This is a genomic window from Enterococcus canintestini (assembly GCF_001885735.1).
GTDB classification, from domain to species: Bacteria; Bacillota; Bacilli; order Lactobacillales; family Enterococcaceae; genus Enterococcus_C; species Enterococcus_C canintestini.
This window is the reverse complement of record NZ_JXKG01000017.1, coordinates 1-56,908: the sequence shown is the minus strand read 5'-3', so window position 1 is coordinate 56,908 and position 56,908 is coordinate 1. Positions and strand designations below refer to the sequence as shown.

52 protein-coding genes, 1 pseudogene and 1 riboswitch are annotated in these 56,908 nt (G+C 35.0%); of the genes and pseudogenes, 8 read left to right on the top strand and 45 right to left on the bottom strand.

Features of this window, described 5'->3' with window-relative positions:
- Nucleotides 1-109: 109 nt before the first annotated feature.
- The 3 genes from RU96_RS09895 to pfkB form a co-directional block, all read right to left on the bottom strand.
- Nucleotides 110-565: a fructose PTS transporter subunit IIA gene (locus RU96_RS09895; protein WP_071865376.1), complete on the bottom strand. Its 456-nt coding sequence runs from the start codon at nt 563-565 to the stop codon at nt 110-112.
- Between the two features lie 65 nt (nt 566-630).
- Entirely contained in the window at nt 631-2,061 is a 1,431-nt protein-coding gene (locus RU96_RS09890) for a PTS fructose transporter subunit IIC (protein ID WP_071865375.1), read from the bottom strand.
- A 31-nt stretch (nt 2,062-2,092) separates the two neighbouring features.
- Nucleotides 2,093-3,043: a 1-phosphofructokinase gene (gene pfkB / locus RU96_RS09885; RefSeq protein WP_071865374.1), complete on the bottom strand. Its 951-nt coding sequence runs from the start codon at nt 3,041-3,043 to the stop codon at nt 2,093-2,095.
- A gap of 165 nt (nt 3,044-3,208) precedes the next feature.
- On the opposite strand from pfkB, the gene RU96_RS09880 reads away from it, so the two are divergent.
- Nucleotides 3,209-3,961, top strand: coding sequence for a MurR/RpiR family transcriptional regulator (locus RU96_RS09880; protein WP_071865373.1), 753 nt, complete (start codon nt 3,209-3,211; stop codon nt 3,959-3,961).
- 105 nt (nt 3,962-4,066) lie between these two features.
- Here the strand turns inward: RU96_RS09880 and RU96_RS09875 are convergent, their stop codons facing one another.
- The 8 genes from RU96_RS09875 to RU96_RS09840 form a co-directional block, all read right to left on the bottom strand.
- Nucleotides 4,067-4,543 carry a YbaK/EbsC family protein gene (locus RU96_RS09875; protein WP_071865372.1) on the bottom strand — a complete coding sequence of 159 codons (477 nt, stop codon included), beginning with the start codon at nt 4,541-4,543 and terminating at the stop codon, nt 4,067-4,069.
- The gene (locus RU96_RS09870) at nt 4,536-5,975 is read right to left on the bottom strand and encodes an MFS transporter (protein ID WP_071865371.1); all 1,440 of its coding nucleotides are present in this window, start codon (nt 5,973-5,975) and stop codon (nt 4,536-4,538) included. Before RU96_RS09870 ends, RU96_RS09875 begins: the two co-directional genes overlap by 8 nt.
- A 385-nt stretch (nt 5,976-6,360) precedes the next feature.
- Nucleotides 6,361-8,040 carry a ribonuclease J gene (locus tag RU96_RS09865; RefSeq protein WP_169818351.1) on the bottom strand — a complete coding sequence of 560 codons (1,680 nt, stop codon included), beginning with the start codon at nt 8,038-8,040 and terminating at the stop codon, nt 6,361-6,363.
- Between the two features lie 258 nt (nt 8,041-8,298).
- Complete coding sequence (locus tag RU96_RS09860; RefSeq protein ID WP_071865369.1) at nt 8,299-9,357, bottom strand: aspartate-semialdehyde dehydrogenase; 1,059 nt, start codon at nt 9,355-9,357, stop codon at nt 8,299-8,301.
- 174 nt (nt 9,358-9,531) lie between these two features.
- On the bottom strand, nt 9,532-10,137 hold the full coding sequence (locus tag RU96_RS09855) for an alpha/beta hydrolase (protein WP_071865368.1): 606 nt from the start codon (nt 10,135-10,137) through the stop codon (nt 9,532-9,534).
- 366 nt (nt 10,138-10,503) lie between these two features.
- Nucleotides 10,504-11,406, bottom strand: a complete 903-nt coding sequence (locus RU96_RS09850) for a GH25 family lysozyme (protein ID WP_071865367.1) — start codon at nt 11,404-11,406, stop codon at nt 10,504-10,506.
- A gap of 87 nt (nt 11,407-11,493) precedes the next feature.
- Nucleotides 11,494-11,718 carry a DUF2922 domain-containing protein gene (locus tag RU96_RS09845; RefSeq protein ID WP_071865366.1) on the bottom strand — a complete coding sequence of 75 codons (225 nt, stop codon included), beginning with the start codon at nt 11,716-11,718 and terminating at the stop codon, nt 11,494-11,496.
- 60 nt (nt 11,719-11,778) lie between these two features.
- Nucleotides 11,779-11,985 carry a hypothetical protein gene (locus tag RU96_RS09840; protein ID WP_071865365.1) on the bottom strand — a complete coding sequence of 69 codons (207 nt, stop codon included), beginning with the start codon at nt 11,983-11,985 and terminating at the stop codon, nt 11,779-11,781.
- 342 nt (nt 11,986-12,327) lie between these two features.
- Between RU96_RS09840 and serC the strand changes: the two genes are divergently transcribed.
- From serC to RU96_RS09825, 3 genes are read left to right on the top strand one after another with little or no spacing between them, the layout of a single operon-like run.
- Nucleotides 12,328-13,413, top strand: coding sequence for a 3-phosphoserine/phosphohydroxythreonine transaminase (gene serC, locus RU96_RS09835; RefSeq protein ID WP_071865364.1), 1,086 nt, complete (start codon nt 12,328-12,330; stop codon nt 13,411-13,413).
- A 1-nt stretch (nt 13,414) separates the two neighbouring features.
- Nucleotides 13,415-14,599: a phosphoglycerate dehydrogenase gene (locus tag RU96_RS09830; protein WP_071865363.1), complete on the top strand. Its 1,185-nt coding sequence runs from the start codon at nt 13,415-13,417 to the stop codon at nt 14,597-14,599.
- Nucleotides 14,599-15,825, top strand: coding sequence for a DUF1015 domain-containing protein (locus RU96_RS09825; protein ID WP_071865362.1), 1,227 nt, complete (start codon nt 14,599-14,601; stop codon nt 15,823-15,825). Before RU96_RS09830 ends, RU96_RS09825 begins: the two co-directional genes overlap by 1 nt.
- Nucleotides 15,826-15,986: 161 nt before the next feature.
- On the opposite strand, the gene RU96_RS09820 is transcribed toward RU96_RS09825, so the two are convergent.
- From RU96_RS09820 to RU96_RS09710, 24 genes are all read right to left on the bottom strand, one after another.
- A complete protein-coding gene (locus tag RU96_RS09820; RefSeq protein ID WP_071865361.1) occupies nt 15,987-16,418 on the bottom strand; it encodes a universal stress protein in 432 nt (143 codons plus the stop codon).
- Between the two features lie 163 nt (nt 16,419-16,581).
- Complete coding sequence (locus RU96_RS09815) at nt 16,582-17,163, bottom strand: VanZ family protein (RefSeq protein ID WP_071865360.1); 582 nt, start codon at nt 17,161-17,163, stop codon at nt 16,582-16,584.
- A 17-nt stretch (nt 17,164-17,180) separates the two neighbouring features.
- Nucleotides 17,181-18,179 (bottom strand): dTDP-glucose 4,6-dehydratase, encoded by a 999-nt coding sequence (gene rfbB / locus RU96_RS09810; protein ID WP_071865359.1) that lies wholly within the window; start codon nt 18,177-18,179, stop codon nt 17,181-17,183.
- Nucleotides 18,180-18,236: 57 nt separating this feature from the next.
- The gene (gene galU / locus RU96_RS09805) at nt 18,237-19,109 is read right to left on the bottom strand and encodes a UTP--glucose-1-phosphate uridylyltransferase GalU (RefSeq protein ID WP_071865358.1); all 873 of its coding nucleotides are present in this window, start codon (nt 19,107-19,109) and stop codon (nt 18,237-18,239) included.
- Nucleotides 19,110-19,217: 108 nt separating this feature from the next.
- Nucleotides 19,218-20,336: a hypothetical protein gene (locus RU96_RS09800; RefSeq protein ID WP_071865357.1), complete on the bottom strand. Its 1,119-nt coding sequence runs from the start codon at nt 20,334-20,336 to the stop codon at nt 19,218-19,220.
- A gap of 45 nt (nt 20,337-20,381) precedes the next feature.
- On the bottom strand, nt 20,382-21,548 hold the full coding sequence (locus RU96_RS09795; RefSeq protein WP_071865356.1) for a nucleotide sugar dehydrogenase: 1,167 nt from the start codon (nt 21,546-21,548) through the stop codon (nt 20,382-20,384).
- A 25-nt stretch (nt 21,549-21,573) separates the two neighbouring features.
- Complete coding sequence (locus RU96_RS09790; RefSeq protein WP_071865355.1) at nt 21,574-22,605, bottom strand: nitroreductase family protein; 1,032 nt, start codon at nt 22,603-22,605, stop codon at nt 21,574-21,576.
- Between the two features lie 105 nt (nt 22,606-22,710).
- Nucleotides 22,711-24,126, bottom strand: a complete 1,416-nt coding sequence (locus RU96_RS09785) for an oligosaccharide flippase family protein (RefSeq protein ID WP_071865354.1) — start codon at nt 24,124-24,126, stop codon at nt 22,711-22,713.
- Nucleotides 24,127-24,133: 7 nt separating this feature from the next.
- On the bottom strand, nt 24,134-25,213 hold the full coding sequence (locus RU96_RS09780) for a polysaccharide pyruvyl transferase family protein (RefSeq protein WP_071865353.1): 1,080 nt from the start codon (nt 25,211-25,213) through the stop codon (nt 24,134-24,136).
- A 6-nt stretch (nt 25,214-25,219) separates the two neighbouring features.
- Nucleotides 25,220-26,320, bottom strand: coding sequence for a glycosyltransferase (locus tag RU96_RS09775; RefSeq protein WP_071865352.1), 1,101 nt, complete (start codon nt 26,318-26,320; stop codon nt 25,220-25,222).
- 1,123 nt (nt 26,321-27,443) lie between these two features.
- On the bottom strand, nt 27,444-28,382 hold the full coding sequence (locus RU96_RS09770) for a glycosyltransferase family 2 protein (RefSeq protein WP_071865351.1): 939 nt from the start codon (nt 28,380-28,382) through the stop codon (nt 27,444-27,446).
- Nucleotides 28,383-28,966: 584 nt separating this feature from the next.
- The gene (locus tag RU96_RS09765) at nt 28,967-29,917 is read right to left on the bottom strand and encodes a glycosyltransferase family 2 protein (RefSeq protein WP_211269910.1); all 951 of its coding nucleotides are present in this window, start codon (nt 29,915-29,917) and stop codon (nt 28,967-28,969) included.
- Nucleotides 29,918-30,056: 139 nt separating this feature from the next.
- A complete protein-coding gene (locus RU96_RS09760; protein ID WP_071865349.1) occupies nt 30,057-31,190 on the bottom strand; it encodes a polysaccharide pyruvyl transferase family protein in 1,134 nt (377 codons plus the stop codon).
- The gene (pssE, locus tag RU96_RS09755; RefSeq protein WP_071865348.1) at nt 31,187-31,681 is read right to left on the bottom strand and encodes a PssE/Cps14G family polysaccharide biosynthesis glycosyltransferase; all 495 of its coding nucleotides are present in this window, start codon (nt 31,679-31,681) and stop codon (nt 31,187-31,189) included. Before pssE ends, RU96_RS09760 begins: the two co-directional genes overlap by 4 nt.
- Entirely contained in the window at nt 31,681-32,130 is a 450-nt protein-coding gene (pssD, locus tag RU96_RS09750) for a PssD/Cps14F family polysaccharide biosynthesis glycosyltransferase (RefSeq protein WP_071865347.1), read from the bottom strand. Before pssD ends, pssE begins: the two co-directional genes overlap by 1 nt.
- Nucleotides 32,131-32,170: 40 nt before the next feature.
- On the bottom strand, nt 32,171-32,935 hold the full coding sequence (locus RU96_RS09745; RefSeq protein WP_071865346.1) for a tyrosine-protein phosphatase: 765 nt from the start codon (nt 32,933-32,935) through the stop codon (nt 32,171-32,173).
- A gap of 19 nt (nt 32,936-32,954) precedes the next feature.
- Entirely contained in the window at nt 32,955-33,662 is a 708-nt protein-coding gene (locus RU96_RS09740; protein ID WP_071865345.1) for a CpsD/CapB family tyrosine-protein kinase, read from the bottom strand.
- An 11-nt stretch (nt 33,663-33,673) separates the two neighbouring features.
- Entirely contained in the window at nt 33,674-34,468 is a 795-nt protein-coding gene (locus RU96_RS09735) for a YveK family protein (protein WP_071865344.1), read from the bottom strand.
- Nucleotides 34,469-34,484: 16 nt separating this feature from the next.
- Nucleotides 34,485-35,417, bottom strand: coding sequence for an LCP family glycopolymer transferase (locus RU96_RS09730; protein WP_071865343.1), 933 nt, complete (start codon nt 35,415-35,417; stop codon nt 34,485-34,487).
- A gap of 14 nt (nt 35,418-35,431) precedes the next feature.
- Nucleotides 35,432-36,340, bottom strand: a complete 909-nt coding sequence (locus RU96_RS09725; protein ID WP_071865342.1) for a hypothetical protein — start codon at nt 36,338-36,340, stop codon at nt 35,432-35,434.
- A 212-nt stretch (nt 36,341-36,552) separates the two neighbouring features.
- Nucleotides 36,553-37,170, bottom strand: a complete 618-nt coding sequence (locus tag RU96_RS09720) for a sugar transferase (protein WP_379923991.1) — start codon at nt 37,168-37,170, stop codon at nt 36,553-36,555.
- Complete coding sequence (locus tag RU96_RS13535; protein ID WP_379923987.1) at nt 37,140-37,271, bottom strand: hypothetical protein; 132 nt, start codon at nt 37,269-37,271, stop codon at nt 37,140-37,142. Before RU96_RS13535 ends, RU96_RS09720 begins: the two co-directional genes overlap by 31 nt.
- A 494-nt stretch (nt 37,272-37,765) precedes the next feature.
- Entirely contained in the window at nt 37,766-38,974 is a 1,209-nt protein-coding gene (locus RU96_RS09715; protein ID WP_071865341.1) for a 3D domain-containing protein, read from the bottom strand.
- Nucleotides 38,975-39,184: 210 nt separating this feature from the next.
- Nucleotides 39,185-39,955 (bottom strand): putative ABC transporter permease, encoded by a 771-nt coding sequence (locus RU96_RS09710; protein ID WP_071865340.1) that lies wholly within the window; start codon nt 39,953-39,955, stop codon nt 39,185-39,187.
- Nucleotides 39,956-40,180: 225 nt separating this feature from the next.
- Between RU96_RS09710 and RU96_RS09705 the strand changes: the two genes are divergently transcribed.
- Nucleotides 40,181-41,920: an ABC transporter ATP-binding protein gene (locus tag RU96_RS09705; RefSeq protein ID WP_071865339.1), complete on the top strand. Its 1,740-nt coding sequence runs from the start codon at nt 40,181-40,183 to the stop codon at nt 41,918-41,920.
- A gap of 1 nt (nt 41,921) precedes the next feature.
- Nucleotides 41,922-43,679: an ABC transporter ATP-binding protein gene (locus RU96_RS09700; protein WP_071865338.1), complete on the top strand. Its 1,758-nt coding sequence runs from the start codon at nt 41,922-41,924 to the stop codon at nt 43,677-43,679.
- Between the two features lie 85 nt (nt 43,680-43,764).
- Here RU96_RS09700 and RU96_RS09695 read toward each other — a convergent pair whose 3' ends face one another.
- From RU96_RS09695 to RU96_RS09670, 6 genes are all read right to left on the bottom strand, one after another.
- The gene (locus tag RU96_RS09695; protein ID WP_071865337.1) at nt 43,765-44,937 is read right to left on the bottom strand and encodes a glycoside hydrolase family 3 protein; all 1,173 of its coding nucleotides are present in this window, start codon (nt 44,935-44,937) and stop codon (nt 43,765-43,767) included.
- A 179-nt stretch (nt 44,938-45,116) separates the two neighbouring features.
- On the bottom strand, nt 45,117-45,644 hold the full coding sequence (locus tag RU96_RS09690; RefSeq protein WP_071865336.1) for a folate family ECF transporter S component: 528 nt from the start codon (nt 45,642-45,644) through the stop codon (nt 45,117-45,119).
- 41 nt (nt 45,645-45,685) lie between these two features.
- A riboswitch (THF riboswitch) is annotated at nt 45,686-45,788 on the bottom strand.
- Nucleotides 45,789-45,997: 209 nt separating this feature from the next.
- Nucleotides 45,998-46,621: a hypothetical protein gene (locus tag RU96_RS09685; protein ID WP_071865335.1), complete on the bottom strand. Its 624-nt coding sequence runs from the start codon at nt 46,619-46,621 to the stop codon at nt 45,998-46,000.
- A 279-nt stretch (nt 46,622-46,900) separates the two neighbouring features.
- Nucleotides 46,901-47,794 carry a 16S rRNA (adenine(1518)-N(6)/adenine(1519)-N(6))-dimethyltransferase RsmA gene (rsmA, locus tag RU96_RS09680; RefSeq protein ID WP_379923986.1) on the bottom strand — a complete coding sequence of 298 codons (894 nt, stop codon included), beginning with the start codon at nt 47,792-47,794 and terminating at the stop codon, nt 46,901-46,903.
- Nucleotides 47,772-48,365 (bottom strand): ribonuclease M5, encoded by a 594-nt coding sequence (gene rnmV, locus RU96_RS09675; protein WP_071865333.1) that lies wholly within the window; start codon nt 48,363-48,365, stop codon nt 47,772-47,774. Before rnmV ends, rsmA begins: the two co-directional genes overlap by 23 nt.
- Complete coding sequence (locus RU96_RS09670) at nt 48,362-49,132, bottom strand: TatD family hydrolase (RefSeq protein WP_071865332.1); 771 nt, start codon at nt 49,130-49,132, stop codon at nt 48,362-48,364. The genes rnmV and RU96_RS09670 overlap by 4 nt, the downstream gene beginning before the upstream one ends.
- A gap of 507 nt (nt 49,133-49,639) precedes the next feature.
- Here RU96_RS09670 and RU96_RS12855 point away from each other — a divergent pair.
- Nucleotides 49,640-50,086 carry a hypothetical protein gene (locus RU96_RS12855; protein WP_143350962.1) on the top strand — a complete coding sequence of 149 codons (447 nt, stop codon included), beginning with the start codon at nt 49,640-49,642 and terminating at the stop codon, nt 50,084-50,086.
- Between the two features lie 183 nt (nt 50,087-50,269).
- Nucleotides 50,270-51,130 (top strand): annotated as a pseudogene (locus RU96_RS09665) (metallophosphoesterase); the annotation flags it as partial.
- 411 nt (nt 51,131-51,541) lie between these two features.
- Here the strand turns inward: RU96_RS09665 and RU96_RS09660 are convergent.
- The 4 genes from RU96_RS09660 to RU96_RS09645 all read right to left on the bottom strand — a co-directional run bounded on the left by RU96_RS09660 (nt 51,542) and on the right by RU96_RS09645 (nt 56,481).
- On the bottom strand, nt 51,542-51,862 hold the full coding sequence (locus RU96_RS09660) for a PTS lactose/cellobiose transporter subunit IIA (RefSeq protein ID WP_071865330.1): 321 nt from the start codon (nt 51,860-51,862) through the stop codon (nt 51,542-51,544).
- Between the two features lie 204 nt (nt 51,863-52,066).
- Nucleotides 52,067-53,791 carry a putative basic amino acid antiporter YfcC gene (gene yfcC, locus RU96_RS09655; RefSeq protein WP_071865329.1) on the bottom strand — a complete coding sequence of 575 codons (1,725 nt, stop codon included), beginning with the start codon at nt 53,789-53,791 and terminating at the stop codon, nt 52,067-52,069.
- 522 nt (nt 53,792-54,313) lie between these two features.
- A complete protein-coding gene (locus RU96_RS09650; RefSeq protein ID WP_071865328.1) occupies nt 54,314-55,339 on the bottom strand; it encodes a 3-deoxy-7-phosphoheptulonate synthase in 1,026 nt (341 codons plus the stop codon).
- A gap of 437 nt (nt 55,340-55,776) precedes the next feature.
- Nucleotides 55,777-56,481, bottom strand: a complete 705-nt coding sequence (locus tag RU96_RS09645; protein ID WP_071865327.1) for a sirohydrochlorin chelatase — start codon at nt 56,479-56,481, stop codon at nt 55,777-55,779.
- Nucleotides 56,482-56,908 lie beyond the last annotated feature (427 nt).

The window sequence follows — 56,908 nt, the reverse complement described above, 5'->3', positions numbered from 1 at the left end:
TTCTTTAAAGCGCCCCGTTGGTCAATAGCTAGTGCGGAAATCACACCGTTTTTGTCACTTAATTGTTTGATATAGGCTTTTTTTGCTTCGGTTGTCATGAAAACTCTCCTTAATTTTCTGTTAATTTACTATTTAATAATGCTGCAATTGCTGCTGGTGTAGTGGCTTCTTTTAAACCTTTTGTCACCTCTTGATGCATTAAAAGACGCGCGACATTGGATAAAAGTTTCAAATGCGTTGTCCCTGCTTCAGAATCAGGAATAAATAATGCGATAATAAATTCCGTGGGACTACCATCTAAACTATGCCAATCCACCGCCTTAGCTAAACTAACAATGACAATATCAGCTTCTTTAATACTTGCATCTTTTGCATGGGGAATCGCAAAACCATCCATCATCCCCGTAGTACCTTCAGCTTCTCGTTCTAATAATTTTTCATATACTTTATTTTCATCATTTGAAAGTCCCAATGCTGTTGCTTTGGCAGCTAAAAAGTGCATTACTTCTTCTTGGTTAGCTAAATTTTCTTTTAAAAAAATGTGATCTGTTTTGATCAAACTCATGGTTTTCACCTTTCTTAAAAAAGTTGCAGCAGTTTTTTTCCTCCTGCAACTTTTAACTCATTTTATTAAGCTTGTACTTCTACTTTGGTTGTTGTTTCTTTGGTTGCTTCTTTACTAACACGATTTTTTTGTATTAACCCAAGAATGACGCCACCAACAACGGAACCAACTAAGATGGCAAATACCCATTGTAATTTTCCATCTACCACTGGTAATACTAGGAAACCACCGTGAGGCGCAGGTACTTGCACACCAAACATATAGGTCAAAACAGCTGCAATCGAAGATCCTAACATCATAGTTGGCAATACGCGTAATGGGTCTTTAGCGGCAAAAGGAATTGCGCCTTCTGTAATATGGGTTGACCCTAAGATAAAGTTAACTAACCCAGCATTACGATCGTTGGTTTCAAAATATTTGCCAAAGAACAATGTCGCAAACCCGGTAATAAGTGGTGGTGCGATACAAGCAGCTGAAACGCCTGCCATAAAACTACTATTACCTTGCGCTAAAAGTGCCGTACCCGTTACGTAGGCTGCTTTATTAACTGGACCACCCATGTCAAAAGCACACATACAACCGACGATAATCCCTAATACTAATGGTGAAGAATTTTCAAAACCAGATAAGAAACTCATCATTCCTTCATTAATAGTCTTCATTGGACCAGCTAAAAGCGCCATAATCGTTCCCACTACAGCAACACCAATTACTGGATATAAGAAAATTGCTTTTAGTCCATCTAATTGTTTTGGTAAAAATTTTAACAAGCGTTGCAATAATAAGACAAAGTATCCTGCTAAGAAACCGGCAAAAATCCCACCTAGAAAACCAGCACCACCAGAATTAGCTAGTAAACCACCGACAAAACCGACAACTAGGCCCGGTCTTTTGGCAATTCCTTCTGCGATATAAGCTGCCATAATCGGCACCATCATTCCCATCGCCGCATCCCCAATTGATTTGAACATAGCAGACGTCGCATTGTAAGTTGGATCATTTGGATCAAAAGAATAAACGCCCCAAATTGCAAAAGATACCGCAATAATAACACCACCTGCGACAACAAATGGCAACATGTGGGAAACACCGTTCATCAAGTTCTTATAAATGCTCCGCCCCAAATTCATTTGACCAGACTCTACTGGTGCTTCTGAAACAGTTTCACTGATAGCAGCAACTTTTCCTTTGCCATTAAGGGCATCATCAATTAATTGATCCGCTTCTTTAATTCCTTTACTTACAGAAACATCAATAATTCGCTTACCAGCAAAACGTTCGGCATGAACATCTTTATCAGCGGCAATAATCACCGCATCGGCATTTTTAATTTCGTCAGCAGACAGCTCATTTTCGACTCCGACTTGACCATGCGTCTCTACTTTAATCGTGATTCCTTTGCGTTTTGCCGCTTGTTCTAAAGCTTCTTGGGCCATATAAGTGTGGGCAATACCGGTCGGACAACCTGTTGCTGCAATAATTTGATATTTTGCCATTTTCTACTCTCCTCATTTCTTTTTATCTTTTTTATGCTGAAACTTCTTCTTTACTAGTTTCTATAGTTTCAATTTTAATTTGTGCTTCTAACTGATCCACATCAGAAAAATCCGTTAATCCTTGACGAAAAGCAGTTGAACTACCAGCAGCAATCGCCTTTTTCAACGTTTTATCAACCGGTTTTTTATTAATAACCCCAGCTAGAAAAGTTCCTAATAATGTGTCCCCCGCACAAGCTGTATTGACTACTTTACCTTTAGGGGAGTTGCCGGCTAAAACCATTTCTTTGTTAATAAAAATCGCGCCGTCACCACCTAAAGAAAGTAAAACATTTTGTGCACCGTCTGCAATTAAACGTTTGGCATATACAAGATAATCTTGTTTAGTTTTTAGTTTTACGTCGTACCAAGCGGCTAATTCTTCTTCATTTGGTTTTAGTAAAAAAGGTTTATACGGTAAGCAATTTAAAACTTCTTTGTAGCTGCTGTCGATAATAAGATTGACGTTTTTTTCATTACAAATTTGGCTAATTGAAACTAAAATTTCAGGAGCAACCCCTTGTGGCAAGCTGCCAGAAACACATAAATAATCACCGGACTGTAATAATTCTTCTAACGTGTGTAAAAATTCGGTAACTTTTTCTGTCGGAATTTTGGGTCCTTTATTAACGAGTTTAAATTCCTCTCCTGTTTCATTCACTTGGGTAAAGACGTTGATGCGTGTCATACCAGGAACTTCAATAAAATGAGTGCTGATTGCTTTTTCCTTTAAAAAATCGTTGATGTATTGTCCGGTAAAACCCGCTTGAAAACCAAGTGCGGTATTGTCTATCCCTAATTGTTTTAAAATTAATGAAACATTAACTCCTTTGCCGTTAGCTTGAATGTCATCGTCATTGGTACGATTGACCGTATGCGCTTGCATTTTATCTGTTTCAATAAATAAATCGATTGCTAGATTCAAAGTACATGTATAAATCATCTTGCCCCTCCTTTCTTTTTCATTATGTACCAAAAAATTATGTAAATGTTTTCAAATAGTAAAAAAAGAGCTGAAAAACTTTTCACTTTATAAAAGCGCTTTACATCATTTTATTTTGTGATAAAGTTACAATAATAACAACTACCATTCAGAAAGGATATCATTATGGAGGTAAAATTAAGCGAATCAGAACAATATCTATGGGATTTCATTCAAAAAAATATAACAAACATTCCTCATTATTCCATCGTCAAATTAAGTGAATTAGCCAATGTTTCTACAGCAACCATTGTCCGCACGATGAAAAAGAAAGGCTATGAGGGCTTTACAGCTTTTAAACATTCTTTAAAAGAAAAAGAAAATACCAACATCAATTTCTCCCATTTAGACAAAATTGACGAAGGTATTAAAATGGCGATTTTAAAAAATGAGCAAGAAGTGATCCGCACCATTAATATGATTGAAATCGGTAATATTGAAGATGCGATTCAGCGCATCCACGCTGCAAAGCGGATTATGATTTTTGCTCGTGGTTTTTCTGAATTAATTGCCCAAGAAATGATGGTCAAATTACAACTGACAAATAAATATTGTGAACTCCATACCGATCCCAACATCATTCGCAATATTTCGCGTAAACTCACCAAAGACGATGTTGTGATCTTCGTTTCTTTAAACGGCGAGACCGAAGAATTAGTTGTTGCCGCTAAAAATTGTTATAAAGCAGAAATCGGGACGGTTTTACTTACTGCTAGTCGCTACTCTTCAATTATGGAATACATTGAAATTCCGTTTATCGGTTTTAAATCAGAAGGTTCTTTTTTCCCTGATTACGAAGTACGCTCGCGCCTACCCCTTTCCATTATGGCCCGCATTTTACTAGACTCTTATGCATTACGGACCGCAAATAGTAACTAAAAAAGCTATCCCTTACGCTCAATGTAGTGCCCAAAAAGTCAGTCGAAAAATCTAACTTTTTAAGGTCAGTACAAAAGCGCAAAGAGATAGCTTTTTTATGAAAGATTACACTGCTAAAATATCAGCTTGAATTGGCTCAATTAAACTTAGTAAGTCCTTCACAGCAACTTTTACACTGTGGCCGAGTTGACCACTAGAAACAATCACTTCTTCATGGGATAAAATGCTAGTATCAAAGACTTGGACATAGTCAGGATGTGCCATGAAAATCCCGATTGGCGTATTCGCACCATGAGGATAACCCGTTGCTTCTAGGACATATTCCATCGGTGGAAAGCCAACTTTACGATTACCTGAAGCTTTGGCCGTTTTTTTATAATCCAAACGTCCATCTAAAGGTACTAAAGCAATGACAGTTCCTGTTTTATTCCCTTTTAAAACCAACGTCTTATAAATCGTCGTCACAGCTAACTGTAGTTTTTCCGCTTCAGCACGGCCATTTTCTTCATCACTTACATCAAAAGTAAAGCTTTCAAAAGGAACATTTTTTTCAGTTAAATACTCTTCCACTGCATTAGACATGTTTGCGGATGCCTCCTTGTTTTTTCACGCGATAAAGCGTTAAAAATAGCGCCACTAAACATAGGAAAAAAGAACCTAGAAAAGTAATTTTCATTCCATAAATAAAGACATCTGGTCGATTGGCAATATAAGTTGTAACGCGCTCGCCCATTTTAGAACTCATGGCATCGTATAAAATTGTCGTCGCCAGTGAAATCCCGATAACCATCCCTAAATTGCGGGCAAAAGAGTTCAAACTACCAGCTACGCCCAGATTTTCTTTGGTGACACTACTCATAACCATCGTGTTATTAGGTGATTGGAATAATGAATTCCCTAACCCCATGATAGCAGTTGCAATCACGTAATACCACAAAGGTGAATCAGCTTGCATAAACATATACATCAGCTGTGTCACAGATAACATCCCTAAACCGACTAAAACTAAAATTTCTGGTCCAACTTTATCCGTTAGATACCCACTTAAAGGAGAGCCGATGACCATTAAAAATGGAAAGACCATCATTAAAAGTCCAGCATAACTTGGTGAAAGTCCACGGGCACTTTGTAAGTAAAAGGGAATCACAACGTTAACAAAGAAGTTAGAAGAAAAAATTAACAACGCTGTAATTAAACTCATCGTAAATACTTTGTTTTTGAAAATACTAAATGTAATCAAAGGCAATTTTACTTTCTTTTCTACATATAAAAAGACAACAAAACTAATAATCGCCAAAACAAATAAAAGTAAAGGAATAGGGGTTAAAAATCCATGTTCTTGTCCTAAAAAGACACCACCAAAGAAGGTCATTATTGTAGCGGCAACGGCAGCAAAACCACCCATGTCAATTTTTTGACCGCTTAAAGTAATATCTTTTGGTAAGAATTTTTCACTAATAATCATGGTAATAATTCCCACTGGTACATTAATCCAAAAAATATAAGCCCATGAAAAATGCGCTAAAATCAAACCACCTAAACCAGGGCCTGCAATAGAACCCAGCGAAACAAAAGCACCAATCATCCCCAATGCCCGACCTCTTTCACTCATCGGGAACACTTCAGTAATAATTCCTGTATTTGTTGCCATCGTCATTGCCGCACCTAGCGCTTGAATCACGCGGGCAAACAATAAGAAAGTCAAAGAATGATTAAAACCACACAGCAAAGAGCCAATCACAAAAATTAGCGTCCCAATCCGATAAATTTTAATTTTACCCCAGCTATCGCCAATTTTACCGAATAATAATAAACAGGCACAAACCATCATTAAATAAATGGATACAATCCACTCTGATTGATTCATTGGTACTTGCATATCTTTTGAAATAGTCGGCAAGGCAATATTGACAATACTACCATCCAATGTGGACATAAAGGTAAACATCGAAACAGCTACCAAAATCCACCAGCGATTTTTTTGAACGACCTTATCTTCTTGATATGTCTGCATATAAAACTTCCTTTCTACAAAAAAATAAAACTTTTTGGTTAACAAAGCTTAACGTCAAAAAGTGTCACTAAAATAGTATAATCGTTTTTCAGAAAGATTTCATATGTTTTTTAAAAAAAATAATAAATGTTTTGAAAAAAACACCTAATTTCTAAAGTCTAAAATCTTAAAGCGTAAATTTCTTTGATGATTTCTTATGAAAACTAACGCATCTATTCCAGCTAAAAAGGATTGTGACAAAAATCATGTCACAACCCTTCTTTACGCATAGCCGGTGTTTTAAAAGTAACTTCTGCTTAAATAAAGCGAAGTTTTGCAAAATTTGAGCAGCACTTCTTATTTCTTCTTATCTTTTGAAGTTGACCACTTCTACACACCTTTTTATTTATTTTCTTTTTTGACGTTGTGACGATTCCATAATAACCGGCAAAATAACGGGACGACGTTTTGTTTGTTCAAACAAGTAACGGCTTAGTCGATCACGAATATCTTGTTTTAGTTTACTCCATTCAAACTCGTCATCTTGTAAATGTTTTTCTACAATCTCACTGACCATTTCCGCACTTTCCCGAATCAAATCACGGCTAGCTTTGACATAAACAAAACCACGGGAAGTAATTTGAGGAGAAGATACGATTTTCTTTTCCCGACGATTAATGGTAACTACCGCAATGAAAATACCGTCTTCTGATAAAATCTTGCGATCTCGCAACACGATATTTCCAATATCGCCCACACCAATTCCATCAATTAAGACATTTTCCGCTGGAACAGAACCAGCTTGGCTCATTTGATCTTTTTTATACTCCAAAATATCCCCACGAGCAGTGATAAAAATATTCTTCAATGGAATACCTGTTAATTGCGCAAGTTCTGCGTGGGCAGCAAGTTGCCGATATTCCCCTTGAATTGGAATTAAATATTTGGGTTTTAAAAGATTTAGCATCAGTTGCAAATCATCTGGGTTAGCATGCCCTGAAACGCGCATATTATCTGAAATTTGTTTAACCGTGCCACCCGCACGAAAGACAATGTCTTCTGTTTTAGCCACAGTCGTTTCCATTGCAGTTGTGGGCGTGGTAGTGATATACACCAAGTCCCCTTCTTGAATCCGCAAAGTACGATGAGAACCATTTGCCATTCGTTGCAATGATTTAATCGGTTCACCCATCCGACCTGTTTCTAAGACGATAATTTCTTCTGGCGGATAGTTTTTCATTTCTTTTTGGGTAATAAACAAGTTTTCATCAGGAACTTCCAATTTGTTTAATTTCATCGCAGTTCGAATAATACGACCGAAATCTTGTCCTGTTAAAACAACTTTACGATTGCAACGATAAGCGGCATTTAAAACTTGTTGGACCCGTTGTAAGTTGCTGGCAACTCCCGCGACAATGATGCGTCCTTCCCAGTATTTAATCGTGTCATATACTTCATCTGCAATTTGGCGTTCAGAAGCAACTGGTGCCGGATTTTCTGCATTACTAGAAGTACTTAAAAGGGCCAATACTCCTTCTTTGCCAATTTCAGCAAGACGTCCAAAGTCTGTTTGATACATCGGCACTGCCGCTTGGTCAAACTTGAAATCGCCCGTATAAACGATATTTCCGACTTTAGTCTTTAATGTAATTCCGACTGAATCAGGAATCGAGTGCGTCGTTCTAAAAAAGCCGACTGTCGTAGTGCCAAAATCAATTTCAGTATGTTCATCGATAATATGAAAATCACGGAATTTTTTTGTCGCCTCATTTTTGTGGACCCCAATTTTGGCTAACTCAATAGTCAATTTCGTTCCAAAGACTGGTACATCCACTTTTTCTAAAAAGTAAGGCAATGCGCCAATTGCATCGGCGTGTCCGTGCGTTAAAAAGACGCCAACAACGCGCTCGGCATTTTCTTCTAAATAAGTAAAATCAGGAATAACTGTATCAATTCCTAATAATTCATTTTCAGGGTATTTTAACCCACAATCTAATACGTAAATATCATCTTCCACTTCGGCGATGTACATATTTTTGCCGTTCTCACGAACGCCGCCAAGTGGAATGATTTTGATGTTACTCAAAAACATTCACCTCTCAAAATTTTTTTCTATATAAATAGTTATTTTCTTTTCTGTGCCCAACTAGCCACTGTCCATTATACACTATAACGCTATAAAAAGTCGGGGCAAACTGCTAAATAATATTGGAAGCGTTTTGTAATAAAACTTTCTTAAAGTCTCTAACCGAATTAAAAAAGCCACAAGTCGCTAATCTAATCTTTTAAACACATAAATTGCGTAAAAGTATGATTAACAACTTGTGACAAGAATTACTTTACTTTATTGTGGAACGCGAACTAAATTCATTTCGTGTAACGTTTCGGCAATTTGGACTGAATTCCAAGCCGCACCTTTTAATAAATTATCAGACACTACCCACATGTGAAGGCCATTTTTCACATCTAAATCCCGACGAATGCGTCCGACAAAAGTAGCTTTTTGATCAACACTATTTAACGCTTGGGGATAAATTTGTTGGCTTGGATCATCTTGTACGATTACACCAGGAGCTTGTGCCAATAACTCTCTTACCGCTTGGGGTGTTAGTTCTTGATTGGTTTCAATATAAATCGATTCAGAATGTCCACTCACAACGGGAATACGGACACAAGTTGCCGCCACTTTAATCGCGTCATCTGCCATAATTTTATGCGTTTCATTGATCATTTTCCACTCTTCGTAAGTATAATCATCTTCTGCAAAGACATCAATTTGTGGTAAAGCATTAAAAGCGATTGGATAGTGTTTTTTATCACTGCCTGCTGGTAAAATTTGCGGATTTAATTCTGTTTTAGCTTTTCCTGCCAGTAAATCTTTCGCTTCTTGTTTTAACTCTTCAATTGCTTTTGCCCCAGCACCAGAAACAGCTTGATAGGTCGAAACAATGATACGGTTTAAGCCAACAGCTTGACGGATTGGTTCTAAGGCCACCATCATTTGAATAGTAGAACAATTCGGATTGGCAATAATTCCTTTATGTTGTTTTAACGCTTCTCGATTGACTTCTGGTACCACTAAAGGCACTTCTTCATTCATGCGAAAATAACTGGTATTGTCCACGACTACAGCACCACGTTTCACAGCTTCGGGGGCAAACTCTTTTGAAATGCCGCCACCAGCAGAAAATAGTGCGATATCCACGTCGTTAAAAGAATCTGGCACTAACTCTTCAATCGTTAATGTTTGCCCTTTGAATTCTCTGGTTTTACCAGCTGAACGTTTTGAAGCCAGAAGTTTAACACTTGCAATTGGTAAAGTTGTATCAGCTAACATCTTAATCATTTTTGTTCCGACAGCACCAGTTGCACCAACAACAGCAATACGATATCCTTTTTCCATCCACTACACCCCTAAGTACAAAATTCACCTGTCATCGACAAGAAATTGATATTTTGGCTATTTTAGCACAATTTCAAATAAATTTCAGTAAATACAAAAATATAATTCAGAAAATTACGACAATTATGCTGTAGCAAAAAAAGACCACCACCATTAAGTGACAGTCTCTTATTTTTACAATGGCAAATTATGTAACCAATTACGAGCCTGATTCACTTCTTCAGCAGCAAGTTGGTGTCCATAATTTGTCTGTTTAATCGTTAAATCTGCGTTCCGACTACTAAAAGCTTCAGCTAATTCATTAAAAGATTCCGGTGAAACAATTGGATCTCCTTGCCCAAAAGACAACCAAACACGTTTATCTTTTAAACTGAATTTTTGCTTGTGTACTCCCAGAGACATCGGGTGAAAAAAGATTCCTTGGGTCAATTCAGTTTCTCGTTCTAATAACAAGTGCGCTGCAATATTGGCACCATTGGAATACCCGACTAAAACCCAATCACTTAGCGGCACATCTTTTTTTGCACTCACCCGCTTAATTTCTTCATACAAGTTATCAGTTTCTTCTTCTAGGCTTTCTAAATCAAATTGATTTAAACCATTCCGTTTAAAAAAACGATTCATTCCATCTTCTTTAACTTCACCTCGAAAAGATAGAATTTCACAGCCACCATCTAAAAAACGGGCAATATCCACCAATGATGTTTCATCACCACCAGTACCGTGTAAAAGCAGTAACTTCTTACCACCTTTACTTCCCGCGTCATATAAATACTTCATTTTGCTACCTCCTTAACAGGTTTAACAAGCTTATAAAAATCACGATAAAAAAGCTTTTAGCAGTCGTTTTTTATAAATATTCTGTGATTTTTATTTTAACGACGAATAAGTGAGAAAAATTTAGCCATCTAAAACTTACTAATTGTAAGTATCATAACAAATAATTTCACTTCTCTCAATTATTTTATCTTTTTTAGGAAAGTCACTTTATTTAACTTTATTGTCTTCCTATACTATAATAAAGATAAGGGAAATTTTGGGGAAGATTTCCGTCAACGTGTAGGGGAGAGTGTTATTCCTTACGTCATCATGGCTAGAATACTAGCAAAAAATAAGACTTGGATTTTTAAATCCAAGTCTTATTTTTTATTTTATTTTGCCATAACTTGTTATTTTTCCTAAAGCGACATACCCTTTTGACCCTTTTGTTCGCGATTGTACACCCCATAAATAACCTTGGTTTAAAATAATATCATCAAATTTTATCTGATCACCTTTTTTCATTAAAGCAATCACTTGTCCTTTTGTATCTGCTTTTTTTCTTAGATACACGCTTGTATTTAAGGTGATAGTTTTCATTTTAGCTAGACCTCCTTTTGTCCCATCGGCAGTTGAATTTCCAGCTACACTATTGGGCTTTTCACCTTCAAGATTCTTACTACCAAACAGTGTGGCAAAATCTTTGCCTGCGGTTAAGCGATTCAAATCCAATGGCCCTTTATAACCAGGAATACGTCCATTTGAAGTATATTGATGAATATCATAACGATTGGTACAAGTTGGATTAAACCCTTCATATCTCCCATTATTTTGTCCATAGGCTGGAATCCAGATTGCATCAAATTTTTCGACAGCAAGATTGAACTGGCGATACAAGTGATTGGCGATATAGGCCCCTACTTTTTTGGCACCTAAACGTTTTAATTCTTGGCGATAACTCTCACAGCCACTACGCATATCATAATAAGATTTTTCTTCTACATCTAACCACCAAAAAGCCGGTTGAAATCTTTTAGCACGCTGATAGAAATCTCTGGCTTCTTGTTTCATATCCGCTAGACTTGTTCCTCTTACCCATGCGTAAACTGCAACTGGAATCTGGTGTTCTTGCAACTTTTTAAGATGCGTTTCAAAATGAACATCACGATGCAACGAGCCATATTGTACCCGCACAATCGCCCCATCAATATTTTGGGCGAGCTTTTTATAATCAATCGCCTCTGGTAATTGCCACTCACTAAGATCAATAATCACTGGTGTTGGAATCATAGTCTTCTCCTTATTTTTTTCAAAAAAAAACTGTGGAAGGACACTTTTTATAATCTCTCACTTCCACAGTTTTCTCATCAACTGGCTTTAAACTTCTTCAGTGAAAAGTTCTGTTTCAATCGTTTCAACATATTTTGCACTTGCCGGTGCTACAAAAAGTGTGACACCATTTTTGACAAATAACGGCAACCCACTGATATCTGCCATCACTTGCCGAACAGTTTGCCCGCTTAAATTTTCATCTGCAACACGGGGAATCATTTTGTGTTTTTTTCCTTCACTATTTACAAACGTTAAATGTAATTTTTTCATTTGGTTTTCCTCCTTTAAATTCTTGCGTGATGTTTTACGACATTTTTTGCGTAATAATTATTACTCGGTATATTCCACTTCTTTTGTTTCAATAACACTGTTATAAGAAACATCTGCTGGTAACAATTGGCTATAGGCACGACCAAAAGTTAAAACATCTGCTTCCACAGGATTTTCAATACTATTGTTAAATTTTTGTTTGGTAAGTCGTTCTTTGCCGGGTTCTAAAAATGTAACGGCTAAATTGGTACTAACATGTGTTTTCATTTGGTTTCCTCCTTAGAATAACTAGTTTTAGTAGTAGTCTGCTTTTGCGGCCGGCTTTAAGCAATTTATTTTGTAAGTAGCGCCCTTACACATTAACAACGAAAGTTTTGCAGTAACTGTCAAACACTTTAGAAAAAAAGTTAAAATTTTTTTCGTTATTTCAAACTCTTATTTGTGATTAGGTTCACTTGTTGCCCGTTGCTTTTACAGTTATCCGCCAATACTTATACGTTGTTTATTTGCAATTTTCTGAAAAATATCTTTAAATGCTAAAATTCATCTGTTACAATAAGCGATAACTCAATTAGAGTTAAAATTACTTTTTCAAAGGAGCGAATTGTTATGACTGTTTACAATTTTTCAGCCGGTCCTGCCGTAATGCCCACATCCGTTTTAAAGCAGGCCCAATCCGAATTGATGGATTACCAAGGTAGCGGCATGTCCGTGATGGAGTTGAGTCATCGTTCCTCTCTTTTTGATGCAATTTTAAAAGACGCCAAAAAACGTTTGCGAGAATTAATGAATATTCCCGACAATTACCACGTTTTATTTTTACAAGGTGGTGCTAGTCTACAGTTTTCAATGGTGCCGTTAAATTTGGCGCAAAATAAAAAAGCGCTCTACGTCAATACCGGCGTCTGGTCAAAAAAAGCCATTGCAGCAGCAAAAGCTTTAGACAACGTCGAAGTGGAAGTGATTGCTTCATCTGAAGCAGATAATTTTAGTTATATTCCTACCATTACACCAGATATGATTGATCAAAAGGCAGCTTACTTGCACATTACAACCAATAACACGATTGTCGGTACTGCTTTTCAAAATATTCCCGATACTGGTAATGTTCCGATTGTCGCAGATATGTCTTCAAATATTTTAGCCAATAATTACAATGTCACAGATTTTGGTTTAATTTATGCCGGTGCCCAAAAAAACATTGGTCCAGCGGGTTTAATGGTCGTCATTATTCGGGATGATTTACTGGGCTTATGTGAAGTAAATGAACCAATGCTTGATTATAAAGTCCAAGCAGATGCCGATTCTTTATACAATACACCCCCAACTTTTGCGATTTATATGGCACAACTGGTTTTCAAGTGGCTACAAGAATTAGGGGGCATACCTGAAATTTTAAAACAAGACCAAGAAAAAGCGCAGTTACTCTATGATGCTATTGATAAATCAAAATTATTTACCAGTCCTATTCAAAGTACAAGCCGCTCTATTACCAATATTCCTTTTGTCACTGGTGATGAAAAATTAGATCAGAAATTTAACGCTGAAGCTTTGGCTGCAGGTTTTGAAAACTTAAAAGGTCACCGTTCCGTTGGTGGTATGCGGGCAAGTCTATACAACGCTTTTCCAAAAGAAGGTGTGAAAGCGCTAGTTGCTTTCATGGAAAAATTCGAAAAAGAAAACGGAGGCGCTTAGTATGTTTCAAATTAAAACCTTTAACGCAATTGCCCCAGAAGGCATGAACCGTTTTGAGAAAGAAAACTATGCGATTAATGAAAGTGAACTCCCTGATGGTATTCTTTTACGCAGTCAAAAATTACACGATTACGCTTTTCCTAAAAGTGTTTTAGCCGTTGCCCGGGCCGGCGCTGGCACCAATAATATCCCAGTTGCAGACTGCACTAAAAAAGGCATTGTCGTCTTTAATACCCCAGGTTCTAACGCCAATGCCGTTAAAGAATTAGTCCTGGCCAGTTTATTACTCTCTGTACGCCCGATTTTATCTGGTGCCAAGTGGGTACAAACATTAACTGGTACAGATGTTGAGGAAAAAGCTGAAGCAAATAAAAAACAATTTGTCGGTCATGAATTAGAAGGAAAAAAACTAGGTGTTATCGGTCTTGGTGCAATTGGTGCTATGATTGCCAATGACGCTTACCGCTTAGGGATGGAAGTAGTCGGTTATGATCCTTATGTTTCTGTCGATACCGCATGGAGTATCTCAAGGCGCGTACAGCGCGCTAATGATTTAACCGAAGTGTTAACGACTTGCGATTTTATTACCGTTCACGTACCATTAACAGAACAAACCAAAGGCATGATTGGTAAACCAGAATTAGCGAAGATGAAAAAGACAGCGAAATTATTTAACTTTGCCCGCGGGGGAATTGTAGACGATGACGCCGTCTTAAAAGCCTTAAAAGCAGATGAATTAGCCGGCTATACGACAGACTTTGCTGATGAAAAATTATTACACAATGAAAAAGTTTTGGTCTTACCTCACTTAGGCGCTTCAACTGAAGAAGCCGAAGTCAACTGTGCCAAAATGGCCGCTAGAACCTTAAAGCGCTTTTTGACAGAAGGTACGATTAAACGCTCAGTTAATTTTCCCACTGTGGAAATGGCCTTTCATTCTCCTTATCGGATTACCATTATTAATAAAAATATTCCCAATATGTTGGGCCAAATTTCTTCAACTATTGCGGATATGAATATCAATATCGATAATATGGTAAACCGTGGCCGAGATGACTATGCCTATACATTAGTAGACATCGCTTGTGACGATGAACAAAGCGCGCAAGCTGTTGCTACCCGCTTAACAAAAAATCCCGATATTATTCGTGTCCGGGTTATTAAAAATCCAGGAGTGAGTTATTAATGGTCGTAATCAAACCCTTTAAAGCGATTCGTCCGGCTAAAGATTTAGCCGCCAAAGTAGCTGCATTACCTTATGATGTCATTAACAGTGAAGAAGCGCGGGATCTAGCCGCAGGTAATCCTTATAGCTATTTTCACATTGACCGGGCAGAAATTGATTTACCCCAAGACATCTCTTCTTATGATCCTGTGGTCTATCAAAAAGCTGCCACTAATTTAGCAGACTTTTTAGCTAAAGGCTGGCTAAAAAAAGATGCCAAACCTTACTTTTATTTATACCAATTAACGATGAATGGTCGCCCGCAAACCGGCATCGCCTTCTCTGCCTCAATTGACGATTACGTTAATGGCAAAATTAAAAAGCACGAATTTACTCGCCCTGAAAAAGAAATCGACCGGATTAATCACATTAAAGCTTGTGATGCCAATACCAGTCCCATTTTTTTAGCTTATCGCCATGAAAATAAAATTCAGAGCATAATCAAAGCGTGGCAAGAAAGTCACACACCCGTATATGATTTTAACAGCTATCACGATGTAAATCATAAGGTCTGGGTAATCGACGATGAAAATATTGTCACAACTTTAACCACATTATTTGAAGATGTTCCTGCTCTTTATATCGCAGACGGTCACCATCGCACAGAATCGGCCGTCAAAGTCGGGTTAGAAAAACGTAAACAAGGTACAAACAGTCCAGAAAGTGATTATTTTTTGGCAATTGTCTTTCCAGAAAATGAACTAGCCATTTGGGAATACAATCGAGTAGTCAACGTTGCTTTGCCAGCTGACTTTTTTGACCAAGTCGCTGCTAGCTTTACCATTACAAAAACAACGCGAGAAAAACCAGCTGCTCCAGAGCAAATACAGATGTATTTATCCGAACAATGGTATACACTAACTGCAAAAGAAATAATCAAAAGTAATGATCCAGTTGAGCATTTAGATGTCTCTTTACTACAAAATAATATTTTAGCGCCAATTTTTGGCATCAAAGATGTTCGCACCGATCAACGCATTGATTTTATCGGAGGCATCCGCGGCCCAGAAGAACTCGTCAAACTCGTCGATAGCGGTACGTGGCAAGTTGCCTTTTCCTTATATCCAACTGCAATGACCGACCTATTAGATGTTGCTGACGCAGGAAAAATTATGCCACCAAAATCAACTTGGTTTGAACCAAAGTTATTAAGCGGCCTCTTCTTACACGATTTAGAAACAAAATAAGTTGTTAATTTTTGTAAGCCAGTTATCCCCCTCTTCAACTGGCTCATAAAAATTATGCATATAAAAAGCGACTGATGAAATCACTTTAGATTACTATCAGTCGCTTTTACTTATTCTGATGTACAAAACAACCACTAGCACATTTTAATAGCTAAATTTTTTTATTTCACCATTAAAACATTACAAGGTGAATGATTTACAATATGTTGAATAGTAGAACCCACTTTTTTTCGAGTCAAAGAACCCTTACCCGTAGCCCCTGCCACAATCAAGTCAATCGGATACTCAGCAGGAATTTTTTCTGCAATCGCATCTTTTACATTTCCAGTTTCAATGATCTGACTTACATTTTCAATTCCTGCTTTACGTGCTTCAGAAACTAGATTTTCCAAAACCATCTTAGCTTTTTCTTGCTCTTCTTTTAAAATCTTCGAAACCGCAAAAGAGCTCGTTGAAAGCGACGCTTCATCAATAATCCAAGCCAAATACAACGCACCATTACTCCCTTTGGCCAAGGCGACAGCCTCATAAAACGCCTTCTCTGCATTTTTTGATCCATCAATTGCCACTAAAATATTTTGATACCGACTCATAAAAATCCCTCCCAATCACTTTTTCACTTTTAAATTTTGCAAACATTTGCCTAATTCAAAAGTACCACAAAATGAAAAAGAGAGCTAATTAGAAGATGAAAAAACGTATAGTATATTACGAAATCAAAAATTGATTCTAACTGTAATAATACTAATACGCTTTTTAAATTACTTTAAAACGTGGTATCATCCACCGACAAACAAAATAGCCTATCATACAACCAGTAAAATTTAAATAGATATCACTTATAGCAAATGTTCCAATATAAAACACATACTGAATTGTCTCAATTCCTAAAATTGTAAGTAGAGAAATCGTAACAAATTCTAACTTATTAGCCTTTAATCCATATAGGGCACCTAAAGGAATAAAATATATCACATTTAATAGCGCTTCTAAAATTACCTTTTTGTCGGATACAAAAATATCAAAAGGATCTAATGACAAAGAATGATAATTTTTTGCTTTCGTAAACAGAACTGTAAAAAGTAAAAACAAATAAACACTATAAAAGAGATAGAGATAAATAGTCGAAATCCTACCGACTTGCCATTGAATTAAAAATAACCAAATCGCTAGCCAGACAAACAGAATTAAGACAGTTTCAGTATATTCAAAACGTTCAATCATGTGATGCAACCGAGGATACTGATCTAGTGTTGGAATTGCAATCCAAGAAACCAAACCGATAGAAAACAAAAAAGATAATAGACAATAGATTATATTCAAGATTATACGCTTCATTCAGTGACTCCTTAATATTACTCAGATAAATTCTTATTATCCAATGTAGCACTTTTTAATAGTGGTCGCCACCAATGTTCGTTGTCCTGATACCATCTTATCGTTTTTTTAAGCCCTTCTAAGAAGTCCACTTTTGGCTTCCAATTCAATTGTTCATATATTTTGTTAGAATTAATCCCATAACGCAAATCATGTCCTAATCTATCGGGAACATGTTGAATTAATTCCTGTGATATTCTCATTTCATCACAAATAAAATATGCAATCTGATTATTACTATATTCATTTTTAGGAGCAACATTATAAATTTCCCCAGAGACGCCTCTTTCTAAAACTAAAATTATTGCTTCACAAAAATCAGTTACATAAAGCCAATTTCTGATGTTTTTACCTTCACCATAAATTGGAAAAGGTAAACAATCAATTCCATTTGTAATTAATAGAGGAATAAGTTTTTCTGGAAATTGATATGGACCGTAATTATTTGAAGCCCGTATAATATTGACAGGCAATGAAAATGTACGATGATAAGCAATAACAAACTGATCCGCTGATGCTTTTGATGCAGCATAAGGAGAACTAGGATTCAATACAAAATTTTCCTCTGCAAATTCTTTAGTCAAAGAACCATAAACCTCATCAGTAGATATTTGAATGAAATGACTAATACTATATTTTCTAGCAGTCTCTAATAAATTGAGGACGCCCCCGATGTTAGTCTGATAAAAATTTGAAACATCAACAATTGATCGATCAACATGAGATTCAGCAGCAAAATTAATAACCGCATCAAATTTATACTTACTAAAGATTATTTCAACCAACTCTTTATCTGAAATATCACCTTTAATAAATTTATATCTAAAATCATTCTCAATATCTTTTAAATTATTGATATTCCCAGCATATGTCAGTAAATCTAGGTTCACAATTTCAACCATCTCACGATTTTTCAGCATATAACGAATAAAATTAGAGCCAATAAAACCGCAGCCACCTGTAATTAAAAGTTTCAAAATCCAACCTCCTAAATTGGAAAAGGAGACCACCTAAGTGATCTCCTTTTTATTTCGTTAAAACGTCTTAGCCAATTCTTTAATATATTCCTTTAGCGACACAGAAATTTCTTTATGTTTTAGACCATATTCAATATTGGCTTCTACCATTCCTAACTTATCACCAACATCATAACGTTTACCGGTATATTGACGTGCAAACACTCGCTGGGTTTTATTCAAGTTATCAATGGCATCTGTTAATTGAATTTCATTTCCGGCACCAGGTTTTTGATTTTCTAAAATATCAAAAATCTCAGGTGTCAGTAAATAGCGTCCGATAATAGCTAAATCACTTGGGGCTTCTTTAGGATTTGGTTTTTCCACAAAATTTTTCACATTATAAAGTCCTTTTGAAATTTCACTATTTGGATTAATAATTCCATACTTAGAAGTATCTTTATGCGGAACTTTCATAACTGCTAAAGTAGAAGCTGTCGTTTTTTCATAATCATTCATTAACTGCTTAGTTAATGGAACCTTCGACTCCATAATATCATCACCAAGCATGACAACAAAAGGTTCATTACCAACAAACGCTTTAGCCTGTAATACCGCATGACCTAAACCAAGTGGTCGTTTTTGGCGGATAAAATGTAAATTAATTCCCGTTGTCTCCTCAACTAAATCCAGTAATTCCTTTTTCCCTTTAGAAGATAAATTCATTTCCAATTCAACATTCGAATCAAAATGATCCTCAATTGGACGCTTCCCTTTACCTGTAACAATCAAAATATCTTCAATTCCAGAATTCAGTGCTTCTTCAACAATAAACTGTATCGTTGGTTTATCCACAATCGGAAGCATTTCTTTTGCAATCGCTTTTGTTGCTGGTAAAAAACGGGTCCCTAACCCTGCTGCTGGAATTACAGCTTTACGAACTTTTTGCATGATATCTTCTCCATTTTTTATAATAATAAACTGATGTTTAATTAAAAAACATACCCAAACTAGCAATCAATTCTAATAAAAATTAAAATACATCTGACTTTCTAGATTTCATTTCTTTTTTGATAAGTTGAATGCCTTTGACAATAGTATGGTTTCTAACCCTGCAGGATTAAGTAATCTGGTTTGAAAAAGATTTAATGAAGAAACTATCCAAATTATTAAACCTATATTATTTTTTTCGTCTTTCAACCTTTTAAATGCTATAAATATAATTATTGTAAATATGATTGTGATTACCAATCCAGCCTCAACTAACATTGTCATAAAGCCACTATCTAACATTAAATAGTTTCGATTAAAGCGACTAATCAAAGTCTCACGGTCCAAATTAACAGGAATATCCTGTCCTAACAATTTAATCGGATAATAGGTTAAATACCAATTACCTAATTGGAATCTTTGTGAAACAATTCCATCCAATTTTTTCCATAAGGAATTGTATTTATAGTAATATGATCCCAAAAATATGAGGCTTGCAGAAAAAATATATACCAAATTGGTTATCACATATAGTCGCGCAGTTAACTTTCTTTCAATATTCATAAACTTTATTATATACACTAATACCAAAAACAAAGCACATAAAATGGTAGCTGCTCTAGCATCTGATATTATATTTAAACCAAAAATAGGAAGTAGCAATATTAACAGCCACCATTTTTTTAATTTACTAAATTTTAAATATACAAATAATTGGGTAAAACTTAAGTATGCTTCAGATATCCCTCTTGCAGATCCAAACCCTAGAGTATGTCTGACGATTCCCCTCGGAGATATTACGACTCTATCTGGAATATATCCTAAAAATCTAAGAAATAGAACAGTTAGACTTCCGAGTATTAACGAATAATATACAGCTTTCAAATAAGGAGTAATATCTTGATCTGCTAATGCAATAATAACTATTAAAATAGTAAAATAATTAGTTAATCCATCAAATTTACTTATTAAAATTCCGAAGATAGCCAAGATAATAAAAAGGAGATTCCAACGATATCTTTTTAATAACATACTGGGTATCAAACTTAAAATTAAACCATAAAGAGAAATAGTTACTAATAAACTCACGTCAGACACAATTTTTAAATTTGAGAAACTCAATATTTTTAAAAAGTTATACAAAAACATAAAGAGTATTGAAATACTTAATCTTTTTTTTGACTCCATGCTTTTTGATTCCTCCTTTCACTACTGATTGATATGATAAGTATTCTAGTCTCTTCGGAAAATATCACGTGTATATACTTTATCTTCAACATCCATCAAAATTGTCTCTAAACGATTAGATACAATCACATCAGATACTTTTTTAAATTCATCAAAATCTTTAATAACTCTTGAATTAAAGAAATTATCCGACTCTAACGTAGGTTCGTAAACAACAACTTCAATTCCTTTAGCTTTAATACGTTTCATAACACCTTGAATAGAAGAATATCTGAAGTTATCTGAATTGGCCTTCATCGTTAAACGATAAATCCCCACAACTTTAGGACTTTTAGCAATAATTTGATCTGCAATAAAGTCTTTACGTGTTGTGTTTGCATCTACAATGGCACCAATAATATTGCTTGGTACATCTTCATAATTTGCACGTAATTGTTTTGTATCTTTAGGTAAGCAATAACCACCATAGCCAAAAGATGGATTGTTATAATGGCTTCCGATACGAGGATCTAAACCAACACCTTCGATAATTTGTTTCGAATTTAATCCTCTCGATTCTGCATATGTATCTAACTCGTTGAAATATGCAACCCGTAAAGCTAAATAGGTGTTTGAAAATAGTTTGATTGCTTCTGCTTCTGTCGGATGAGTCAATAAGACAGGAATATCCTCTTCTAATGCATTTTCTTTAAACATATCTGCAATCTCTTGACCACGATCAGAGCATTCACCAACGACAATTCGTGATGGATGAAGATTATCATATAACGCTTTTCCTTCTCGCAAAAATTCAGGAGAAAAGATGATATTCTCAGTTTGATATTTTGCTTTTAAATCTAAAGTATATCCAACAGGAACTGTTGATTTTATAATAAATGTCGCATCTGGACGAATTGCTAGTGCTTTTTCAATTACATCTTCCACTGTAGAAGTATTAAAATAATTTTTCTTTTCATCGTAATCAGTTGGTGTTGCAATAATTAAATAATCTCCAAAATTGACCGCATCCACAAAATTTTTAGTAAATTCTAAATTTAAATCATCGCGCTCTAAAAACTCATGAACTTCTTTATCCTCTAATGGTGACTGACGCTTTTGTAGCATATCGATTTTTGTTTCTACAATATCGTATGCCTTAACTTCTTCTTTTTGTGATAATAACAATGCATTTGCTAAACCTACATAACCTAAACCAAAAACTGATACTTTCATTTTGTCTCCTCATTTCAATATTTTTCTAATCTAAAATTTTAGTGATTTCTTTGCCAGTATATCGAAAAGATTTAGGATAGGGAGTCTCCTCAAGAAAATTACCAACCGTAATAAACATTATAAGATTTTCATTTTCAGGAATATTAAGTATTTGTCTCACATTAAGCTCTGCTTCTAGATTGAACATAGCATTGAGAGCACATGCAGCTAATCCCACATATTCAAGTGATGTTAATAACGACATTGCAAATAATCCACCATCAACATAAACTTGGTTACGTTCTTTGATATCAACAAAACTGCTTGTATCTGTGGTCAAGAGTAACAATACTTGCGGATATTTATAACCTCTATACCCTCCTTGTACGTCTAATGTATTTTTAATCAATTTAGGATTTGTAATAAGTCGTATACGTGAAGACTGTCGATTACAAACGGAAGGCGTCTTCATAGAAATATCAATAGCTTCCTTAACTAAATTATTATCTACAGGTTCAGAAGAATACTCCCTAATACTTACACGTCCAGAAAATAATTGTTCAAAATTCTTATTCCTATTTTCTTTTTTATCAGTATTTTTCAATACCGAATATCCACCTAAATTTTTGTCAGCATTCTCAATTTCATTTTCCCACTTATCAAATAAAGATAAAAATAGTGGTGGTACCACACCGCTCATTTCTAAATGCTTTTCCTTATAAGATCTTAAACAAGAGAGAGTATTAGAATATTCTATATTTGATTTTGAAAAATTTTGTTCATCGTAATAGTTTAAACAACTGTATATGTTCCTAAGTGCATTTTCTCCAAATCCCTCTCTAAATTCAATATGACTTAACCCTTTTTCTAATGCGTGTGAATAAAAAACCATCTTTGCTTTGAGTTGCTGTTCATTAAAAGCGATGGGAGAACCATAATTTTTTAAATATCTATTCATTTCATGTTTATACAATTTTTGAAGCAAAACTTTTCGCTTTGTCTGTTTCATCCAATCTGGTGCTATTTCCTTGACTTTTTTCTTTAAATTCTTCTTTGAATTGGCTGATTTAACATCCATTTTAATCTCTCCTAAAGTGCTATTTATATACTTTATCTAACTAAAAGAACAATTACAGTAATCAATAAAAATTATAATTGTTACATCTGCTAAAAAATCACAGATTTAAAAGTTTCTCTTGCCAATTATTGATTTGACATAATTTTGTTGCCCGAGAAGAATTGAACAAATAGTATATATAACTATGCCAAAAACAATTTGAAATACTGTTGTAATAATTGTAGGGGCAAAATTAGCAGTCAAAATTCTAATAGAAATAAACATGACTATGCTCGATATTAGAGAAGCAAAAATTGGTTTCGTATCTAATTTAAATTTTATATCCTTATTCATGTCTGATATTCGAACTATAGCTAAGAAAGCTGTCGTTGCTGTATTTGCCAACGCTGCACCAATAACTCCAAAATTTGGTATTAAAACAATACTTAAAACAATCATAAGTATACATGCAAAGACCCACCCGCGATTATATTCTTTCATCCTGTGCATAGGAATATTATATCCAACTGCAATAGCTTGTTGAACTTGCTGAAGTATCAAACCTATGGCTAAAATGGGAATGATATTAACTATCTCCGCAAATTCCAAACCATAAAACCAATTTATCATTTTAGGAGTTACAGCCACAATTCCACAAGCAATTGGTAGCGTCAAAATAATTTGTATAGAGATAGATTTATTTAAGACAATAGATAATCTAGTTCTATCACTATATGCAATTTTAGACATTTGAGGTAACAAGACTGTATTAAGAGAGCTTACCAATGTACTCGCAACCCAAATTAATAAGGTCCCATTTGAAAAAATCCCTACAGCCGCACTAGATACTATTAATCCGAGAATAGTCTTTGTTGAATTATTAATAATTGTTGATGATAGTTTTGAGAAAAAGAATGATATTGCAGGTTTAAAATGCGAAAATATATCTTTGTATTTAGGAACTAAGAATTTCACTTTCCCACGTAAGACAAACCAAAATGAAACCTGGCTAACTAAAGTTGAGCCTGCTTGGATAATGAAATATAATGTTAGATTGGACGGTTTTCTTATAAGAAATACAATCGCAAAAAACGAGAATATCTTTATCACGGAATTTCTAATAGTAATTTTCTTAAAATCCTCAATTCCAGCAAAAAACCATGAAATATCGAACAAAGCTCCTAAAATCAATGCCCCATTTATTATAAAAAATAAGGGGTAGTTAGTAAAAAAACTAAATACTAAATACAAAATAAATGTTAACCCACTTATCACTAAATTAAAAAACTGTAATTCCCAAAATTTTTGAGATAAAGAGGTTTTATCCTTTCGAACAATTGCCACTTCTCGTATGCCATACTGTGCTAGTCCTAACCCTGCAATTAGTACGAAATAATTAGTTATCGAAGTTACATAATTAAAGAGTCCTACTCCATTTACTCCGAGTGACTTATTTACAATCGGAACGGTAACAATAGGAAGTATTATAGATAAAACCTGGTACATTGATTGATAAGCAAAATTTTTAATAATTCTATTCATAGAAATACTACTTACCCAGTTGTTCTTTCAAATAATTTAAAGAAAACTGAATCCTCTCGCTAATTATTTTTTTGGAATTATTATAGTTAACATTATCATAACTAGAAAGTGACCCACCCATATATTTTTGACTTTCTAACATTGTAAATGCTAATAAATCTTTAAGCCTAGAGTTCATCTTAGCTCCATCCGTACGATCTATAACTAAAAAAGGGGTTTCCATAATGATAGAAAAAACTCCACTATGAAAAGAATCAGTAATCACTAGTTTTGCATTATTTATAGCATCTATAAATCCAATTGGATCATAAATAACGTGACTTTCATTATAATAATTCCCCATAATTTGTACTATTTCTAAATTGTTAGACTCTGAGTAGTTTTGTATCTCTTTTTTTAAATCAGGTTTTAAATCAGACAGACAATATATTAAAATATATTCTTTACGTTTTTGTTCAACATTACTCTTACTAGATTCAATAAGATTTATATAATCTTCCTTTTTCAAAAGCATTGTTGGATCCAATACACATGTCGCATTCTTACCAATCAATTTTTTTACAACTTCAACGCTAGATTTTTCTCTAACGGATATATTCATCATACCATTCAAATACTCAGAAAATTTTTCTTTCTTATTTAAAGGGATTTCGTCTGTAGCAATACTTGCGGCGTAAGAGTACCGCTTATTCTTTTCTACAAATCTTAAAAAATGAATTTTTTTTAAGTCAAAATTAGGGTTCCATACTTGGTCGCTACCAACAAATACCTTTTGAAAATTTGAAAAGTCGTCATTGTATTTATACCTTACATTATTCAAATAATTATCTGTAAACTCTGCGAATATTTTCTCTTTTTTCTTTATCATTTTCTTACGCGCAATATACTTATTCCTGTTCTCTTTAGAAGACAACAATTTTTTCACAGATCTTCTAAATAACTTAATTTTTTCACCCGGTTCGTCTATAACTATTGTTTCAACACTAAATCCTAATTTTCTTATACTAGTTTCTAAGGCATAATTTTGCAATCTATTACCATAGTTATCATTTCCGTAAATTGTAACGATCCCTATTTTTTTATTCATAAATTCTCACAAAATTCCTTTCCATTCTTCAGTTACTTTAGTGAGCGAGTATTCCTTTACTCGTTCAAGAGATTTATTAGCAAGTTCCCTTCGGTACTCTTTAGATGAAATTAAATAGTTAATTTTCTCAACAAAATCATAGATATTATACTTTTCAATTAATATACCGAATTCTCCATTAGCAAGAATTTCACGAGGCCCTTTATTATCGAATGATATTATGGGTAGTCCGCAGCTCATCGCCTCAGTGATTACTAAACCAAAGCCTTCCCATCTACTCGTTGATATAAACAACGAACTATTTAAATAATGCAATCTAAGCGCCTCCTTATCAAGCATTCCTTCGAAAATAAATTTATCAGATATTTTTTCTTTTTCAATCAACTGTAGAAACATCTGCCTATCCGGACCATCACCTGCTACGGAAATTTTCCAACCTGGTTCAATCTTTTTAGCAATCTGAACTAAAAGATCCAACCCCTTTTGTTCAAAAACAAGTCGGGAAGTAAAACTAATTACGCGGGAATCCAGGCTACTTAACACTTTACCCTGATTTATGGTAAGTGGGTTTTTTATAGTTACAACATTCTTATGTAAATCCTCAAATTCCCTTTTATCAAATTCGGTTAGTGTTACCACAGTATCAACAAATTTCAAATTATTCCTTACTTCATTAGTTGCATCTCCTAGGCGTCTATTCATTATGATGTCGTATTCATTATGGACCCACCATATAATTTTTACTTCTGGGTTTATTTGCTGAATGTATGATGCATATAATATATCTTCTGAGTTTAAAATCACAACATCATAATTAGTAAAATCAATCTCAGATTTCACTTTATTAAATATCAAGTTTTTTTTATCTTGTATCTTTCTTGTTAGAATTGCCTTCATAAAAAGCACTGGATTTTTAAAAAAATGAACTTTATTATTTTTCCCAATAATAAATCTTATCGTTTTATCTACAGCACTAAAATTTTCAGACGATTTCTGAAAATAAACAGTAGTCGAAAACTCCTTTCCGAGAGAAGACGCTATAGTCATATTAACTTTCTCTAAGCCGCCTATCTCATATTTATTTAGAATGAAAAGTATTTTTTTCACTAGTTTTGCTCCTCAATAATTATTTAAATCAAAGAACTTGTTCTTATCTATCCAATTGGGATTATAAATCTGCTTATATATAACATAAGGATAACATAAGAAAAAACTCCCTCTACATTCTCTCTAAACAAAATAAAATAGAAACAGATAGTTGCTCGTATCCCTAATGTGATAATAACAAGCAATATAAAAATTGGACTTTTTGATTTGATTAATCTGTATACAAAGAAATGATATATAAAATGGTAAAAGATAGAATGTAAAACGAACTACTCCGGAATTTAGCCCTGATAAGAAGCACCAACTACTAGCAGTAAACTAAGTAAATGTAAATAACAATCTATTCTATCTTTCAAAAATAAGTATTTATTAAAAGTGATTAGCAAAATTAAAGGAATTAGGTAAAGTATGCCTCTACCAAAAGATACGATGGACAACCCCATTCCAAAACTAGCAACTGAAAGTCATTCAGAAAAAATTTGAGGATATATGCTCACTAATGCAATAATCATAATAGCCCAAGAAACTTGATAACAAGATATTCGTGTAGTAATTCTGTATAAATAGATTGAACTTACAGCGAAGCATTTTTATAAACAAATATGATTTCTAGGATACCTGGTCATCACACCCTATCATCATAACAACAGTTATCAAGGTTATTGCTCTATCACAAATAACCATGTCAGATTAAGCACCTTGCTCATCTTCATTTAAAAATTATTTTCTTATTTAACTAATCGTCTAATCGTCCATTTTAAACCTCTATAGAATCCTTCAATTAAAAAACAGACAAAACATTACGACAGTTACCAATTGGCGCCCATAAAATACTAGCACACCAATCAGAATAAAAGTATGCTTCACTTTTCACCCTCTGTGTCCTGTCAAGCAGAGGAATTACTAATCAAGGCCTAATAAGAATTCCTTTATCAAACTTGATAATACGTAATCACTTGTATAACTAATTACTAGAAAAATGTACCTCTTGATTAGCTGTTTAATCATTTACTATCATAAGCTAATATCATTTCCCTTTTTAATATTTTTCGTCAAAATTTTTTTTACTCTCAATAAATTCTTTATAACTGCAAAATGTAGCATTAAATTAATTCTATTTTCACTATGAATAGTATTTGTTATTATTAATAAAATTAAATATTTTATTAAGCTTTAAATCTTCTTGACGAGCAAATTTTATACCATTTTTCAATAATTCAAAGTAAATTTGAATTGTATAAGCAACTCCATATTTATATCTAAAAAAAGCCATAGTTAAATAAGGCACCATAGTAGGTCTATTTCGTTTGTATAATTCGACAGATAAGTTCTGTTTCAGAATAAGATTTTTTCGAGCAGCTAAGTCAACACTAGATTGAAAACTTTTCTTACTACGGACAGTTGTAGTACTACTTGTATTCAATACCCATGAATATATTTCATCCTTATCCACTGAAATATTTCGTGAATATATACCAGACTTTAAAGCAAACATCACATCATTACTAGATAAGATATTCTCAAAAATGATATTTTTACTTTTTATAAAATCAGTGCGATATAATCTAGACCAAACGGTACCAAGTCTGTATCTTAATCCTTCTTCAGAATGTTTTTCCCAATATTCTTCGTAGAATTTTAAATATGAAATATGGCGTTCCAAGGGCTCTCCTTTTTCATTTGAAGACGTCGGAGGAAAAAACACCATATCAAATTTAGTTTCAAAATAGGCAGTCATTTTTTCATAGAATCCTGGAATAAACATATCATCAGCATCAGCAAATGCTATCCACTCCGTTTTTACCTTTTCCAAGCCAATATTTCTAGCCATACCCGCGCCCTTAATATTACTGGTATTCTGATAAAGATGAATTCCCAATTTTGGAAAATTACTTATAATCTTTTTTAGATGATTATATTCCGACTTCGAGCTCTTATCATCAACAACTATTAAAGAGATATCTTGAGAATTCCTTTCTTTCTGTATTGAATGAAAAAGATTATAAATTTTCCCATGTGATTCAAAATGAGGAATTATGATTGAAAGTTTATTTCGTGACATTACTCGTACTCCTTCTTAATAAAACAGAAAAGTTTCTAAATTAAAATTCATATGTAGCTTGAAACTATGCATATTCATTTAGGTTTCAAACAGATATAAATCGTACTAATTGTAGATCATTCGACACATTAATCAATTTGTCTGACTCATCTCTTAGCTTCAACATCTCATTCAATACCAGATTAGCAATTCTTTCATATACTAACCTATACAAAATGACATAGAAAATAAACACTTCACTCTGTTTATTCAAACCAAGAAAAGTTAGATTATAATACACCAATAGGTAAAAAAACGTAAAACATAGTGATAATCTCTAAATTTCCGGTATAAATTTAACACCTCACAATTTTTATCTTGAACCACTGTCTTTTTCTCTAATATCGTCAATTATATAAAGAACGACAGAAAGATCTTCCTTGCAATTTACAAATTATTCATGATTTTATCCTTTTCAATGTATCTCCCGACACTTTCTTCATTATCCGTTTATTTCAACAATTCTTTCCTCTTTCCATTTTTAACTCAGTTAAAGATATTAGCAGACGTGGTATAAATATCTATCTTTATTTTCCCCTCTCAATCTAGTTTGAAACAGTAATATTATATTTTCTTCTTCTTCTTAACATGAGCATAGGAATTAACTTTGGATATATCATAAAAACTAGAGCACGAATTTTTTGTTGCTTAGCAGTAGGTACAAAAAAAGCTACTGATGCTCTCTTTTTCGTGATATTTTTTATGTCTAAATAAAATTTAGAATATTTTTTCTCAACTTTTGCAAGCACAATAATATCGTAAACATCAGAACAAGTACGCCAAAACGCAAACTCCCATGCTTTATTTACTTTAGGTGTATTAATAAGAAAATTTTTCTTTATCATTTTTACAGCTTCAATTCCATTTTTCCATTTTTCAATCGAAAATTTTGTTGTTGCACTCGTTTCATTATCTCTGCGATAATAATATATTTTTCGACTTCCAACAACCACACTATTTGCTCTTTGAAAAGCATCAACATTAAAATTGAACCCTTCACCAATAAAAAGTTTTTGATTAAACTTAATATTTTTCTTTTGCAAGAACTCCCTTCTAAAAAGCTTACAATAAACTCCAATAGGTATATCATAAAGTAAAATCATTGTTGTTGCTTCTTCAGCACTTACAGTTTTTTCATTAATATTCTTTGTCTGTACTAAGTTGAAATTGCCAAACATCTCAGTTGTTAATGAAATGTCTGCGTTTGAATTTTCAATCATATTTACTAAATACTGAACGTAGTCTTCCATAACATAATCATCGCTGTCAACAAAACATACATAAGTTCCAGTAGCAACTTCAATACCTGTATTACGTGCTACACTAACACCTTCATTTTTTTTGTGGATTACTTTTATACGTGAATCTTTTAACGCATACTCATCAGCAATTTCACCAGATTTATCCGTAGATCCATCGTTTATTAATATAATCTCAAGATTTTCATAACTTTGTCCGATAATTGAGTCTATACACTTAGAAAAGTATTTTTCCACATTGTAAACAGGAATGATAATTGAAACTTTTTCTTTTTTTCCATACTCATCACCAATCTTTCTACTTCAAAAAAAGCAACATGTCATATTAAGTTATACACTCATATTTAACTACCTAGTCAATTAACTTCTCTATAGTCTATATATTTTTTTCTAAATATTCTCGTGTGGTTTTTCTTTTTTCATTTAGAATACTATTTACAGCATCGTAAGCAATTTTATTTTGTAAAACATCGATTAGCTTCGACGAAGTCAAATTATCTACCCGTTGCGAAGTTGTCTCGGTAACCTTAAGTAAATAACCAAGTTTTTCTTCATTACCGTAGCCTGAGCCTTTACTTTTCCGGATTATTGTAGCGAATGGTCGATTATTAATAATGGAAAAGATTGTGCCATGGAACGTATCAGTAACAATGGCTTCCGCATCTCTGAAATATGCAAGAAGTTCAAATGGTGTACAATCAATAAATTCATCACAACAGCCCTGAACACCGCCAAAGCACAACACTTTTAGTTTATTTTCTTTAGCATATTTTTTTATACTTTCATTTTCCTGATCCGTAAATCTACCAGAGTACCCGTATGCGATCATATACTTTTCTTTATGTAGTCTTTTATTTGGTATTCTTTCTTCTAAATTCATATAATCATAGGCCAAAACTGGATCTACATTGATAGAAACGTCTTCAATTCCAAGAGATTGGACAATACTTTTTGAATTTTGATCTCTAACAGATATCGCTGAAAAATTAGCAAAATCATCTTTTAGACTATCTTCAATTTTGTAATGATTTATCTTCTCAATAGTGGTATTTCCAAATGATCCAGCATAAGAGACAACTTTATTAGCTTGCATATTATGTCCAAATAAATCACGCGTATAACCAACATTAGTATTAGCTTGAACGCAATTAAAGACTTCATCACTTCCAATAACCAAAGTATCTAATTTAGGATTATAATTTTTTTCATTTTCAATCCCCAATAATGGAAAAAATCTAGCTCCATATGTGCGCTTATGATTAAAAAAACGAATTTTATCTCTTAGAGATGCGTTAACATCATTATATTCTTTTAATTTCTCTAGTTGTCTTCTCAACCCCGTTGCTTCTTTTTTATTTGTTTTAATAAGCGGATTTCCAGGACGATAGTCAACAAAACTTACTTGATGCTCAGGACTAATATTTTCAATCATTTTTTTTAATGCATATCCTTGCAGAAAGGAGCCATAATTATAAATTCTCTGCATAGACATAATTCCGATTTTTTTCATCCAAAATCTCCTAACAATTCTCCAATTTCTTTTTTTAGTAGTTTATTAAAATGTTCAGTATTTGATTCTATTTTTGTGGAAAAAACTTTACTTTCTTTTATGATTACATTAAGTTTAGAAACATCCTCAACTACTATAACTTTGTACCCTGCATTTTTAACCTCTTTTACAAAATCCAGTTGATGATTGTTAACATGTTCACCATATTTTTCAAGTCGCGGTACTACTATAGGAATTTTCCCCTCATTCATAGCACTCATAAACGTTGATGGACCTCCATGACAAATAACCTTATCGGCAACTTTCATGTAATGTTCCATTTCTTCATATGAAAAAAATTTTTCCCATTTGCAATATTGAGGCTCATAATTGCTATACCCCGTCTGTACTACCACATCTTCTTGTATTTCACCTTTTTTAACGAGACAATCTACTTCTTTGACAAGACGGTCAAATGGTTGTTCATGTGTTCCAACAGTAACAAAAATCATCAAAAAATTCCTCCTAGATTTATGGCTTTAGGATAAACTTTTTTCATCTCTTCCCATTGAACAATAAACTTATCTGCAACAGGATAAACTAATTTGCCAGTTACTGTTGGTTTATCTATGCGATCAAACACTTCAATATATATTGTTTTAGCACCAAAAATCTTTCCAAAATAAAAAAAAGGAACAGCTACTGCAGCACCTGAGGAAATTATCAAGTCCGGTCTTTCTTTGTATAATACTTTAATAGCTAAAAAAGTATTTTTTATTAGGTTTTTAATATTTCTATTAGTTGGATAATAACAAGGATACAATTTTTCACCTTTCAAGATACTCTTTGCATCTGTTTTATCAAAAGTCACCCAAAATCGTTCTTCATTTTCCCAAAAAGGTTTTAATAGATAGAGATGTGTTAAATGTCCACCGCTTGACCCAACCAAACAAACTTTCAAAAAATTACCACCCTGTAAATTTATTTTTTCTCACATTGTTTCAAAACAACCCGAATTTTTTCTTTTTAACCGCCGCATACGCCGGCATTTCAACTTGATCCCCATTTAACAAGTCTTTTGCCACTTGTTGCATTGCGACAACTTTTTCTTCACCAAAATCTTTAGCAATCGCCTCATAGGCTTCTTTCATATAGAAATTACGTTTGTTTACCCCATGGGCATCAGAAGCAACCATTTGCACCAGATTGTGTTCAACCATTTCTTTTGCTGTTTTTTGAATTGATTTTCCAAAAACGCCAACATAACTTGGTGCAGTTAGTTGCGCCAAACACCCCATATCCAAATATTCAATTAACCGATTGGGATCTTCACGAAATTTAGCATTTCGTTCTGGGTGAACAATCACTGGTATTTTTCCCATGCTACGTAATTGGAAAAATATATTTTCCGTATAAGCTGGAATATCCATTGTCGGAAACTCAATTAATATATATGTATCATCTAAATCAGTAAACAGAATCTGGCCACTGGCGATTTCTTCCATTAAATCTCCTGTAATCCGCACTTCTTGACCTTCTAAGACTGTTAAGGGCAAATTGCGTCGATCTAGCTCCTCTTGTAAATTCAAGACACGAGAAACGACTTCTGATTTTGGATTGGTATATTTACCGTTATTATGATGGGGAGTACAAAGAATATGGGTTATACCTTGGCTGATTGCTTTTTCAGCCATGGCAATACTTGAATCTAAATCTTCTGCCCCGTCATCGATTCCGGGTAAAATATGACAATGTAGATCAATCATCGTTTCTCACTCCTTAAATTTAACTACCATAGTAATAATAATAACCTTGATCTTTAGTGTGTTGCGCGCCATTATAGACTACACCTAAAACCCGGGCACCAACCATTTTTAATAAATCACGAGCTTTAATCAATGATTCTTTGCGAGATACATTTTCACGAATAACCAGCACTGTACCATCCGCTTTTGAAGCCATAATTTGCGCATCGGTTACTGCAACTACTGGCGGCATATCAAAAATGACAATATCATATAAGTTACGGGCCTCGTCAATCACTTGGTCCATGCGAGCAGAACCTAATAATTCAGAAGGGTTTGGTGCCTTGGGACCACTAGTTAATACAGACAAGTTTTCAACAGTGGTTTGTTGTGCAGCTTCTAAGACACTTTTTTGTGTGCTCAAAACTGTACTCAAACCCACTTCATTATTTAATTTGAAAGTTTTGTATACAGTTGGTTTACGCATATCTGCATCCACTAATAAAACACGTTGGCCAGATTTAGCAAAAACGACTGCTAAATTTGCGGAACTGGTTGATTTGCCTTCTCCTGGACCTGAAGAGGTAATAACGATTGTTTTAATTTGACGATCGGCAGAAGAAGCAAATTGAATATTAGTTCGAATTGTCCGAAATTGTTCTGAAATTGGTGAGGATGGATCAACTAAAGTAATTAAACTCACCGGGTGAGTTTGAGTGCCTTTACGTTCTGTATGTTTTTTTGCCATGATTACTCTCCTTAGACACGTGAGCGGCTGCGCCGAGACACATTGTTTTCTTTACTATCATTATTTGTACTAGCCTTTTTAAAAGATGGAATTAACGGTTTCTTTTGAATCGTTGCATCTAATTCTTTTTGACTCATTTGTGGCACCGTACCTAAAATAGTCAGACCTAAATCTTCTGTAATAAACTTATCTTCTTTAACTGTTCTGTCTAATAATTCTAACAAGAAGGATAAACCAATCCCAATCATCACCCCTAAAACAAGACCAATTGCAAGGTTCATTTTGTTATTCGGAGAATCTGGCACCATATTGGCAGTTGCTTTTGAGATAATAGAAATTTTATTAACTTCTAACACATCTTTAGCTGTCTCTTGGAAAATTTGTGACGTTGTGTTAGCGATATGTTCAGCATTAATTGCACTACTGTCTGTTGCCTTAATTGAAAACATTAACGAATTCTGTTGTTGCATTACTTCTAACGCATTTTTAATTTGGGTAGTTGTCATATCTAAATTGTATTCAGATTCCAAACGGTCTTTCACTTGGTCAATTACCAAATCACCAGTCACCAATTCCTTATAAGTATTAATCATCTGTAAATTTGTATTAACGTCATTGGGATTTGCTGTAGCATCTCCTTGGGGTAACGTCACAATTAATTGTGCTTGTGAACTATACTTTGGTGTAATGATAAAAAATGTTGCAATACCAGCTAATGCTAACCCTGCAAAACTACAAATAAAAATTGAAGCCAAATGTTTTCGTAAGATATCAAAAATTTGTTTCAGACTAATTGTCTCTTCCATTTCTCCGCCACTTTCTTTAATTATTTACATCGAGTGTTTTTTTCAATTCGGTTTGTACGCGATTTAATTCTGTTTCACTTACCCGTTGATAAGAAATACCATCTTGCATGAAGCCTTCACCTTGCATTTGATCTTGTTGAATAGTTGTAAACGCTCCACGATAATCAGCAGCAATTTTTTTCATATCATCAAAGCTCAAGTCGGTTTTAATGTTTCCTTCCATTGCATCTAGTAATTCTTTGTAGCGAGTAGCACCATCAAAAGTCAGAATTTTTTTGGCCACACCTTCCACGATTTTTCGTTGCCGTTCTTGGCGACCATAGTCTCCTCTTGGGTCATCATAACGCATACGAGAAAATGCTAGTGCTTTGTCACCATTCAATTCATTTTTGCCATAAGTAAAAGTATATCCCATATTTTCAAACTTTAAATCATTTGTTACAGTGATGCCCCCAACTGCATCCACAAGTTCTTTTAGACCTTTCATATTGATAGCAACATAATGATCAATAGGAATATCTAGATACTTTTCAACGGTATCCATTGACATCCCCGCCCCACCAAAAGCATAGGCGTGATTAATTTTATCTTTGGTTCCTTTGCCGACGATATCGACGTATGTATCACGGGGGATGCTTACAATTGTGGTCTTCTTAGCACTAGCATTGACGGCTCCAACCATCATCGTATCAGAACGACCTACTTCTGTTCGGCCTAAATCACCAGTATCAATTCCCAGTAATAAAACTGAAAATGGTTTTTTTTCAGCAATAACTTTCCCTTGTTCTTCTTTACGTTTGGTATCTAATTGACGCTCCACCGATTCATAAGTTTTCTGTACAGAACCACTTAAGTCTAAGTACACTTTTGCACCAATCCCAACAGCTGCAATTGTAAGTACCGCAATAAAGCCGACGATTCCTAAAACAATTTTCTTCCCTCTAGACATTGTCTTCTCCTTTTCTAATAACCTGTATCTGTTTCAGCATAATTATCGCTATAATTTGCTTCTGAATCTGTATAATTTTCACCTGTAATGGCATCTTGTGTTTCTGTGCCATAGTCAGTACTGTCATTTGAAGTTGAGTAATCAGATGAATTGCTAGCACCAAGCCCTAATTGGTTTGAAATCGTATTGGCTTTTTCAGTGAATTCAGTTTTTAAATTGTTATTGCGTACTTGACTAATGCTTTCAACCAAACTCAAATATTTGTCATAAGTTGCGGCATTTGTGACTTTTCCGTCTTTTAACATACTATTCAGTGATTGATTAATCTCTGCGACCCGTTTTAATTGAGCATCGGCATAAGATAAATACGTTTTAACTAACTTCGTCCAGTCACTTTCGTCCACAAAGCCCAAGCGTTCTCTAATGGCACCGACATCAGTATCTTTCAACTTAGTTTTGATTGTGACGTCATTTTTGGCTTTTTGCCAATCACTAACTGGTTTTTCAAATAACGCATTCACGCTGTTTTGAATAGCAAATTTTGTTTCAGCATCCGCCATTTGCTTGTTCAATGTTTCTTTTTCTTTTGCAATATTTTTCATATTTTTCGGCATATCTTTATCTTCAATACCAAAATCTTCTGCTGAAACTTTCACACCATCTAACCTGGCGCCTGTCTGAGTTAACTCAGCTTCTGTTAAATCTTTTTTCAAAAACACTTTATCCTGATTCGTGTAAAGTTTAGTGATTGCTTCGTTTACTTCTTTAATAGAAAGTTCGTCTTTTTTGACAGCAGTTTCTGCGTAGCTAACTTTTTGTTGATATTGTTTGTTGTTGTTTTCACGATAACCGACAAAACAAATCGCCACTGCTCCTATCCCCACAGCTGCGACTGCGATCGTTTTAATAAGGGGGTTACCCATGGACACACGCTCCTAACTCTTGATTTGATATAGCAAAAATAATTGCTAAAAAGTTCTAGCTTATTATACGTTACTAAATCACTAATGAAAAGTAGAAATAAATTGAAAAAGCGTCCTTTACTACGGACGCTTCAACCTCTAAGGATATCAACTCAAAATTAGCAATACCAAAATTTACAGATTCCTCGTCCAAAATATCAATCATTACTAATCTAGTATGCTCCGTTTGGTTTAATCACAATCCAAATAGTTTTAAAAATGATTTTAAAATCATTCATCAAACTTTGGCTTTGAATATACTCCAAATCAAGCTCTACCATTTCACTAAACCCAACATCATTTCTACCACTAACCTGCCACAAACCAGAGCAACCTGGTTTCACAAAAAGGCGTTGCATATCATAAGAAGTATACTCTGCCACCTCTCTAATTAGAGGTGGACGTGGTCCAATAAGACTCATATCCCCTTTTAATACATTCCATAGTTGTGGAATTTCATCAATACTTTTAGAGCGAATAATTTTACCAATCTTAGTAACACGAGGGTCATCTTTCATTTTAAACATTGCACCCTCAATTTCATTTTTATCCAATAATTCAGCTAATTTTTCTTCGGCATCTACACACATAGAGCGAAATTTATACATTTTAAATTTCTTCCCATTTAAGCCCACTCGTTCTTGACTAAAAAAAACGGGACTCCCTGGTTCTTCTTGTCGAATTTTATAAGAAACAAAAAGTAATAATGGAGACAACACGATTAACCCAGCGATGCTCCCAATAATATCGATTGAACGTTTTATGCCTTTAAATATGTATCGTTTTTCAATTTTTTTCTATCTAATATTGTCTGTCGTGAAAAAGCTGGCACAATATCAATTTTCTTCATTCCTTCAGATATATCCCTTGTAGCGTTCTTTTGATTCTCCACTGAAGTCCCCCCTAAGAACTTTTTATAACACTATTTAAGTATTGACAGCTCTCAAAAAAATTATAATGAGCAGACGTAATAATTGAAATTCCGTCTCAAAACACTACTAACTATACTATAGGCATCTAAAATCTACAAGGTGATATGTTTTTTATAACACTTAGGATTTATTATAAAAATTAATATTTTTGATTTTCTAAATGGGATGTTAAATTTGCGTCTTTATTTATTCAATTAAAAAAATACTATTGCTTTTATTTGAAAAATATTTTGAAATTCAACAAAAGAGATTAATTTACATAAAATTCATAAAAAATGCATAATTTTATTAATTGTCGTTTTATAACAAAATTATTCTTAATTTTTTCTAAAGAACATACAATTCAATAAAAAGACGCCATAAAATTCATTTCTCTTATATGCATATAGGATACATTTTCACTCTAAACTTATATGAGAAATTCAATTTTATAGCGTCATTACCATTTCACTCATCACCCACGAATTGTTACTTGAACTTGACGCCGTCCCCATTTGGTACATTGCGCCACAGTAGGAAAATGAACGTCAATAATATTTCCTTTAATCGCGCCACCTGTATCTAAGGCTAATGCGACACCGTAACCTTGCACTTCGACTACAGTTCCTAGCGGTATCACGCTTGGATCCACTGCCACCGCTTGGGGATTTTCCCGCAAGTCCGTGCCACTAGCTGTTAAATAGCTTGCGCCAGCTTCTGCATAAGAGTAAGCCGTCGACTCCATTATTAGAGTTCGGCCACCACTACTAGAGTTACCGCCATTATTATTGGTGTTGTTATTCGTATTTGATTCGGAATTATTGGAATTTGAATTACTTCCATTATTATTTGGTTTGTTTGAGCTATTGGTGCTAGATTCAGAATTAGCCCCAGAGCTATTGCTAGAACTATTATTAGTAGAACTTGTCGGTTTTTCCGCTTCAGCTTCTTTTTGGGCAGCTTGGGCTTCTTTAGCCGCTTTTTCGGCGGCGGCTTTTTCAGCGGCAGCTTTTTCTTTTGCGGCTTTTTCAGCTGCTAAGCGTGCGGTTTCGACTTCTTTACTTTGGGCAATTTTTTGTAATGTACTTTGATTATCTGCTAATTGTTGTTTTAAGTTAGCAATTTTGCCGTCGAGTTCACTAGCTTCTGTCTCTAGATTTACTTTATTTTCTTTTAAGCTGGTAGTTGTTTTTTGAACAGTTGCTTCAAGCTTTTCTAGTTTTTCTTTTTCAATATTTAAATCGGCCACTTTTTGCTTTTGAGCATTTTGTAATAAGGTCATAGCATAAGCACGATTAATAAATTCTTGTAGATTCTTGGCATCCAGTAAAACAGACCAATCGCGTTCTGCTCCTCCGTTTACTTGAATTTCTTTCAAGCGTTGTGCCATCACTTCTTTACGCTTTGCGATATTTGCTTTAGTTGCTTCAATATCTTTTTGTGCTTTTTGTAAAGTTGCTTCGTTTTCTGCGATTTCCGCTTTTGTTTTCTCTACTTGATCATATTTGTCATTCACGTCGTTTAAGGCCATTTGTACCTCGGCGCTGATTTGGTTACTTTGACGTGTGATAGTTGACTCTTGTTCGTTTAACGAGTCCAATGATTCCGCAGCAGCAAATACCGGACTAACAAGATTGATAGCTACAACAGCTGTCAAAACTGTCACCAATTTTTTTGCTTTCACAAAATCCACACCTTTCTTTTCTAATCTCCAACGTCACTTATTATACAAAGGAAAGGTGTATGTACCATTTCAGTTAGATTACAATTTGTTACAGGCGCTGTGTTAGTAAATGAAAATTAGCGCTTGGTAAAAAGTTTTTTTCACGACAAAGCGAGCAAAGTATTGGTCTTTGCTCGCTTTGTTTTTTCGTAATATTTTTGTAATATATGACTAATTTTTTTTACGATTGGTGACGTACTGACGGACGTTTTCCAAACTTTTGACATTGTCTAATTTCAACCGATTAAAGTTTTTTAGTAGTCTTCTTTGATGAAAATTCAGACGAGGCAAGGCATTTTCCGCCTCAGGGTGATCTTTAAAGTATTGCGTTAGTGCTAAACGTTGTTGGACTTCATCTTTTTTCTCGTCAAAGCTATCTTTTAACTCTTCTTTACGCTGATCGAGTTCTGTTGCAATTTTTTTGGTCATGCTTTGGAAAGAAGCTAAGTTGGCTAGTGTATAGCCCAGATCAAACATCATAATCGCAATTAAGATGACCGGTAGATAAAAACCAAAATGCATGGCTAACCAATTCACCCCTAACATCACCCGCGGATGAACGACTTTTACAATCAAGACACAACCTATGCCCCAAAACAAAGAAACGGGGATTGCGACACGGCCGTTAATATTTAAAGGAACATCATGATAATCCCACCACGAAGCATGAAATAATTTTTCTAAGCCATAACTGGTGACATATTCCAAAATTGTTACCAGCACAGCAGCGAAGATATATAATAGTAGTAAATTATTATGGAAGGGACGTAAAAAATACAAGACCATTAAAATACCAAAACCATAAATTGGCGTGATTGGCCCCATCAAAAAGCCTCGATATACAAATTTTTTGGCTTTAATGGAACAAAAGATCGTTTCCCATAACCACCCGATAAAAGAATAACAAAAGAATAAAAGCACTACTGTAATAAACTCTTGCAAGCTAAATCACCTCTTTAACCATTTTACTGCAAAATATTTTGAATAATTTCTAAATTACTTTCATTGTATCAAACTTTGCCTACTTTATTGTTTAAAAGGCCTCGCTTTTCACCATTTCACTCCTAGGTTACAATAAGAAAAGGAGTAAAACTCTGGCAATAGACACACAATAAGCAGTTTTGCACTATTAACCGCCTCACTCGCCAGAAAGATTGGAGTTTTTTTATGTTTAAATTATTGGTGTACGCCAAAAAATATCGTAAACAAATTATCTTAGGACCATTTTTCAAATTTTTAGAAGCTGTTTTTGAACTAATTCTTCCACTTTTAATGGCCCAATTAGTCGATCAAGGAATTCGGCAAAACAATAGTAAAGTCGTCTGGCAAATGACAGGCTGGATGATACTAATGTCCCTTGTTGGTCTTTTGTGCGCGGTCATCTGCCAATATTATGCTTCTGTGGCCTCACAAAATTTCGGGACTGAGCTACGTAATCAGGTCTTGAAAAAGATCAACAGTTTTTCCCATACGGAATTAAATTTATTTGGGACAGATACGCTGATTACGCGTATGACCAGTGATATCAATCAGTTGCAATTAGCACTGGCGATGCTCATCCGTTTAGTGGTTCGCGCCCCTTTTCTAAGTATTGGCGCAGTTATTATGGCCTTTATGATTGATTCGCAAGCCGGCGTTATTTTCTTAATTACATTACCGCTTTTTTGTTTGATTTTATTTTTCATTATTAAAACAACCGTTCCTTTGTACCAAAAAGTCCAACAAAAACTAGACGTGATTAACGAATTGGTTGGCCAAAATTTAAGTGGTGTGCGGGTAATTCGTGCATTTTCACGACGGAAAACTGAAATTGAGCGTTTTTCTCAGCGTACTGATGATTTATCCGATGTTTACGTGCGGGTGACAAATATTTCTGCTCTTTTAACACCGGCAACAACTTTTATTATGAATATTGGAATTTTAGTTCTCTTTTATCTTGGTGGCTTTAAAGTAAATGTCGGTCAGCTACAACAGGGGCAAATTTTGGCGTTAGTTAATTATATGAACCAAATGCTGTTGGCTTTAATTGTTGTTTCAAATTTAGTAATTATCTTCACTCGGGCAGCTGCCTCTGCAAATCGTGTCAACGAGGTCTTAGAAACAACACCAACTATTACCAATTCAAAAGAAAATTTAGATGACGCAAGTTTTCCTCCTCTGACAACGGCTAAAAAAGGAGCGATTGCTTTCCAACACGTTTCTTTTCGCTTTGCGCCTCAATTTGGTTTGGTTTTAAAAGATATTGATTTTAAAGTTGCTCCTGGTACGACTTTAGGAATTATCGGTCCTACTGGTAGTGGCAAATCTGCTTTGTCACAACTTATCCCCAGATTTTACGATGTGGCTGCAGGTAGTGTAATCGTTGATGGTGTCGATGTGCGAAAATGGCCTTTAGAAAAATTGCGCGCTGAAATTACGATGGTTCCTCAGACAGCAGTTTTATTTACCGGCACGATTAAAGAAAATCTCCAGTGGGGTAAAAAAGACGCCACTGATGCAGAATGTTGGGCCGCTTTGAGTTTAGCGCAAGCAAAAGATTTTGTAGCCGCATTACCGCAAGGATTAGAGACACCAATTTTTGAAGGTGGGAAAAATTTTTCTGGTGGTCAAAAACAACGTCTGACTATTGCCCGGGCAGTCATCGCTAAACCGCGTATCTTAATTTTAGATGATTCCTTAAGTGCCCTTGATTACAAAACAGATTTAGACTTACGACAAGCCTTACAAAAAGAATTAGATGGAACTTTAATTATTATTTCACAACGAGTACGCTCAATCCAAGAAGCCAAACAAATTCTAGTACTGGATGCCGGCAAACAAGTTGGACTCGGTAGCCACCAAACGCTAATGGCGACTTGTCCTGAATATCAAGCGATTGTTCAATCGCAAGAGGAGGTGTCAGCATAGCATGAAACCAAAAAAAGTAGACTGGTCCGTAATAAAACGATTTAACCCTTACCTCTTCTCTTTTAAAAAAGAAATTTTACTTGCCGTCATATTAGGAATTGTAGCTGGTGGAACCAGTGTATATATCACCTATCAAATCGGGCAAGCTGTCGATCAAATGCTAGGCAAAAATCAAGTGAATTTTACCAGTTTGTATCATATCTTATTACTCTTTGCCAGTGTCGTTTTATTGACTGTCTTTAGTCAATTGTTTATTCAACGTTTGTCTAATAAAATTGCCTATTATTCGGCTGGTCAATTACGTAAAGATGCCTTTATTCATTTAAACAAGTTACCTTTAAGTTATTACGATCAAACACCTCACGGAAATATTGTGAGTCGTTTTACCAATGATATGGATAATATTGCTGTAGCTGTAGCTGCTGTCTTTAACCAAGTTTTTTCCGGCGTCTCGGTGGTGATAATCGCATTTATCGTCATGTTACGTCTAAATGTAATCTTGACATTAGTCGTTTTAATTGCGACTCCAATTATCTTTTTAGTCAGTTGGTTAGTTGCGACCCGCTCTCAGGCAAACTTTGCCCGCCAACAAGAAATTGTCGGGGATATTTCGGGTTTTGTCACCGAAATGGTTGGCAATCAAAAAATTGTCAAAGCCTTTCAGCAAGAAGCTGTCAACCAATCTAAATTTGAAGTTCTCAACCAAGAATTAAACGTTAGAGGACAAAAAGCACAGTTTTCTTCTTCTTTGACTAATCCGATGTCGCGTTTTGTTGACCACCTAGCTTATTTAGCGGTAGGTTTTGTCGGAGGACTGCTCGTTTTAAATGGAAGTGAATTAGTCACAGTCGGCGTAATTTCGAGTTTTACCATTTATGCTAGCCAATTTACTAAACCTTTTATTGAACTTTCTGGCATTACTACGCAAATTCAAACAGCCATTGCTGGTTTGAACCGAACTTTTGAAATCTTAGACCAAAAAGTTGAAACCCCAGATGCCCCAGATGCTATTACGTTAGAAAATGTCAAAGGTGCCGTTTCTTTTGAACAAGTTGATTTTAGTTATACCAAAGCACAACCTTTAATTCGTGATTTTAACTTTAAAGCTGCTCCTGGGGAAACAGTCGCCATTGTCGGAAAAACCGGTGCTGGAAAATCTACCTTAGTCAATCTTTTAATGCGCTTTTATGAAGTTGATGCCGGAAAAATCACTTTAGATGGTTACGATATTCGCCAGTTGACACGGGATAGTTTACGCCAAAGTTTTGGGATGGTTTTACAAGATACGTGGCTTTTTGATGCCAGTTTGCGGGAAAACCTGACTTATGGTAACCCGACTGCTAGCGATGAATTAATTTATGATGCATTAAAGAAAACCTATATGTATGACTATGTTAGTCGTTTACCCCAAAAGCTTGATACCATTATTGGCACAAGTGGTGTGAAAATCTCGGCAGGACAAAGACAATTACTAACGATTGCCCGCACGATGATCTCGCAGCCGCATCTGCTTATTTTAGACGAAGCCACTAGTTCAGTGGATACACTAACCGAACGCAAAATTCAAGCCGCCTTTTTGGCGATGATGAAAGGGAAAACTAGCTTTGTTATTGCCCATCGTTTAGCTACAATTCAAGCCGCCGATAAAATTCTCGTAATGGATCACGGACAAATTGTTGAACAAGGAACTCACGAAAGTCTCTTAGCTCAAAACGGATATTATGCTGAACTTTATCACGCCCAATTTGAACAATCTTAAAAGAATTTTTCGACTATCCTCAATTAAATAAAAAAACGAACACCATTGGCATTAAAATAAAATGTCAACGGTGTTCGTTATTTTTTTATGGTAATAAACCTAATTCTTGTTTCCATGTTAAAACACGGCTAACTGCCGTATCCAACTCTTCTTCTGAATATTCTCCTGCTTTTAGAGCAGCTAAAATTCTCGGAATTTGTACTTGGTAGCTAGAAGACATGATTAAATCATTTCCCGCTTGTAAGGCTGCAAGACCTGCATCTTCTTGTGAAATGAAATCTGCTAATCCCGCCATATCCATATCATCAGTCATAATAACCCCTTTAAAGCCCAACTCATGCCGCAACACATCATGGACTGCCTTTGAAATCGAGGCAGGTTTTGTTTGATCGATGCTATCAATAATATTATGGGAAACCAGGACACTGTCTGCTCCTGCTTTGATGCCCGCTTTAAAAGGTAGAAAGTCTGTTTGGCGTAATTCTTTTAAAGTGCGAGTATCGCGGACAATTTCAACATGGGAATCACGATTATTCCCATAACCGGGAAAATGTTTTAAGGTCGAACCGCTTTTTTCTGTCGCTAATGCTTTCACTACTGTGGTTACATATTCACTTGTACCGGCCGCATCTAAACCAATTGTACGATCGTAAATAAAAGCATTGGGATCTGTTGCCACGTCTGCGATTGGAAATAAACCAGCATTAATGCCAAATTCGCGTAAAATTTTTGCTTTACTAATGGTATCTGATTTAATCGCAGCAAAACCACCAGCTGCATAAAGCGCTTGGGGTGAAGCAAAAGGAGACGAAACTAAATTCGGATTCTGACTGAGGCGAGTAACCGTGCCTCCTTCTTCATCAGAACCAATCAACAATGGAATTTTACTAGCACTTTGGTAACTTTTTATTTTTGTCGTTAAGCTTTCTTTCGTTTCATTTTCCATATCGCGTCCAAAAAGAACGTAGCCACCCAAATGATACGTTTTAATATCTTCAATTTGGTTTACTTCTGGAACCCGCACAAAAAATAATTGGCCCACTTTTTCAGCTACCGTCATCTTTTCTAATGTATCTTCTATTGTATCATGGACTTCACTACTAGCAGTTGTACTTTCTTTTACTTCACTTTGATTCGTTTGTGCCGTCTGTTTTTCCTCATTTTTATCATTAGTAAAATCAAAAAATAAATTTAGGATAAAAAATCCGCCCAAAACTAAAACAGTTGCAGTTAATAGTATCATTAAAAACTTCTTCATCTTTTCCTCCTGTTGCCTAAAAGCACCCTTTTTTCTTTCCTTTATTCTAACACGGCTGATAAAAATCTCTTGAAGAAAAGCAACAGGTAAATTCTAAACTAAAAAAACCGCAACAATTAGCCAAATAGGCAATTGTTACGGTTTTGTGTCCTGGGATGGAGGACCTTATATTTTATTCATTAATTGGAATGAAGACGTTTTGCCAACCGACGATAAGGTAAAGCACGTCCTACAATATAAATAATCATCGTTTCAATTGGGATCATAATTGCCGCTTTGATTAAACGTGTTGTCCATAAACCTGGATTGGTTAAATCAATTCCATACATCAAAGACAACCACAATGGCGTTAAACAAAAACTAAAGACCACCGTATTAACAATTACACACATCAACGAATTTTTTAACGTAATTTCCTTTTTGTAAAAGAAAAACCCATAAATTAATCCGCCTAAAAAAGCATTAAAGGTAAACCCAATAAAAAAAGGCGCTTTGGCTAGTAAGGTGTTGCCAATCACATCGGCAATTACCGCACCAACCCCAGTCCAAAAAGGACCAAATAAAGTTGCCATCACCACTTCTGGCACAAAACTAAAAGTGATTTTTAAAAGTTGGGTTTCAAACCCAAAAACTTGCGACAATACCACCATCAAAGCGATTAACATCGCCATGATTGCAATCATATACGCGTCGACTTTTCTTTTCATAACTTCAGCATCTCCTTAATAGAGCTGCCGCATAAAAATAATGCAGCGAATGCGAAAATAAAACCGCGAACTACAATGTAATCCTTCGTCCCAAGGGCAACATCCCATCCCTCAGACACTTAACGCTTTATTTCCTACTCTGTCATATTTGTGGTTTTTAAACCACGGATAAAATATAGCACGAAACATTCTTACCAACAAGTTAACAAGCTTATCACTTCAAAATTTTAAAACGAACGTTAAGATTCCAACCGTTTACACAATAATCTTACTTGTTATCTTAATCATATAATTCTTTTAGCCACAAAAATATCCCGTCGCAAATAGCGACAGGATATCAATCTACTAATTTTTTATGCAGCAGTTTTAACTTTACCCGCTACTTTATTTTGTAACTTCATCGCTTTGGTGAAGACCGGAATATCAAAGTGTTTACTTAATGTTCCTGCTACAAAGTAGGCAATATTATAGTCGACTACACTGTGAACGACACCACCAAAACCTAATAGGACAAAATAGAAATAAAAGACGCCGCCATCATAAGTTCCAGGTGTTCCTAAATTAATCATATTAAAAGCTAAAACAACGACTACTTCAGCTGCGGCATGAATTAAGCCCAACAGAAGATTGTACATTTGGAAACGAACATTTCCTAAAGTGAACTGACCATTTTGCAAAACAATTTGCGGATTCTTTTGCAAATAAAGTGCACCGATTGTCGCAAAAATAACGTGTGTCAATGCACGTAATGCAATAATTACAGGTAAGCCCGAAACTAAAAAACCAAAAGTTGTGCCTAAAGCAACTGCAATTGCGACGACTGGTGAAAAGAACATCGCGATAAACAAAGGGACATGACTAGCCAAAGTAAAAGAAGCAGGTCCAATCACAATTTTGGGCATGACCATTGGAATCATAATCCCTAATCCAATTAATAATGCCGCAATATTTAAATGTCGCACAGAATTATTTCTCATTTTTTCCTCCTTGAAAAAACATTATCTTTATTTTTAATGCAAAACAAAGTGTCAAGACACTTAATTCTTCCTTATTTTAGTGGGAATCATCCAAGGTGTCAAGACATATATTTTCTTTTTCACGAAAAATAAATGAAAAATTTCACCCCCATTACATTTTAAGCTCGTTGAAACTCCGCTGAAAACTTAGCCCTTTCTGCAAAAGTACGTATTTCAACTAACACTAAAAAACAGCTTTCGCGCCATTAATTGAGGCGAAAGCTGTCAGTATAATAGTAATTATTTAGAAATCGACATCATGGCATTACTTAATGCCTCAAATTCACTAAGAGATAAAGTCTCTCCGCGTCGTTTTGGATCAATAGCTGCTTGTGTCAAACTTTTTGTCAGCCAATTTTTAGTCGTATCGTCTTTGCCATAAGCGTGCAGTAAGTTATTCCACAATGTTTTGCGTCGCAATTGGAAAGCTGCTTTCGTTAGCTTAAAGAATTCTTTTTCGTTGATTACATCAACGGCTGGTTCACTGCGCCGTGTCAGTTTTAAAATGGCAGAATCAACATTTGGTTGGGGCACAAAAACCGTTTTGGGAACAATAAAGGCAAGTTTTGCTTCCATAAAATATTGAACTGCAATTGATAAGGAGCCATACGCTTTTGTCCCAGGTTCAGCTGAAATGCGATCCGCAACCTCTTTTTGCATCATTACAACCATCTCAGCTACTGGTAAATCACTTTCTAAAAAGTGCATCATAATTGGCGTAGTAATGTAATAAGGTAAGTTTGCGACAACCTTTAAAGGCAAAGTAGTATCAGTAAAATTTTCAGCAGTTAATTTTATTAAATCCGCTTTTAAAACATCTTGATGAATAACTTTCACATTTTTATAGTCGTATAATGTATCAGCTAAAACAGGAATTAGGCGGTCATCAATTTCAAATGCCAAAACTTCTTTTGCGGATTTCGCTAATTGTTCAGTTAACGCTCCAATTCCCGGCCCAACTTCAATGACGTTTGTGGTGTCATCAATTTCAGCTGTCGCTACAATTTTGCGTAAAACATTAGGCTCTGTTAAAAAATTTTGACCTAAACTTTTTTTGAAAGTAAAGCCATGCTTGTGTAAAATTTCTTTTGTTTTTGAAGGGGTTGCAATATCACGTGTGTCTTTCAAGGTCATCCTCCAGCTCTTTTTTGATTTCTTGCATCGCTGTGTCTAATTCTTCGGCGGTGATGCGAAACATCTCTAACCGCTTAGTTAATTGTTTACTGTTGGTGTAGCCAATGCGCAATTTATCCCCAAGTTTTTCTCGTAATAATTTGGCAGAAGCTCCCGCTATTAAACCATAGTCCATTAAACTTTGTCTACTAATTAATGGCTTTTCTTCTTTGCTATCTTGAGGCGTGACGACTTTTTTTAAAGCTTCTAAAATCGCTTCATCACTCGCATGTTCTACGCCTAAACTACCATATCGCCGATTTGGTACTGCTTCTTTACGGGGTAAAAAAGCATGTTTGGCGTCTGGAACCACCTCCATAATTTTTTTGCGAATTTTTTCGCCAGAAAAATCAGGATCAGTAAAAACAATAACACCACGAGTTTCTTGGGCATGTTCAATTTGCATTAAAATATCATCATTAATGGCAGAGCCGATTGTTTCAATCGTGTCTACTTGCACCACTTCTTGCAAACGTCTAGTATCGTCTTTTCCCTCAACGACAATGATTTCTTCAATTAACGGCTTTTTCATTTGCTAATCCGAAATAAACGATGCGCATTTTCTCTTGTCACAGTTGCCACTTCTTCAAAAGGCAATTTGCGTAACTCAGCAATTTTTTCAACGACATAACGAGTATAACCGGGTTCATTGCGCTTACCTCGATAAGGTACAGGGGCTAAATACGGCGCGTCAGTTTCCACTAGTAGACGATCTAAAGGCACAATACTCGCAGCTTCTTGAACATCTAATGCTTTCTTAAAAGTAACCACACCACTAAAAGAAATATGCATTCCCAAATCTAAAAAGCGCTTGGCCCATTCGCCACTGCCACTAAAACTATGCATAATGCCGCCAATATCTTGTATTCTTTCATCTTTTAAAATACGATACGTATCTTCAATTGCATCACGGGTATGAATACTGATTGGTAGCTTCATTTCTTTTGCAATCGCAATTTGGCGACGAAAAACTTTTTCTTGCACGTCTTTTGGATCTTCCATCCAATAATAATCCAAACCGATTTCACCTAAAGCCACTACTTTTGGTAAAGTTAAACGTTCTTGCAGTTTTTCCTCAATCTCTTTTGTATAGCTGCCTGCTTCGGTGGGATGCCACCCAATAATGCTATAAATGTTATCATAAGCTTGACTTAAGGCTAAACTTTTTTCAATGGTGGGCGTGTCAAAGCCTACCACTGCCATTTCGGTTACGCCAAGTTCTTGCGCCCGGGCAATGGTTTCAGGAATATCATCGTTAAATTGTTCTGCGTTTAAATGCGTATGGGAATCAAAAATCATCCGGTCCACTTCCTTAAATATTTTCATCAAAATTATTCGTACTAAACAGCTCAATTGGCATTTAAGTAGCATCGTTTTCTACAAACACTAAAAAATAAACGTCCACTTACTACTTCATCCATTTCAATAGTAACTTTAGCACAAATTCGCTTGGGTCTAAAGTAAAGCTACCGCAAATTAAAGCTTTTACCAAAAAATTTAGCAGATACTCAAAAAAAATCTAAACTTTCTTTTTAAAACAATGTTGTGTCTTTTAAAAATACGCCCTAAGCCTGATTAAAAATCAATACTTTTCTTTATAATTAAAGTAGTTTTTTTATTCTAAAAAAAGCCGGGAATGGAGGAATAACCATCGAAAATTTTAACCATCGTTACCCACAATTCGCGCATTATTTGCGTCAAAAATATCAACAACATACAAAAGAACAAACTTTAACTTGGAGCCACTTTTTACTCTTAGCTATATTTGGTCTATTGATAAAATCTAGCTATACGGGACAATTCTTATTGATCGTAACCTTTATTGGGATTACCGCAATTATCAGAGGTCCGTTATTAATTTTGTATAGTGCGGTTTATCTTTTTTTAACCAGCTTATTTCCACCTCTTGGAATAATCCTATCAGCTGTTTTATTTGTCATTTCACTGCTGGAACTAAAACGAAACTGGCAATTAAACCTGGTCGCATTGTCTTTTTACAGTCTGCCGATTCTAAGTTCACTGCTGTTAACTTTTAGTAACCTAGATCCTTTTTGGGTGAAAAATGGCGGACTATTATTGGGAATAATCGGGCTACATTTCGTCTTGCAAAAATTTTATCGCCAAGGTTTCACTAGTCTTTCACTCTTGTGGTTCCTCATCGCAACCCCTTATGAATTGCTGTTATTTATTATCCCAAAAAAGAACAACCGTTTGCGTCAAAATCCTTCAAAAAATATCAAGAAAATAAAGTAACAACAAGGTTTTAATCATTTTAAACACTCACTGTCAAGATACGGAGGGTGTTTATTTTATTTGTAATGAAAACGAAATATTTTTCATCTAAATTTAGCAAAATCTTATCTCATGTTCGATTGCTTTTTGTTCCACAATCTTATATTCTATACTAGTTAGCAGAATTCAAAAGGAGGCCATTTTGTGCAGTTAATTCTAGGTATCATCACTATTTTACTCGCATTTGCGTTATATGCATTCTTTATCGAACCTAGTAGGCTGAAACAACGGCATTACCTGATTCGCAAAAACAAACAGCGGGTGTTGGATATCTCTGATGCTTACGATATGTTTGCTCATGAAGGGGATGTGACGATTGCCCATATTAGCGATCTACATTTTTCCCGCTGGTTTAAACCACGTAAGATGAATAAAATTATCCGCTCTGTGATGGAAATGAAACCTGATATTATTGTCTTTACGGGTGATTTGATTGACGATTATAAATATTGGCCTAAAAAGCAGACTAATCGCCTGATCGAAAAATTAAAGCGGCTAAAAGCACCAATGGGAAAAATTGCAGTGTTAGGAAATCACGATTATAAACATGGCGGACAATATTTTGTTAAAGAGGTCTTAAAAGAAGCTGGTTTTACAACCCTTGTGAATGAAGAAGTTTTTGGTTCTGATGCCAAAATTTCGATGAATATCGTCGGTATAGATGATTTAAGTGGCGGTAAACCTGACTACAACTTTGACTCTACCTTGGCAGAATGGCATATTTTATTAGCACATCAACCTGATCAAATTCAAGCGATTCACAACTTATCTCAATATGATTTAGTCTTATCCGGCCACAGTCACGGCGGACAAATTCGTTTGCCACATCTGTATATTAAAACTGAAGGGGCTAAACACTACACTGAAAGTTTGTATTTACCCACTAAAAATACTATTTTATCAGTCAACACGGGAATTGGTATGACCATGATCCCTGCTCGTTTTGGTGTTCCCCCTGAAATTGTTTATTATCATCTTTCTAACAAGCGCCAAATTTTTGAGAATTTTGATGGTAATTTCAATTTTGAAAAGCAGATTACAGTAGAAAAAACAGCGCCAACCGCTGAAACGCAAAATGAATTTAATACTCCTGATCGCACTACGGTACCTGTAGCTCCAGAAGAACAACCCGATACTGATGCGGCTGAAAAACCTACCGATAAAACAAATAAAGTCGTGGATATCAATTTGTTCCGCCGGCGTTATAAGAATAAAAAAATCATTTAACCAATTAAGATCCCTTAAGCCAGTGTAAGAAAGTGAGCTTAAGGGATTTTCTATTTACCAAACGCGATTAAATTAACGCTATTATCAATTCAAACATATTTTTCGCATCAAGATATTACAGCTTAAATTTTAGATTCTATTACTCTTTAAATCTTTTTTATCACAAACCTACTATTATATCTTTACCGATTATTTATTGTACTTTTCTTTATACAAATTCACGAAGTCTTCAGCTAATTCCCGCAATAAGATGGTAGTCATTAAATGATCTTGCCCATGAATGAAGATAAAACCTAATTCTACGTCTTCTCCTCCGGCTTCTTTTGCTAAAACTTCTGTTTGTGCGTTATGCGCTTGTTTTAAACTAGCATCAGCATCTGCTAATAAAGTTTCGACATTTTGAAATTCACCACTGCGAACTTCACGGATAAGTTTTAAAAGTGAACTTCTAGCATCACCGGCATAAGCGACAATTTGAAAACCAAGCATATTCATTTCTTCTTTATTCATAACTATTCTCCTTTAGTAAAAAATCTATTGTAATCATATCACGTCGATAAATAAATAACAGTTCCCCTTAAAATTTCCCATTAAAATTTTAATACTTTTCAATTTTTTTATTAGTATTGATAGTTAAAAAAGTTTGAAAAACTATCAAGAGACATACTCTTTTACTTATAAAAAAACTTCCTCTAAAAAGAGGAAGTCCAATTTTTACTGTAAACCAACTGCAATCGCAGCAATAATGAAGATTGTTCCTAAGACAAAGAAGAAGCCTTGCATCTTAATTTGGAATTTCGCCCATTTTGCCCATTCGATATGCGCAACACCTAAAACCCCGATTAAACTTGCTGAAACCGGTGTAAAGGCATCGACAAAACCAGCACCTAACTGGTAAGCTAAAACTGCAACTTGGCGAGATACACCAACTAAGTCTGCTAGAGGTGCCATAATTGGCATTGTTAAGGCCGCTTGACCTGAATTTGAAGTTACGACTAAGTTGAATAAGCTTTGGAAAATATACATTGCCCACGCACCAACCATTGCAGGTACGCCACTTAATAATCCACCAACACTATGGAGCATAGTATTTAAAGCAGATGGCATATTGGCATCAGAACCACCTAGAACAAGTAAAATCCCTTTTGCCATCCCAACTACAATCGCCGTTCCAGCTAAATCAGCTGCACCGCCTTGGAAACTTTTGGCAATATCATTCCAGCCCATACCATCTAGTTTGAATAGTACTGCAATCACACCAGCCACTAAGCCCATTACAAAGAATTGAGAAGCAATTTCTGGAATGTAATAGCCTTCTTGGGTTACTCCCCAAATGATCCAGATTAAAACTGCTAACATTTCAATTAAGATTAATTTATGACCAAGTAAGAACGGTTTCTTTTCATCGGTAGTTTTTTGAATTTGATCTCTAAAGTGAGCATCAGATTCGTAAACTTCTGATTTCATTGGATTTTTGCGGATTCGTTCTGCGTAAATAGATAAATACAAAGCAGAAAGTGCCGTAATCACAAACCACATCACCAAACGGAAAGTTGCACCTGATAAGACTGGAATACCAGCAATCCCTTGTGCTACCGCAACACTAAATGGACTCATCCACGATGCCGCATTCCCCACCTGAGAAGCAACATAGGTAACCGTAACTGCGACAATGGAGTCATATCCCAGCGCTATCACAAAAGGTACCATAACCATTGAAAATGGAATAACTTCTTCGGCCATCCCAAAAGTTGCACCACCAAATGAAAAAGCAAAGAATAATAGTGGGATTGCTAAACGCTCTAAGCCACGGGTTTTAGAAATAAAAGCAAAAATACCAGCATCAATCGCTCCTGTACGCATGATGATCCCAAAAGCACCACCTACGACTAAGATTAATGCGACAATTCCGACCGCAGAGCCATATTTATCCCCTGAAACTAACCCTTCAAAAATAAAGTTTAAAAAGCCAAAACCATTAAAATCATCGGTTCCCCAAATTTTCGCTGTTTTGTGCAATTTCTCTGACTTATCATAAATTTTATCACCATATAATTTATACAGTGTATCATCTGTCAGATTGATACCGTCGAGTGTTTCTTGTGAAAGGTTACTTTCTCCTTCTTTTAAAACACCTTGCACATCTTCTTTATTTACATCTAATTCATCAAGTTCTTTTTGATCTTGCGCTAAAGTTTCCAGTTTATCAAAGACAAACTTTTTATCTAGCGGATAATCATAACGGAAAGTATCTTGTTCTAAGACTGTCCGTGTTGCCACTTCACCGTTGGCGTCTTTGTACTCAACTTCAGTCGTTGAAAATTTTCCGGCCGGTACAATAAACGTCAACAGCCACGCCGCAATAACAACCATAAAAATAATGACATAAGTGTGGGGCGTACGCATTTTTGTTAAATCACGTTTCTTCTTGTTCTTCATATCTCTATCCTCTCTTTATACGATAACAATATTATAAGTTATTCTAGTCAAAAATCATACGTTTCTTTTGTAATTTTTTTTGGATAATTGAAATAAAGATAAAAATGCCTATTACGTCAATACCTTGCTACAATGCGATTTTAAAAGTTTATAATTTCTGAAAATTCCGATTATTACCGCTGTCATTTTATTTTTTTATTTATTTACTCCATTCTTCAAACGTTCTTTTAATGAAACAAATCTTAAAGATAAAATAATAATATAAATTTAAACAACTACGAGTACAGTATTTTTAGACAAGAAAAAGAGGTAGGATAAGCATCTTCGTCTTATCCTACCTCCATTTTTCAAATAAACGTTGTTAATGAAGCCCCATCTTTTTTAAATCAGCCAAAATTTCACAAAAATTGGTGCCCCGATTTTCTTAAAATCTCTACTTATTGCCTGAAGCTAAATACTTCTCTTAGAACCTTATTTTCTATCAAAAAATCGTTTTGCTCCTTATCGTTTTAAACAGATTACTTACGCATGTTCAGCGATGTAGCGCACTAATTCCTCTGTTTTTTCCCAACCCAGACAAGGATCTGTAATCGATTTGCCAAAAACAGTGCCATCCGGTTCTTGCCGTCCATCTTCAATGAAACTTTCAATCATAAAGCCCCGCACCATTTTTTTGATTTTTTCGTTATAGTTGCGGTTTTCCAGTGTTTCTTTAACGATTCGTACTTGCTCTAAATACTTTTTACCCGAATTATCGTGATTGGTATCAACGACGATGAATGGATTTTTGAAATTACCGGCTTCGTAACGGCTCGTAACTTCTAGTAAATCTTCATAATGATAGTTGGGAATATTTTTACCTACTTCATTTAGGCCACCACGTAACACAACATGCGTTAATGGATTAGAAGAAGATTCTACTTCCGCGCCATTATAGATGAACTCTTGTTTTTGCTGAGCTGCGTATAAAGAGTTAAATAAAACGGTTAAATTACCACTGGTCGGATTTTTCATACCGGTAGGCTGATCAATGCCACTGGCAACAAAGCGGTGCTGTTGGTCTTCCACCGAGCGTGCCCCTACAGCAATATAGCTGACTAAGTCTTCAACAAATTCCAAATTTTCAGGATACAGCATTTCATCCGCAGTCGTTAAACCTGTTTCAGTTAAAACTCGTTTGTGCAATTTACGAACTGAGACAATCCCCCGAATCAAATTACTCTCACCATTTGGGTTTTGTTGATGCAATAATCCCTTGTAGCCATCACCATTTGTACGTGGTTTATTCGTGTAAATACGCGGGACCATGAAAACTTTATCCGCAACTTCTGCTTGCAGTTTTGCCAAACGACGTACATACTCCATCACCGCTTCTTCTTCATGGGCCGAACAAGGACCAATAATCAATAAAATTCGTTCATCTTCACCTGTAATAATTTTTTCCAATTCTAAATCGCGTACCTTTTTCTGTGCAGCTTCTGCTTCAGATAATTTGGCTAAAGATTTAACGGACTCTGCATTAATTTTTTTACTAATTGCTTTAAACATTTTCCATCGACTCCTTTTAAATTCTCATTTTATATAAAAGAAAAAGACCCTATCCTTTCCTTAGAAAGGACGGGGTCTAAAATAGACTCGTGTTACCACCTTTTTTTATAGTCTGCTCGCGCAAAACTACCTCAACAGGTACAAAAATACTTATACCCTGGCCCATTTAACGAAGGCACACCATCCGTCGCAGCCTACTTTTTTCGGTGCGAAGTTCAAAGAGGAATTCAGTAAAAACAATCTCGCGCCTCTCAATGACCGGCAACTTCCTGTCTTCTTATTTTTACTTACTATTTCTTATCATCACTTTTAATTATTGCACTTATTGTATCCAGCTTCATTTATATTGTCAAGAAAATTCTAACAATTTAAAAAATCTTTGTTCCCCTGAGACCGTCTTGTAAAAAAATTCACTAAATTGCCAAAATTTACAATTATCAAATGCAACCGGCGTTCTTTAATCGTTCTAACATCGCTTTTTCTAAATGGTAGCTTTCAACTAAAGAAGGTAAAATCATCGCCTGTTTTCCCCGCAATGAATAAATTTCAGCTGTAACCTTTGCCGCTAAATCATCATCTGTTAAAAGTAATTGAATCAGTAGTGGTGTTTTTATTTGCGCCAAGAGCTTTTTGTAAGAAGATTCCCCTAAAAGACCGGCAAAATACACTTTTCGACCAGAAATAATGGTTAGTTTTTGGGTTAAGGTATTGCCTTCTTCATAAAAAGTCGCACTGTTAGCTGTATCTGCTGCGATTAACAAAACTGGTTGGGGTAAAAGATTGGGCTGTTGTGCTAATTGATCCACCAGAGAATGTAAAATTGATCGCGTACTACCCAGAGGCTGCAAAAAAGTTGCAGTAAGAGCAGGCTCTTTTTTTAAAATTGCGTTTACTCGCTCTGGCAAAGTCTGACTAATTTCAGCCGTTGAAAATAGTGAAACTGGCAAGAAAATAATTTCACGACTCCCCTTTGTAGCTAAGTCCAAGATACTTTCAGCTAACCTGTTTTTTTCATTAAGAAAACAAATTTCAAAAGGGACAGTAAGTTGTAAGGCTACTTCATTAATCATTTGCAAAAGACTTTGATTTAAATGTTTTTTATCCGTTGTAATTAAGAAGACAACACTTTTTTTACGCTCCATTTAAATACCCTCTTTCCTGGCGATTAATCACAAAATGGCTTTAAAAATTACGGCATCACACTGGCTTATCAAACTAATTTTGGCAGACAATATTTTGGCAGCTATTCTTACTATTCTTTCAGTCTACTCGTGAAGTAACAAAAAGAAAAATAAGCCGTCTTTGATTCACTAAATTACCTGAATGTATCCTTTAATATAATAGTCTTTAGTTTAAGCAAAGAGTAATAAAAAAATGTAGAAAGAAGCTTTCCGCCACTTCTACATTTTAAAATTTTTAGTCAAAAGTGTTACATTGCTTGTTCAATTTTTTCAGACTGCTGAATGATACCAAATAGTTTTTTAGCTTCTAGTTGGATATCTGCAAAAGCTTTTGCTTCTTTAGCAATAATTGGTGTAATAATAGCACCTGAATAATTCATACTTTGAC

What these genes read in the sequence shown, in the direction of transcription:
- RU96_RS09795 (WP_071865356.1), bottom strand. Translation starts at nt 21,548, where the DNA reads ATGAAAGTATCAGTTTTTGGTTTAGGTTATGTAGGTTTAGCAAATGCA.
- RU96_RS09745 (WP_071865346.1), bottom strand. Translation starts at nt 32,935, where the DNA reads ATGATTGATCTACATTGTCATATTTTACCCGGAATCGATGACGGGGCA.
- RU96_RS09840 (WP_071865365.1), bottom strand. Translation starts at nt 11,985, where the DNA reads ATGAAAACACATGTTAGTACCAATTTAGCCGTTACATTTTTAGAACCC.
- rsmA (WP_379923986.1), bottom strand. Translation starts at nt 47,794, where the DNA reads ATGACCTTGAAAGACACACGTGATATTGCAACCCCTTCAAAAACAAAA.
- pfkB (WP_071865374.1), bottom strand. Translation starts at nt 3,043, where the DNA reads ATGATTTATACATGTACTTTGAATCTAGCAATCGATTTATTTATTGAA.
- RU96_RS09780 (WP_071865353.1), bottom strand. Translation starts at nt 25,213, where the DNA reads ATGAATAAAAAAATAGGGATCGTTACAATTTACGGAAATGATAACTAT.
- RU96_RS09760 (WP_071865349.1), bottom strand. Translation starts at nt 31,190, where the DNA reads ATGAAAAAAATCGGAATTATGTCTATGCAGAGAATTTATAATTATGGC.
- pssE (WP_071865348.1), bottom strand. Translation starts at nt 31,681, where the DNA reads ATGATTTTTGTTACTGTTGGAACACATGAACAACCATTTGACCGTCTT.
- galU (WP_071865358.1), bottom strand. Translation starts at nt 19,109, where the DNA reads ATGCAAAAAGTTCGTAAAGCTGTAATTCCAGCAGCAGGGTTAGGGACC.
- RU96_RS09700 (WP_071865338.1), top strand. Translation starts at nt 41,922, where the DNA reads ATGAAACCAAAAAAAGTAGACTGGTCCGTAATAAAACGATTTAACCCT.
- RU96_RS09685 (WP_071865335.1), bottom strand. Translation starts at nt 46,621, where the DNA reads ATGAGAAATAATTCTGTGCGACATTTAAATATTGCGGCATTATTAATT.
- RU96_RS09890 (WP_071865375.1), bottom strand. Translation starts at nt 2,061, where the DNA reads ATGGCAAAATATCAAATTATTGCAGCAACAGGTTGTCCGACCGGTATT.
- RU96_RS09650 (WP_071865328.1), bottom strand. Translation starts at nt 55,339, where the DNA reads ATGTTTAAAGCAATTAGTAAAAAAATTAATGCAGAGTCCGTTAAATCT.
- RU96_RS09870 (WP_071865371.1), bottom strand. Translation starts at nt 5,975, where the DNA reads ATGCAGACATATCAAGAAGATAAGGTCGTTCAAAAAAATCGCTGGTGG.
- RU96_RS09730 (WP_071865343.1), bottom strand. Translation starts at nt 35,417, where the DNA reads ATGTCTAGAGGGAAGAAAATTGTTTTAGGAATCGTCGGCTTTATTGCG.
- RU96_RS09880 (WP_071865373.1), top strand. Translation starts at nt 3,209, where the DNA reads ATGGAGGTAAAATTAAGCGAATCAGAACAATATCTATGGGATTTCATT.
- RU96_RS09875 (WP_071865372.1), bottom strand. Translation starts at nt 4,543, where the DNA reads ATGTCTAATGCAGTGGAAGAGTATTTAACTGAAAAAAATGTTCCTTTT.
- RU96_RS09860 (WP_071865369.1), bottom strand. Translation starts at nt 9,357, where the DNA reads ATGGAAAAAGGATATCGTATTGCTGTTGTTGGTGCAACTGGTGCTGTC.
- RU96_RS09790 (WP_071865355.1), bottom strand. Translation starts at nt 22,605, where the DNA reads ATGGATGTTAAATCAGCCAATTCAAAGAAGAATTTAAAGAAAAAAGTC.
- RU96_RS09735 (WP_071865344.1), bottom strand. Translation starts at nt 34,468, where the DNA reads ATGGAAGAGACAATTAGTCTGAAACAAATTTTTGATATCTTACGAAAA.
- RU96_RS09830 (WP_071865363.1), top strand. Translation starts at nt 13,415, where the DNA reads ATGTTTCAAATTAAAACCTTTAACGCAATTGCCCCAGAAGGCATGAAC.
- RU96_RS09850 (WP_071865367.1), bottom strand. Translation starts at nt 11,406, where the DNA reads ATGATTCCAACACCAGTGATTATTGATCTTAGTGAGTGGCAATTACCA.
- RU96_RS09855 (WP_071865368.1), bottom strand. Translation starts at nt 10,137, where the DNA reads ATGAAGTATTTATATGACGCGGGAAGTAAAGGTGGTAAGAAGTTACTG.
- RU96_RS09690 (WP_071865336.1), bottom strand. Translation starts at nt 45,644, where the DNA reads ATGAAAAGAAAAGTCGACGCGTATATGATTGCAATCATGGCGATGTTA.
- RU96_RS09815 (WP_071865360.1), bottom strand. Translation starts at nt 17,163, where the DNA reads ATGAAGCGTATAATCTTGAATATAATCTATTGTCTATTATCTTTTTTG.
- RU96_RS09740 (WP_071865345.1), bottom strand. Translation starts at nt 33,662, where the DNA reads ATGGCAAAAAAACATACAGAACGTAAAGGCACTCAAACTCACCCGGTG.
- RU96_RS09645 (WP_071865327.1), bottom strand. Translation starts at nt 56,481, where the DNA reads ATGGAGCGTAAAAAAAGTGTTGTCTTCTTAATTACAACGGATAAAAAA.
- RU96_RS09785 (WP_071865354.1), bottom strand. Translation starts at nt 24,126, where the DNA reads ATGAATAGAATTATTAAAAATTTTGCTTATCAATCAATGTACCAGGTT.
- RU96_RS09825 (WP_071865362.1), top strand. Translation starts at nt 14,599, where the DNA reads ATGGTCGTAATCAAACCCTTTAAAGCGATTCGTCCGGCTAAAGATTTA.
- serC (WP_071865364.1), top strand. Translation starts at nt 12,328, where the DNA reads ATGACTGTTTACAATTTTTCAGCCGGTCCTGCCGTAATGCCCACATCC.
- RU96_RS09725 (WP_071865342.1), bottom strand. Translation starts at nt 36,340, where the DNA reads ATGGGTAACCCCCTTATTAAAACGATCGCAGTCGCAGCTGTGGGGATA.
- RU96_RS09800 (WP_071865357.1), bottom strand. Translation starts at nt 20,336, where the DNA reads ATGGAGTCAAAAAAAAGATTAAGTATTTCAATACTCTTTATGTTTTTG.
- yfcC (WP_071865329.1), bottom strand. Translation starts at nt 53,791, where the DNA reads ATGAAGAACAAGAAGAAACGTGATTTAACAAAAATGCGTACGCCCCAC.
- RU96_RS09660 (WP_071865330.1), bottom strand. Translation starts at nt 51,862, where the DNA reads ATGAATAAAGAAGAAATGAATATGCTTGGTTTTCAAATTGTCGCTTAT.
- RU96_RS09705 (WP_071865339.1), top strand. Translation starts at nt 40,181, where the DNA reads ATGTTTAAATTATTGGTGTACGCCAAAAAATATCGTAAACAAATTATC.
- RU96_RS09670 (WP_071865332.1), bottom strand. Translation starts at nt 49,132, where the DNA reads ATGATTTTTGATTCCCATACGCATTTAAACGCAGAACAATTTAACGAT.
- RU96_RS09820 (WP_071865361.1), bottom strand. Translation starts at nt 16,418, where the DNA reads ATGAGTCGGTATCAAAATATTTTAGTGGCAATTGATGGATCAAAAAAT.
- rnmV (WP_071865333.1), bottom strand. Translation starts at nt 48,365, where the DNA reads ATGAAAAAGCCGTTAATTGAAGAAATCATTGTCGTTGAGGGAAAAGAC.
- RU96_RS09845 (WP_071865366.1), bottom strand. Translation starts at nt 11,718, where the DNA reads ATGAAAAAATTACATTTAACGTTTGTAAATAGTGAAGGAAAAAAACAC.
- RU96_RS09770 (WP_071865351.1), bottom strand. Translation starts at nt 28,382, where the DNA reads ATGTCACGAAATAAACTTTCAATCATAATTCCTCATTTTGAATCACAT.
- RU96_RS09895 (WP_071865376.1), bottom strand. Translation starts at nt 565, where the DNA reads ATGAGTTTGATCAAAACAGATCACATTTTTTTAAAAGAAAATTTAGCT.
- RU96_RS09695 (WP_071865337.1), bottom strand. Translation starts at nt 44,937, where the DNA reads ATGAAGAAGTTTTTAATGATACTATTAACTGCAACTGTTTTAGTTTTG.